This window comes from Duganella rhizosphaerae, assembly GCF_040364205.1.
GTDB lineage: Bacteria > Pseudomonadota > Gammaproteobacteria > Burkholderiales > Burkholderiaceae_D > Rugamonas > Rugamonas rhizosphaerae.
On the sequence record NZ_BPWK01000014.1, the window covers coordinates 1 to 57,246 of the forward strand.

Below are 57,246 nucleotides of genomic sequence, written 5' to 3' on the forward strand. Positions count from 1 at the left end.
ATGCGTTGAGCGCAGCTGCACGCGTCCCTGCGCATCGGTATCGTCGAACAGCAGCTGGTTGTAGCCAGACGCGCCAAACTCCTTGCTGCGCACGCCCCACTGCGCCGCCGCGTTGCCATGGCCGGCGGTATCAGCAGAAGCGCCATGCCACAGGGGGCTGTTGCCCGCCGCCAGATTACCCTGCGCGGAAGGCGCATGATCGCTGGCCGGATTGAACAGCGCAGCCTGGCTGTCGCCGGCCGCCTGTCCCGCCGGCGTTGGCGCCACACCGCCCTCGCCTTGGCCGTTGTACAAGGCGCCGAGGATGATGGGACGGTCGATATCGTTCTCAATGAACTGCACCAATACTTCCTGCCCCACGCGCGGCAGGAACTGGCTGCCCATACCGCCGCCGGCCGAACGCTGCGCCACGCGTACCCAGCAAGTGGCGTCGCCGCTATCCTGCCAGTGATAACGGATGCGCACGCGGCCCAGCGCATCGCAATGCAGTTCATCGGCGCCGGCCGGCTGGTCCAGACCGTCCGCGCCGATGACGATCGCGCTCTGCGCACCCGATGCGGTCGGCTTCGGATGATTGCGGCCATCGCTGTCCGGCAGTTGCGGACGCCAGATCACGTCCGCTGCGACCGCCTCAAAACTGTTGGCATAGCCGGTCTTCCGCGCCTGATCGATCACCAGTGCAAAATCGGCATCGCGTTGCGGCGCCAATTCCTCCAGCAATTCCGGAATGGGGCCAAACAGCTCAGCCAAACCCTGCTGGGCCGGCGACGGCAGGTTGTTGACACCGACGCTGGTCACACGCAACACGGTGTAGGCCGGCACAGCAGCGCCCTCGGCGGCAGCCAGCGGCCCCTGCGTGACATTCACGCGCCGCCCTGCGGCCAAGGTGCGCACCGTCGAGCGGCCGCGCCACAGCTGGCTGCGCGCTTCCCGTCCCTGCATTTGCAACTCGGCGTAATGCTGCGCCAGACCGCCGTCTGCATAGGCGTATTGGCCGGGCGCGTCGAAGCTCTCCAGCGCCGGCAATTTTTCGTACTGCCGCATGGCCGGCGCACTAGCGCTGACGGCTTTCTTGGACTTGTAATCGTAGCTGAGCAAGGTGGTCAGCGTGGCCGACACGCTACGCCTCGCCTGCAAGGCCTGGATGGTGTCTTGCTGCTCGCCGGCGCGCACGCCATGGAAGCGGATACCGCCGCCGGCCTCGCTGCTGGCGTCCTCGGGCACCGCGCTGAGCTGGCTACTGTCGGCGAACAGCACCAGGCACAGGCCGTCCTCGCTTTCCTCGAAGCGCCAAACCAGGCCCTCCTCGGTCAACAGGCGCAGCACGAAGTCGTAGTCCGATTCACGGTACTGGCAGCAATAGCTACGCGCCGGCACCTCGGCCAGGAAGCTGTCGACCTCTGCGCTCCAGCGCCATTGCGCCAGCGGCTGATAATTTTCAAAGACCGATTCAACGATCTCGACCACCGTCTTGTCCTGCCATACGCGGCTGTTGCGTACCTGGCTCAAACGCCACAACCACGGCGTCAAGCGCAAGCGGAATCGCGCCAGGCCGCCTTCGCTGCCCAGCATCGCCGCCTGCGTGATGTCGCCGCTGAAGGTCGTGCGACTGCCGTCCACCAGGCTCACCTCGAGGCTGGCCGGCTTGCCCAGCAATGGCGCCAGTTCGACGTGGGCGTTGGTCGACAGCACGATGATGTCGCGCGCGCCCGTGCCCTGCACCACGTCGTCGGCGGAAAAAGCTTCCACCAGCAAACCGCCGGCGCCCAGGTCGGCGTCGTCGTTATCCAGCTTCAGTGCGTACAGCCGCGTGGCGCTGGAGAACTGCGCCAAGGCGGTGGTGACTTGTTCCAGTAAGGCGACACTCATGAGTTCGATGCGTTTTTTGCGCCGGGAGCAGCCTTACATTCCGGCTCTTTCTTGGCGTCGGCTGCGCACAGACGCGCGCGGCACTGCTCTTCGCCGGCGGCGTTGTACTGCTTGCAGGTCTTGAGCTGCTCGGCAGGCGTGCTGGTCTTCTTGACCGGCGGACGGGTCTGCAAATGTGCCATCAAGGCGGTGATCAGCGTGACATCGTTGTCCGGCTGCTTGGCCGCCGGCTTGTCCTTGGCCGGCGCCGCTTTCTGGGCCAGCTTGACGTTGTCGGCTTTGTGGTCGGGCTTGTGCTCGGCCTTGCGTTCGGGCTTGTGCTCGGGCTTGTGCTCAGCCTTGGCCAACTGCTGCGCCTTCGGTTGCGGCCGTTCCAATGCCCGCATCAGCTCGTCGGGGCCGGCCTTGGGCTTGGCCGGTGCGGCAAGCATTTCCTTCAGCGACGGCAACTTCTCGGACACCGGGGCCACGACGGGCGCCTCCTCCAATATCGCCGCGGTCGACACTTCGGACTCGGCCGATGCAGCCGCAACGGCCACCGGCTTGATCGGCGCAGCGGCCAGCGCGACCGGCACGCTGTCCTCGTCCGGCGTATTGTTCATCCAGGCCAGCGCGCCGCCCGCCACCGCCAGCACGCCGACACCTAACGTGCCCCACAGCATCAAACCACCAGGACGCTTGCCCGGGGTGCGCGCCACGGCGCCCACCGGCGCAGCCGGTTTGTTGTCCAACGTGCTCAGAATGCGCTGGCGCTCCGCCTCCGCTTGCTGTTCCGAGGAAAGAAGACTGGGCCTGCCTCCCTTTGAAGGGCGATCGTCTTGACGTTGCAAAATGTACTCCTTGTTAATTTCGCATTACTTTACGCGATTCAAGGAAAACGCGACGCATCTTACGAAGTCAACCGTGCGCACTGCGGATTTTCGCCGTTTCATAGGGTGATTTCAATCGTGCGCTGGATTGTCATAACTGTAAGATATACTCAAAGCAATGCTTTAAGGACACTATTAATGCAACTTTATGCTGGAGAGGAACAGTCGTGCTGATACTGGCAATCGCACTCTATTTCGTACTTGCCTGCTTGATCAGCTGGATGGTCCTGTTCCCGGCCGGACGCGAATTCGTGCTCAACGCGCTGACCGGCGCCGGCCAGCGGCTGCAACAGCGCATGGGTCAGATCGCCCAGCGCCGCCAGCAGGACGCCAGCGCGCTCGGCAGCACCGGACGCGCCTCGGCCGGCGAAGTCGGCGCGTTCGTGCGCCAGCACTATGTGTTGTGCCTGGGCGGCGCGGCGCTGATCTGCGTGCCACCGCTGCTGGCGCTGCTGATGAGTTCCAAAAGCACGTTGAGCGGCTTCGAAACCTCGACCCGGGAAGTCAACACCCAGGTCGCCGATCTGCTGCAAGGCGAACAACTGGTGCCGCCGCAAGCGCTGCCGCCGCTGGTGTTCGCCGCGGCCGAAGTAGCGCTGGAACGGCCGATGCTGGTCTCCGCGAGCCGCGACTGGGCCTTGATGGACGCCGCCTACGCACAACGGCTGCTGATGGCCTTCAAGATCATGAAGGAGAAGCACGGCTACGATATGGCGATCCTGGAAGGCTACCGCAGCCCGGAACGCCAGAACAAGCTGGCCGCGATGGGACCGAACGTCACCAACGCGGCGGCGTTCCAGAGCTGGCACCAATACGGCCTGGCCGCCGACTGCGCGTTTCTGCGCGACGGCAAGCTGGTGATCTCGGAAAAAGATCCGTGGGCCATGCGCGGCTATCAGCTCTACGGCGAAGTGGCCGAGTCGCTGGGGCTCACCTGGGGCGGACGTTGGAAGATGATGGACTTCGGGCACACGGAACTGCGTATGCCCGGTGTGATGAAACGATAAGGTACGGGCAAACATGGCGGCATGGCTTAAAAATTTGATGATAGCGATCCTGGCGATCGGCGCCAGCTGGATGGGCGCCGTCTGGTACTGGCGCGCGAACAACCGCGTGCCGGCAACCGACGATCTGGTGCTGTACCTGCTGGTGCTGCCGCTGGCGTTGCTGGCCGTATTCTGGCTGGGCCGAAAAATCTATCGCGCCGTCAGTGCGCCCGCCGTCGCCGGTGCCGCAAGCGGCGATGCCGCCGCGCAGGACGCAGCACCGGCAGAACCTGCACGCGGACCGTCGCTGTCGCTGGTGGCCGCCGCCGTGCGCGCGCCGCACGGCATGTCGCCCGCTGAATTGAGCGCCGCGCTGGCCGGCGACAACCCGCGCCCCGCGCTGGACCCGGAACTCATCGACGCCTATGGTTACCCGATCATGAGCGCCCGCATCGCCGACCTCGATGCCGAAGCGCTGCGCGCGGACATGTCGGACTGGCTGACCGCCAACGCACTGGCCCAGCACTTCAGCGACGAACAATGGCGCGCGCTGAGCGCTGGCAGCGAAGTGGTGAACGAATTGTCCGGCCATCTTGCCGGCCACACCCTGCTGGAAGCCCACGCCGGCCATATCGCGCAACGCCAGCCGTCGCCGCTGCCGGTGCTGCAACTCCATCCCGTGTGGCCGCCCGAATGGAAGCCCGAACAGCGCCAGGCCGCCGTGCAGTGGTTCCGCCACCTGGCGATCCAGGCGGGATGGCCGGACGACCGCATCACCGTCGCCCCCGAGCGCGGCGCGGCCGATACCGAGGCTGGCGCCGTGCTGGCACGGCTGCTGTCGAACGAACCGCCGGCGCTGGCCCTGGTCGTGGCCTGCGGCTCCCACATCGGCGCCGACAGCGTCGAACGCATGGACAACGCCACCGCGCTATTCAGCACCAATCACCCGCAAGGCCGCATTCCCGGCGAAGGCGCGGCCGGCCTGCTGCTGGCCGACGCCGCCCAAGCCAGGCTGCTGGCGTTCGGCGCCGAGCTGCCGCAACTGCTGGCCGTGAGCAGCGGTCAGCTGCCGCACTCCGCCGATGCATCCAAGCGCTCCAGCGCAGACCTGCTGCAAGAACTCAGCACCAAGGCGCTGCACGGCGCCGGCCGCGAAGCATCGTCCATCGCCCTGGTCACCGCCGACACCGACCACCGCACCAGCCGCGTCATGGAGTTGATGGGCGTGGTATCGGCATCGACGCCGCAACTCGATCCCGGCGTCGATGTGCTCAGCGTCGGCGCCAGCTGCGGCAGCTGCGGCGGCGTCACCTGGTTGACCGCGCTGGCCTTGGCGCGGCAGGAAGCCGAGAACCGCAATGCCGCCATCCTGTGCATCAGTAATCTTGACCCGTTCCGGCGCGATGTCGCCGTGATCGGCCCCGCCGTTGCCGTACCTGTTTGATTTTGACGAATTTTTCTAGAGCCCCAATCATGATGCAAAAAACCTGGCAATTCCTGACGACCCGCAACAGCCTGATCGTGATCGGCTGGCTGGCATTCGCCGCCTGTTTGCTGATCGCCGCCGCCATCTTCGAGTGGCCGGCCAGCGTCGCCTGGACCGTGCTGGCGATCGCACTGCTGTTCGGCGCCATCGTCTGGCTGTGGCGCCGTCAGCGCCGCCAGCGCGCGGCCGCGCAGCTGGGCGACATGCTGGAACAGCAGGTCAACAAGACGCCCGCCAAGCCCGATCCGGCCCAGCGCCAGGAAACGGACGTGATCCGCAAACGCCTGCTGGACGCCATCTCCACCATCAAGGGCTCGAAGATCGGCCAGTTCTCCGGCAACGCAGCGCTGTACGAACTGCCGTGGTATATGGTGATCGGCAATCCGGCGGCCGGCAAGAGCACGGCCATCGCCAGCTCCGGCCTGCAGTTCCCGTTCGCCGACACCAAAATCGTGCAAGGCGTGGGCGGTACCCGTAACTGCGACTGGTTCTTCACCACCGACGGCATCCTGCTCGACACCGCCGGCCGCTACTCGGTCGTCGACGAAGATCGCGGCGAGTGGTTCGGTTTCCTGGACCTGCTGAAAAAATACCGCAAGAAGGCGCCGATCAACGGCGTCATCATCGCCGTCAGCATCGCCGAGTTGACGCGCAACCGTCCGGAGTTCGCCATCAACCTGGCCAAGAACCTGCGCCAGCGCGTGCAGGAACTGACCGAACGCCTCGAAGTGTACGCCCCGGTGTACGTGGTCTTCACCAAGGCCGACCTGATCACCGGCTTCAACGAATTCTTCCAGGACGCCGAACGCGGCGAGCGCGATAAAATCTGGGGCGCCACCCTGCCCTACAGCCAGTCCACCAGCAGCGAGCAGATACTCGACCAGTTCGACGCCCGTTTCGATGAACTGTACGACGGCCTGAAAGACCTGAGCCAGGCCAATATGGCGTTGCAGTGGCGCGAGCGCATGCCGTCCGGCGTGTTCACCTTCCCGCTGGAATTCAGCTCGATCAAACCGTCGCTGCGCGCCTTCATCGCCACGCTGTTTGAAGAAAACCCGTTCCAGTTCAAGCCCGTGTTCCGTGGCTTCTACTTCACCAGCGCCTTGCAGGAAGGCGAATCGGTGTCCGCTTCCTCGCACCGCGTGGCGCAGCGCTTCGACCTGAAGCTGCAACCGAAGGAACATGAAGAAACCCATCAACAGCAAGGCTACTTCCTGCTTAACCTGTTCCGCAAAGTGATCTTCGCGGACAAGGACCTGGTCGCGCAATACGCCAGCCCGGCCAAGACGCGCATGCGCTACGCCGCCTTCTTCGCCGCCACCGCCTTCGTCGGCCTGGCGCTGGCCGGCTGGAGCTGGTCGTACATGAACAACCGTCAGCTGGTCGCCAACGTCCAGGCGGACCTGGACCAGGCCATCAAGGTGCAGCAGAGCCGCATGGACCTGCAATCGCGCTTCCAGGCGCTGGAGATCCTGCAAGACCGGATCGAGCAGCTGGACAACTACCATGAACACCGCCCGCTGTCGCTGGGTCTGGGCCTGTACCAGGGCGACCTGCTGGACCGCAAACTGCGCGAGGAATACTTCGCCGGCGTGCGTGAGGTGATGCTGAAGCCAGTAGGCCAGTCGCTGGAAGCCTTCCTCGCGGAAGTCAACAGCGGCGCCGCACAGCTGCAGCCGATGGTCAAGCCGGTGACAGCTGCGGTCACCGCCGCAGCCGGCGGCGCGGCAGCCGACGCCAACGCTTCCGCAGCCCCGGTCAACAACGGCGCCACCCAGTTCAAGGACGCTTCGCCCGCCAACGCGGAAGACGCCTACAATGCGCTGAAAACCTACCTGATGCTGAGCGATAAATCGCGCGCCGAAGCCGGCCACCTGAACGACCAGCTGACCCGCTTCTGGCGCGTATGGCTGGACGGGAACCGTGGCGCCATGCCGCGCGAGCAGATGATACGCAGCGCCGAACGCATGATCTCCTTCTACCTGGCGCAGATCAACGACACGTCGTGGCCGCAGATCGACGGCAAACTGGCGCTGGTCGACCAGACCCGCGACAACCTGCGCCGCGTGGTGCGCGGCATGCCGGCGCGTGAGCGCGTCTACGCCGACGTCAAGGCCCGCGCCGCGACCCGCTTCCCATCGATGACCGTGGCCCGTATCGTCGGCGACCAGGACAAGGAACTGGTACTGGGCAGCTACGCCATTCCCGGCAGCTTCACGCGCCAGGCGTGGGAAGGCTTCGTGCAGGACGCCTTCCGCGACGCGGCCAACCGCGAAATGCAAAGCGCCGACTGGGTGCTGAAGACCTCCTCCAAGGACGACCTGACGCTGGAAGGCAGCCCGGAACAAATCCAGAAATCGCTGGTGGAACTGTACAAGAACGACTACGCCAAGGAATGGGAGAAGTTCCTTCAAGGCGTCACCATCCGCGACCTGCAAGGCTTCGACAACGCCGCCGCCGCGATGAACCGCTTGGGCGATCCGCAAACCTCGCCGCTCAACAAGCTGGTCACCACGGTCTACGAACAAACCTCGTGGGATAACCCGTCGCTGCTGGACGCCGGCCTGCAACGCGCACAACGCGGCGTGTCCGGCTGGTTCCGCGAGACCATCCTGCGCCAGAAGCCGTCGCAGCTCAACATCAACGTCAGCAGCTCCGGCAACGTGCAGAACGCCGCGCTGCCGCTGGGTCCTGTCGGCCGCGAGTTCTCCGGCGTCGCCCGCCTGGTGGTCACCAAGGACAAGGATGCATCGCTGATGCGCGGCTACATGGAGCAAATGTCCAAGCTGCGCACCCGTTTCAACCAGATCAAGAACCAGGGCGATCCAGGCCCGGGCGCCAAGCAGCTGATGCAGCAAACGTTGGACGGCACCGGTTCCGAGCTGGCCGACGCCCTCAAATACGTCGACGAGCAAATGCTGACCGGGATGACTGATGCGCAGAAACTGGCGATCCGCCCGCTGCTGGTGCGTCCGCTGATGCAGACCTTCGCCGTCATCGTCAAACCGACCGAGACCGAAATCAACAAGGTATGGGCCGCACAAGTGCTGCAACCGTTCAGCAAGAACCTGGCCCTGAAATATCCGTTCGCGACCGAATCGCGCGCGGAAGCCACCAACGCCGAAATCGGCGAGATCTTCGGGCCGGACGGCGCCATCGCCAAGTTCTTCAACACCACCATCGGACCGTTGGTCGTGCGTCGCGGCGATTCGCTGAGCGCCAAGACCTGGGCCGACATGGGCGTCAACCTGGCGCCGCCAGTGGTGGCGGCCTTCCCCAACTGGATCGCGCCGCTGTCGGCGGCAGGCGTCGCCAACACAGCGGCATCCAGCGGCGGCGAAGCGCAGACCATGTTCGACTTGCAGGCGCTAGGCGCAGTCGGTGCGACCGAGTTCACCATCGAGATCGACGGCCAGTCGCTGCGCTGGCGCGGCCAGCCGCAGCCTTGGGTGCACATGGCCTGGCCGAATCCGCAAGGCGTTCCTGGTTCGAAAATCACCGCGATCACGCCGGAAGGCCGCTCTGTCAGCCTGCTGAGCGAACCAGGCCACTTCGGCCTGAAGAAAATGATCGACGCCGCCAAACGCAAGCGCAAGGACAATGGCGTGTTTGAACTGAGCTGGGACAACGCCGGCGTGGTCGTCACCGCCAACCTGAAGATCGTCACCACCACGCAGGCCCCGGCGCCGCAACCGGTGCAAGCGGCGCAAGGCTTCAAGCGCCTGCGCCTGCCGGAATCGATCATCGCCGCCGGCCAGCTCCCGGCGCCAGCCGCCGCACCGGCTGCGCCGGTCGCTCCTGCCGGCCCGGCGGCTCCTGCCGCACCGGCGGGAACGCCTGCGCCCAAGCCGCCGGCCGCGCCGTCGCGCACCGCCGCCGCCACCTCGGGAGCCGTTCAATGAGCCGCGGCGCCACGCCGATCAGCGTCGGCTACTTCGGCAAGATCCCAAGCCGGGGCGATTTCGTCAAAGGCAGCGACAGCCCTGCACTGATCAAGGTGCTGGACGACTGGCTGTCGCAAGCGATGGACCTGATGAGCACCGACGCCCGCTGGAAACTGAACTACGACGCCGTCGCGCCGTTGCACTTCGCCTTTGTCGGGCCGCGCCGCCGGCACGCCATCGCCGGCCACATCGTCGCCAGCAGCGACCAGTCCAGCCGCCGCTACCCGTTCCTGATGATGGGCGCGATGGAAGTGGCCGAGCCGACCGCCTTCGTGGAGAACTCCCCGCTGGTGCTGACTCGCCTCTGGAACCGTCTCGAAACGCTGACCAACGGCGTGCGCGAAGCGGGCGACCCCACACTGCCGCTGCAAAGCGCCGCCAACCACATGATCGAGCTCGATCTGCGCGCAGCCGCCTACGATGCCGCCTTCGAAGACTTCCTCGAGCTGCAAACCGTGGGCGCGCTCGACACCATGCTGGCGCAGACCGGCTTCCATGGCTCGGTGAGGCAGATCCTGCTGGCCCTGGGCATGCTGCTGCAACCGGTCATGGCCACCAGCTCCAGCCGCCTGGAGAAAAGCCTGCTGCTGCCGTTGCCGACCGATCCGATGTACCGCAACCTGGTCGCCGCCTTCTGGATGCACCTGATTACGCCATTCCTCGCGCGCGCCGATTTCGAACTGGCGCTGTTCGTCACCCGCATCGCGCAGCGGCCCTCGCTGGTGCTGGGTTTCAGCGGCGCCTCGGCGCAGACGCTGCGCGCGATCATGGATCCGCAAACGGCGCTGGAGCACCACATCGACTTCGAACAGCTGGATTGGGTGGAGGAGCAGATCGACTCCGACTACGGCATCAAGAAGCTGTCCACCTACCTGGCGCAAGCCAACCTGTCACTCAAGTCCGCGCTGGATTCCGTCGGCGCGGCGTTTATCGGAACCTGACCATGCGCACCAACCAAACCATCGCCAACGCCCTGCTGGCCGCCGTGTGCGCGCTCGCCGCCGCCGGCGCCAGCGCCCAGACCCCAGGCCTGGCGCCCGCCGCACCGGAACCTGGCCAGGTACTGGCCAGCGGCACCGTGCCGGACGAAGGCAGCAAGGCCGCAGTACTGGCCAAGCTGCGCGAAGTCTACGGCGCCGACAAGGTGGTCGACCAGATCGCCATCGGCCCGGTCGCCATGCCGGCCAACTGGAACGGCTACGTACAAAAGCTGATCACCGCGGACCTGAAGCAGATCAGCCGCGGCCAGCTGAAAATCGACGGCAGCAACGTCAGCCTGCGCGGCGAAGTAGCCAACGAGTCGGTGCGCCAGCGCATCGCCAGCACCGTCGCCACCAGCCTCAATCCGACCTACACCGTCAACAACGGCCTGCGCGTATCGGCGGCGGACCAAGGTATCCTGGACAGCACGCTGGCCAACCGCACCGTCGAATTCGAAAGCGGCAAGGCGACACTGACGCCGGCCGGCAAAGCCATACTCGATGAGATGCTGGCGGCGCTGCTCAAGCTCAAAGGTCGCAAGGTCGAGATCATCGGCCACACCGACAGCGCCGGCCTGCGCGCCACCAACCTGGGCCTGAGCCAGGCGCGCGCGGAGACCGTCAAGACCTACTTCGCCAGCCACGGCCTGAATGGCGACCTGCTGACCGCCAGCGGCCAGGGTCCCGACCGGCCTATCGCCAGCAACGACAGTGCGGACGGACGCGCGCGCAACCGCCGCATCGAGTTCCGCATGGCCCAATAAACAATCAGAGGACATCATGTTTTCAGCAGAGCAGTTATTAATCCCCATCAGCGACAGCCGCCCATCGGGCGAAGACCTGTCCTTCTCGTCCGACCTGGACGCCATCGGCCAGGCGCGCAAGTACGACGACCCATCGCTCGATCAAGGCGAATGGGTGACGGAATTGAAGGAGGCGGATTGGGAGTTCGTTGTCAAGCGCTGCGCGGCGCTCTTGACGGAAAAGAGCAAGGACCTGCGCCTGGCCGTGTGGCTGACCGAAGCTGCCGCCAAACAGCATCACCTGCGCGGCCTGGCCGAAGGTTATCGCCTGTTGGCGGGCCTGTGCGAGCAGTATTGGGACATGGGCCTGTACCCGGAAGCGGACGGCGGCGACAACGACCAGCGCATCGGCAACTTAAGCTGGATATTGGCGCGCACCCGCACGCTGATCCGCGAGCTGCCGCTGACGGAAGGCCGCAACACGGCCTACTCCACCATCGACTTCGAGTACGCCCGCAAGCGCGCTACCGGCAGCGACGATCAATCCGGCGCGCCCAAGCTGGCGGACATGGAAGCGGCCAAGCGCTCCAACCCAGCGCAGTTCTGCGCCAAGTTCGTCGCCGATGCGCAGTACTGCATGGACGCCTTGCTGCAACTGGAGAAGGCGGCGGACGCAAAGCTGGGCCAGGACAGCCCGGGCTTCTCGGCCGCGCGCGACGCCGTGCAATCGATGCTGCACGTGATGCCGGCGGCGGCCAAATCCAGTGGCGCCGAAGCGCAAGCCGACGAGGCCAACGATGAGCAGCCATCGCACGCAGACAACGGCGCGGCGGCGCCACAGCAGCGCGAAGGCGCCTCCGGCCCGATCCGCAATCGTACACACGCGATCGCGCAGCTGCGGGCGGTGGCGAAATTCTTCCGCGACACCGAGCCGCATAGCCCGGTCTCCTACTTCGCCGAAAAGGCGGCCACCGCCGGCGAGCAGGACCTGCACACCTGGCTGCGGTCCGTCATCAAGGACGAAGGCTCGCTCTCCCACATCGAAGAGATGTTGGGAGTGCGGCCTCCCAACTAAGCCTTATTCCAAGCCTTATTCCAAGCCCTATTCGCCGACCAGCTGGACGGCGTCTATCTCCTTGTAGCCGTGCTGGACGTTGTTGGCGACCGTGATCTTGACGCCTTTGACTTTATATGCAGTCTTGTCGAAGGTGCGCACGAACCAGGTGCGGTTGCCACGCCGATCCTGCTTTACCTCGCTGATGCCGGACCAGATGGTGTTCCACTTGCCATCCGTGTCCTGCAACTCCACCTTGTTCATCGCCTCCACACCGTTGCCGCCGGGGATAATCACCCGCACCTCGGTCGCGTTGACCGGCTTGGCGTAGCTCACCTCCAGCCAGTCGAATCCCTTGTCCTGGTTGTTGTTGGTCCAGCTGCGGTCATCCGATGGACCGGCGGTATTCTTGGCCACATTGACGTCCGACGGCGTCTTGCCATCGTCGTCGCCGAAAGTCGAACTGGCCTTCGCGGTCGCCGCCCACTGTCCCTTCGGATCGTTCAAGTACTTGTCTTCCATCGTGCCGTAATCGAGCAAGGCCTGCTTCTTGGCCATCTCTTCCTGCTGTTCGGTCATTTGCCCGGCGGCTGGCGCCGGCGCCGCTGGAGCAGGCGCCGCTGCCGGTGCGGGCGCAGCGGCGGCTGGCGCCTCTTCCTGTTTGTCCTTCTTGTGGCACGCGGTCAGGATCAACGTGGACATCAAGATCGCAATGGTGGCTTGGCGCTTCATAGTTATCATTCTCCTTATTTAACGGTATATTTAAACTGGCCCTGCTTGTTGGCGCTGACCTTGATCTTGCTGATCGCGGCGCCTTCGGCCATCTTGGTCAACACGGATTCGGCCACCTCCGGCAGCAGCGTGCCGTTGAGGATATTGTCGACATTGCGCGCGCCGGAATCGACTTCCGTGCAGCGTGCCAGCACCGCTTCGACCAGTGCCTCGTCGTAGCTGAACTCCGCCTTGTGATTGACGCTGATGCGCTGCTGGATCTTGCCCAGTTTGAGCTTGATGATCTCCACCAGCACGTCGTCGGGTATCGGATAGTACGGTATCACCTTCAGGCGGCCCAGGAAGGCCGGTTTGAACTGCTTCATCAGGTGCGGACGAATCAGTTCCTCCAGCGCCGCAGGATCGGGCAGCTCGTCGCCGGTCTTGTTCAGGCAAGCCTGCATCATCGCGGCCGACGCCACGTTCGACGTCAGGATGATGATGGTGTTCTTGAAATCGATCTCGCGGCCTTCGGCATCGTCCATCACGCCCTTGTCGAACACCTGGAAGAACAATTCCATCACGTCCGGATGCGCCTTTTCCACTTCATCCAGCAGCACCACGCTGTACGGATTGCGGCGCACGGCCTCGGTCAACACGCCGCCTTCGCCATAGCCCACATAGCCCGGCGGCGAGCCTTTCAAGCCGGAGACGCTGTGCGCCTCCTGGTATTCGCTCATGTTGATGGTGATGAGTTTGCGCTCGCCGCCGTACAGCACATCGGCTAGCGCCAGCGCGGTTTCGGTCTTGCCGATGCCAGATGGGCCGACGAACAGGAACACGCCCTTGGGCTTGTTCGGATCATCCAGGTTGGCGCGCGAAGTGCGTACGCGCTGCGCCACGGCTTCGATCGCGTGCGGCTGACCCAGCACGCGCTGTTCCAGCATCGGCTTCAGGTTGAGCACCGTCTTGATCTCGTCCTTGACCATTTTCCCCAGCGGGATACCGGTCCAACCGGCGACAATCTCCGCCACCACGTGGCCATCCACCTGCACCGGCACCATCGGCGTTTCGCCTTGCAGCGACTTCAATTCCGTTTGCAGCGCCTGCAAATCCTTGCCCTGGCCTGCACCGCCCTCGCCCCCCGCTTCCAATACTACGCGGCCAGCCTTGATCTGCTCCGTCAGCGCTTTCTCTTTCTCCCAGCGCGCGGACAACTCGGCGTGCTGCGCGGCAGCGGCCACGCGGCCTGCTTCCAGTTCCGCCAGTCGCGCAACGTGCGCGGAGCCACCGGTGTTCTGTTCGCGTTGCAGCGATGTCGATTCCGCAGCGATACGTTCCAGCTTGCGCGCCAGGTTCTCGATCAATGCCGGCGTGGCATTCTGGCCCAACGCGACCTTGGCGCAGGCGGTATCGAGCACGCTGATCGCTTTGTCCGGCAGCTGGCGGCCCATGATGTAGCGATGCGACAGGCGCACCGCCTCGGTGATCGCCTCGTCGTACACGCGCACGCCGAAATGTTTTTCCATCAGCGGTGCCATGCCGCGCAACATGGCGCAAGCCAGCTCCTCGCTCGGTTCCTCGACCTTGACGACCTGGAAGCGGCGCGCCAATGCGGCGTCTTTTTCAAAATACTTCTTGTACTCGCCCCAGGTGGTGGCGGCGATGGTGCGCAGTTCGCCGCGCGCCAGCGCTGGCTTGAGCAGGTTGGCCGCGTCGTTCTGGCCGGCCTGGCCACCGGCGCCGATCATCGTATGCGCTTCGTCGATGAACAGGATGATGGCGTGCGGGCTTTTCTTCACTTCGTCGATGACGTTCTTCAGGCGGTTCTCGAACTCGCCCTTGACGCTGGCGCCGGCTTGCAGCAGGCCCATATCCAGCGTGTGGATCTCCACGCCCTTCAGCACGTCGGGCACGTCGTTCAGCGCGATGCGCAGCGCCAGGCCTTCCACCACGGCGGTCTTGCCGACGCCGGCCTCGCCGGTCAGGATAGGATTGTTCTGACGGCGGCGCATCAGGATGTCGATGGCCTGGCGGATTTCCATGTCGCGGCCGATCACCGGATCGACCTTGCCGTCGCGCGCGCGCTGCGTCAGGTTGGTGGTGAACTGGTCCAGCGCCGGGGTCTTGGTCGCGGCCTTGGCCGACAGGTCGCCGACCGGATCGCCGTCCAGCTCTTCGTGCTCGCCGCCCTCGCCCTGCTGCGCCGCTGCCGCTTCATCCGAACCGGCGGTCAGCTTGTCCAGGTTATGCTTGATCTGGTCCACTTCGAATTTTGCAAACAGCTTGGAGCCGCGATACGCCAGCTGCGCCAGCTCCGGCTCCGTCAGCAAGGCCTGCAGCAAATGGCCGCTGCGGATTTTGGCCTGCTGGCCCGCTTGCAGGTCCAGCGAGGCGATCAACCAGGCATGCTCAAACAGCTTGGGCAAACGTTCCGAGAACACCGGCGTGCGGGAATTGCCCGTCTTCAGGCGCGCGATCTCGGCCTGCAAATCGGCTTCCAGCATGCTGACGCTGATGCCGCTCTGCCGCGCAATGACAACGAAATCGCTCTTGGGCTGCTCCAGCAGCGCCAGGAACAGGTGTTCGATGTCCACCTCATACTGCCCCAGCGAGACGCACAGGCTGGCGGCGCGGGTGGCAGCCGTGCGGCTGGTGTCGTTCAGTTTTCCGATCAGTGTTTTCAGGTTGATGCTCATGATGGTTCCTTATTTTTTATACTGTATGAATCTCATAGCGCACATCGGCGCGGTCTTGCGTCTGGACGTCGGTGACAAGGAAGCTGTCCCACCCCAGGCGTCCGCCGACGCGATCATCTTCCAGCCGCGCCCCCTGCACGTCGGCAGCGCGCAGCACCAGCTGCACCTCGTACTCCAGCGAGAGGCCGGTAAACATGGTCAACATGCTTTCCAGAGCTTTCGCCGCTTTACCGCCGGGCAGGAAGGATTCGTAGCCTTCCAGGTCCAGCGGGCCTATCACCAACCGCAGTCGCAGGTCGCGCTGCCACACGCGCGAGCCGGCCATTGCGCCCGCGCCCAGCATGGCGTTACCCAGGCCAAGCACTGTTTGCTGCTCTTGCGGCACGTCGTACCAGCAGCCGATGAACTGTTCGGCCTTGATCTTCTGGTTGAAGTACTCCGACAGCACCTTCGCAATCTGCACCGCCGATGCAGGACGCTGGCGCATGGCGGTGGCGAAGTAGCCGATCGACTCATCGAGCACGCCGTCGCCGTGGTCCGACAGGCGCCGGCGCAGCGACTCGTTGCCCATGCCGGCCAGCGACAGCAGCAAGGGCAGGAAGGTATCCTTGCCGTCGACCTGGTACTTCAGCTCCAGCCGGTACTTGCGCCAGGCCTCGTAGAACAGGGCCAGCGCGCGATTGGAGAAGGTATCCAGGAAGGCGCGCGGGCCGTCGTCCTTTTCGTACAGCGCGTGCGCCGCGATGCGTTCCGTGTAATGCGCAGGCAGCGTGCCGCTGCTGCCCAGGAAGCCCATGAAGGCCGGGGTGATGCGGATGTACTTCAGCTGCGTCGATTGCAGCGCCTCCGCCAGCGCGCGGGCGTCGGTCGGCACCTCGCGTGGCTCCGGCTGCATCGCTTCCAGCTGGCTGGCCGGGAAATTGAGCGAGGTCGAATTCTGGAAGCGCAGGTAGTTGGCGACCGCGCCCTCGCCCGGCGCGCCATGGCGCTTGAGCCACAGCTCCAGCATGCGCACAGCCTGGAAATACTCGAACCGGTACGGCTGCGCGAACAGCCGCTCGATTACAGCAGGCTCAAATCGCCGCTTCGTGGCGTGCATCGCAACAGCTCCTCTCCAGTTTTATTCGATACGATCACCAGTTGGGTGAAGCTGTTGGCGTGCACGTACAGGCCGAGGAAGCGTTCGATGATGTGGGCGAACGCGTGGATGCCGCTACCGACGAAGGCTTCCTCGTCGATGGTCAGGCGCACCTCGATGCCGCGCACCAGGCAGGCGAACGGGTTCCCGGGCAGCCAGGTGTTGGCCGCCTTGTGCGAGACCGCCAGGATGCCGCCGATCTGCCGCTGCGACGACGGTGAACGCGGCAGGTCGTACAGCGTCAGCATCTCGCGGAAGGCATCCAGGCCGCCGTCCGACAGCGACAAATGGTTCAGCGACAGGTGTGAAATCAGGCGCCAGTGCGCGCCGCGTCCACGCTCGAAGCGGTGCGAGGACGTCGGCTTGCGCAGGAAGCTGATGGCGCGCACGCTGGATCCGCCTTCCAGAAACAGGTCGCCGCCGCGCTGGCCGTAACTCAGCGAGGCCGGCAAGTCGCGATTGGTGCAGCTCAGTTCCAGGCTAAGGGTGTCGGTTTCCACCTCGGCCGGATCGAAATCGATGTCGACGATGGAAATCTGCGTTTCGTAGCCGGGGCTTTTCTCGGCGATGATGTCGTCGCGCCGCATGACCCAGTAGTGGCCATTCTTTTCCGGCGTCTGGCCGTGGCGCAGCGAGTAGAACGGCCGGAACTCCAGCACCGATTCGCCTTGCGGCGTTTGCCGCACCAGCTTCACGGAATCGATGGACTGCACCTCGTACGCGAACGCGCGGCGCGCATCGGCCAGCACCGGATAGCTGGCGGTGGTGTGGGTCAGGCGTATCGGCTCGCCGCGCTGGCGGAACAGGTTGACCACCGGCGTGCAGCCCAGCAGAACGTTGTTGATGTTCAGCGTGCCGAGCATGCGGGCGGTGTTGGAATCGGTGCGCATGCCGGACAAGGCCAGATGCAGCGTGACCGACTTGCAACCGACAGGCAGCACACCGGCCAGCGCGTGCAGGTCGATGTCGAAGAAATTGAACTTCTCCGGGAAGCAGAAATACTCGGTCAGCAGGCGATAGGCCGCGTGCGAACGGGCCGAAAAATCGATCAGCGATTCTTCCTCGTCAAAGCCGGCCGGAGACACCGGAATTTTGTGCAGAGGTATCCAGCGGCCATTACCGTCCGCTTCCGCATAGGCGCACACCCCGCGCATGAACAGCGCATCGCGCAGCGCGGCACAGAAGGACGGCTCGCCGTCGATGAACACGCGCAGCTTGGACAGCCCAAGCTGCGGCACCGCGACCTGGGCCGAGGTGCTGGAAATGGTCAGGCTGATGCTGGACGTGGCATTGGGTGGCGTGCGCGTCGCCTCCGGCGCATCGATGATGGCGGCGAAGGCCGCATGCGTCAGCGCCAGCGGCGCGACCGTCACCGGATACGCGGTGCGGAAAGTGCACACGGCGCCGCGCACCGGGCGCGTAGTCAGCTGCGTGCCGCGCGGGATCTCGCTGGCGGTGGTGAGCTGCGCCGCGGCGCCGCTGAAGTCCATGCGCGCGATCGAGCACGATGGAAACGGCCGCAGGTAATGCGGATACAGCACCTCGAACAGTGCTTCGGTAAATTCCGGATAGTCGTCGTCGAGCCGTTTGGCGATGCGCGAATTGAGCAGCGCGAACGATTCGATCATGCGTTCGATGTGCGGATCTTCGCACACCTCGCCGCCGATCAACAGCCGGCCGGCGATCTTGGGGTAGCGTTCGGAGAATTCGCGCGAATAGCGGCGCAGGAATCCCAGCTCCCTTTCGTAATACGGTAATAATTGGTCCAACTCAGGCTCCCGATTGCGCCACGCGGCGCGCCTTGCTTATGGTGTAGTGCAGGCTGGACGGCTGCAACACAGCGTCAAAATTGACCGGTTCATGGGCCGAACTCACCACCAGCAACGCCGTGATGGCGAAGTTGAGGCGGTTGATGGAGTCAGCGCGCAGTTCGAGCGAAGCCTGCACATTGCGCAGGCGCGGCTCGTGGCGCGCGATGGCTTTTTCAAGACATCGGCAAATAAAAGCACGATCGTCGGTGCTCGACAGCGACAAGCCGGCAAAGTCATTCAAGCCGTATGTCACGATCGAGCGTCCGCATTCGGGATACCGCTTCAGCAGCTCTTCCGGGATCACGGTGCGCGTGTTGAGGAGCGCTTCCAGATCGCGCGCGACCGAGTCCTTCAAGTCCTCGATCGACAAACGCGATACCGTGCCGCTGGAGGCGCCGTTGACTGGCATATCCATCAGCCGGTCAAACAGTCCCGGCGTAAAACCCTTCATCGGTATCCCATCAAACAGTCAGTCGATTACGCGGTCTTGTTAGCCGACAGATCCCAGCCACCCGACGTGTTACCGCCCGAACCGCCGCCAACTTTTTGTTGGGTGTACTTCCACTTCACTTTCGAATACTTGATCGCGACGTCTTCAGTCAGGATGTTGCCCTGCTTGACGGTTGGTGCGACGCTGCTGATCAGAACATTTTCCAGTTCGATTTCGAAGTACTTGATACGCTCGCCATTGCCGTCGGCGCGCAGGAATTCCAGCTTAGCCTTAGGAATGGTTTTGCCCGACGAGCAGGTTTGCAGCAGCAGAGGAGTAGCCAGGTCGGCCAGCTTCGAGACAACGATGTCCTTGTGCTCGGTGCGTTCGGCAGTGTGGCCGCCGCCGGTCGATGCGGTAGCCGACTTAGGCTGCAGCACTTCCCATTGCACGGTCGAGACCTCAATCCAGTCCTTGTGGGTAGAATCGGCGGATTCGCCTTTGATACCGTCGATTTGCAGATAAACGTCGATTGCCATTGTTATTCCTTTCGGTTGTTAAAGTAAGTACTGCTTAGTTCTTGGTCGATGCAGGGAGCTCCGCGACCAAACGGAGTGAAACGGACAGCTCGTCGAGCTGGAAGTGCGGACGCAGGAACGACACGGCGCGGTAGACGCCTGGACGGCCCGGCACTTCGGATACCTGTACGGATGCTTCGCGCAGCGGGAACTGGGCCTTCTGTTCCTGGCTGGCGTTATCGTCCAGCAGCACGTACTGGGTCAGCCAGCGGTTCAGGAAGTCTTCCACGTTCGAGGCGGCGGCGAAGCTGCCGATTTTGTCGCGCATCATCGCCTTCATGTAGTGGGCGATGCGCGAGACGGCGAAGATGTATTGCAGCTGCGCCGACAGCACGGCGTTGGCGTTGGCGGCCTCGCTGGCGTACTTGCGGGCCTTCTGCGCCGATTGCGCGCCGAAGAAGGCGGCGTAGTCGGTGTTCTTGCAGTGGACCAGCGAGATGAAACCGAGGTCGCTCAGTTCTTTTTCGCGGCGGTCGGTGATGGCGATTTCGGTCGGGCACTTGAGCGCCACTTCACCTTCGTCGGTCTTGAAGGTGTGGGTCGGCAGGTCTTCCACCAGGCCGCCGCCTTCCACGCCGCGGATCGCCGCGCACCAGCCGTAGTCCTCGAAGGCTGCGGTCAGCTTGGTGCCGAAGGCGTAGGCGGCGTTACACCACAGGTATTTCTGGTGATCGGTGCCGTCGACATCCTCGACGAAGTTGAAGCCTTCGGTGGTGGCGCCATCGGCCGGGTTGAACGGCAGGCGGCCCAGGAAGCGCGGCAAGGTCAGGCCGACGTAGCGCGAGTCTTCCGATTCGCGGAACGACTTCCACTTCGCGTATTCGACGGTGTCGAACACCTTGGACAGGTCGCGCGGCTTACCCAGGTCGCTGTAGCTTTCCAGGCCGAACAGCTCCGGCGACGCGGCCGAAATGAACGGCGCGTGCGCGGCGGCGGCCACGTGCGACATCTGCTCGATGAAGTACATGTCTTCCGGCTGGCGGGTGATCTCGTAGTCGCCCAGCAGCGCGCCGAACGGCGCACCGCCGAAGGTGCCGAATTCTTCTTCGTAGACCTTCTTGAACATGGTGCTCTGGTCGAACTCCAGCGCGGACTGGAAGTCCTTGACCAATTCCTTCTTGGTCGCGTTGAGCATCTTGATCTTCAGGTTCTGGCCGGTGGCGGTGTTGCGCACCAGGTAGTTCAAGCCGGTCCAGCTGCTTTCCAGCTTCTGGAATTCCGGCGCGTGCATCACGGCCGACAGCTGCGCCGAAATCATGCGGTCCAGTTCCGCGACGCGGGCGTCGATGGTGGCGGCCAGGTTGTCGGAAACGACCACGGTGCCGTCCATGACCTGGTTCACCAGTTCGGAAATCAAATCCTTGGCGCGCGCATGCTCGGCGCTGGATTTGGCGACCTTGCTCTGCTCGACGATCTGGTCGAGCAAAGCCATTTCAGTGGCGGCGGCGGGCGCGCCGCCTGGAGTCAGTTGAGCGGACATGATCAGGCTTTCGTGGTTTGCTGGCCCAGTTCGGCCAATTTCTCGGTGCTGTTCAAGACGTCGTTGAGGATGTCTTCCAGCTTGTCGTTACCGGCCAGCTTGTTGCGCAGGTCGGCCAGCTTGGTGCGCGCCTCGAGCAGCTTGCGCAGCGGTTCCACCTGCTGCACCACGGCTTCGGGACGGAAGTCGTCCATCGACTTGAATTTCAGGTCGACCGCGAACTGGCCGGCTTCGTCGCTCAGCTCATTCGATACGCGATAGGCGGCGCGCGGTTCGACCGCTTTCAGCACCTCGTCGAAGTTATCGCGGTCGATGCCGACAAAGCTGCGGTCCTTCAGGCGCTTTTGCTCGACTTCCGAATTGCCGCCGAAATCGCCGACCACGCCCATCACGAAAGGCAGTTCCTTGTTTTCGATGGCGTCGCCGATTTCAACGTCATAGGTCATCTGGACCCGTGGCGGACGAATTTTCTGCAATTTTTTCTGGACACTTGTATTTTTAGACATGGGATTCCCCTATCGTTGGGTTGAATTCAGAATGCTTACTTCAATGCGTTGAACGGATTGGCGCTCGAATCTTCTTCGGCCTTGTGCTTGCCCTTTTTTCCCTTGGCGTTGGCATTGGCGTTGCGCGCCGGCGTAGTCGCCGCCGGTGTTGGTTGCGGCGGCACCAGCACGGTCTCCCCCAGGCTTTCGCGCAGCAACTTGGCCAGGTCCTGCGACTCGGTGCGCAGCGATCCGGACAAATTGTTCTGGCGGCTCAAGTCCGACAGCGCGCGCGTCGATAAACGCAAGCCGCTGATGGCGATGATGCTGTTGGCCAGGCGGTCGTTCGGATCGCGCACCAGCACTTCCTGTGCGTTGACGATAGCGTCGCCATACTGGCCGGCTTCATAACGGGTCTGTGCAATATTGGTCCACGGCGTCTTGTCGGCCGGATAGGCTACTGCAGCCTCTTTCCATAATGTAATGGCTTGTTCCTTCTGTCCCGATCCGCTGGCCTGGCTGGCTTTGGCCAGCATATCTTCCATGCTCGGCAGGGCGGGTTTCTGAACGACCGGGGCGGTCATACAAGCGGTGAGCGATGCGGCGCAGACAGCGGCGCCAATGAAACGACCGATGCGGCCAAAGGAAATAACGGTATTCATGCTGTCCTCAAACTAAATATCAAAAAAGAATGCTTAATCACTAATTTCTCCAACAGGCGCCACGTTATCAGAAATTTATTATTGACCGCGTTCAATTGAATTTTTGGTTGGGAAGGGGAACTTTTTAGTGCCGCCAAGGTCCGAGTTGCCTATTTTTTAAGCTGCGCACGATAGAAACCAAACGGGCGCGGCGATTGGACAAGAAATGTTATTGTTCTGCTACTTAACAAATGGCATCAATGCGCCACACTCTCAAGGACGCACGCATGAGCAGCAAAATTCTATGGGGCGAAGGCTTATTCCTGCGCCCGCAGCACTTCCAGCAACAGGACCAGTATCACGAGCAGCGCCTGCATCAGAGCATGCTGGCGTTGCACCCCTACGCCTGGGGTGTGAACCAGCTGCAGATCGACCGCGACGCCCTGGCCAACAACACCTTGCGCGTGCTGGAGTTGTCGCTGCGCTTCCAGGACGGTGAGCTGTACAGCGCTCCCGGCGAAGATGAACTGCCCGATTCCGTGGACCTGAGCCAGATGCTGCAATCGCAGCAGAGCGTGACCTTCTACGCCGCCCTGCCCTCGTTCAAGCCTTTCGGCGGCAATTTCGGCGACGCCGCCAACGGCGGCAACGCGGTGCGCTTCCTGCAATCGAACCGCGACACGCCGGACCTGTACACCCAGGCCGCGTCGGCGCAACTGAGCTATCTAAAGAAAACCGTACGCCTGGTGTCGGAGTTCGAGCCGCGCGATTCGTACACCCATTTCCCGCTGCTGCGCCTGCGCCGCGCGGCCACCGGCGGCTTCGAGCTGGACGCCGCGTTTGTCGCGCCCAGCCTGTCGATCCGCAGCTCGCCGCTGCTGTTCCTGCAACTGCGCCGCCTGATCGACGCGCTGCAGGCGAAGGTGAGCGCGCTGTATGGCCACCACCGCGAACCAAGCAAACATGTGATCGAATTCCGCTCCGGCGACATGTCCTCTTTCTGGCTGCTGCACACGGCCAGTTCGGCGTTTGCCTCGCTGTCGCACTACTTCCATCATCCGACGCTGCATCCGGAGCGGCTGTACGAACAGCTGCTGTCGCTGGCCGGCGCGCTGATGACCTTCTCGAAAAGCTGGAACCTGGCCGACCTGCCGCCGTACCAGCACACCGATCCCGGCCCAGGCTTCGCCCAGCTGCACCAGATCATCCGCGAACTGCTCGACACGGTGATCTCGTCGAAGTACTTCGCCATCGCGCTCAAGGAAGTCAAGCCTTCGTACCACCACGGCATGCTGGATTCGCAGAAGATCGACGACAAGACCACGTTCTACATCGCCGTCTCGGCCGACCTGCCGGCCAGCGAACTGGTGGACATCGTGCCGCTGCGCTTCAAGATCGGCGCACCGGACGACGTCGAAAAATTCGTGCTGTCGGCCATGCCGGGCGTGCGCCTGACCCATTCGCCGCAAGTGCCGGCCGCGGTGCCGGTGCGTCCGGACGCCTGCTACTTCGCGCTCGAAGCCAAGGGCCAGATGTACGAGCGCATGCTGCAAGCCCAATCGATTTCCATTTACGTCCCCGGCGGCATGCACGACCTGAAGCTGGACCTGGTGGCCGTTACTTCCTGAACTGAGGACCAAACATGAATAGCGTTACCGCACCTTCCCTGATGGGCGCCGGCGCCCCGCCGAGCGCCGCCAGCGCCCCGCAAACCTTGCTCGACCTGATGTACGACGGCTTCTACGCGCTGTTCATGCTCAAGAACGGCAATGGCCCTGCGGACGACGGCGAATTCGCCCGCAAGATGACGGCCTTCCTCGACGACTTCGGCCGCGGCGCGAAAAAACACAACGCGTCGCCGGACGATATCGACAACGCCAAATATGCCTTCTGCGCGGCGGTCGACGAGATCATCCTGCGTTCCAGCTTCACCATCCGCGACGCCTGGGAGCGCCGCCCGCTGCAACTGGTGCTGTTCGGCGACCAGCTGGCCGGCGAGAACTTCTACAACCGCCTGGAGAACCTGCGCGCACGCGGCAGCGCCCACATGCAGGCGCTGGAGGTGTTCCATATGTGCCTGCTGCTGGGCTTCCAGGGCAAGTACATCCTCGAAGGCTCGGAAAAGCTGAACTACCTGACCTCGCGCCTGGGCGACGAAATCGCCCACATGAAGGGCAAGCGCGGCGGCTTCGCGCCGCATGCCGAGCGCCCGGACCAGATCAAGCACAAGCTGCGCAGCGACCTGCCGGTGTGGGTGCTGTGCTCCGTGTTTGGATTGATCTGCGTGCTGGGCTACATCGGCCTGCGCACTTCGCTGGACCACAATGCCGCAAACCGCATGAATGCGTATAACGACGTGGTCAAAATGGCGCCGCGCGCCGCCAACCTGACGATCACACTGCCCTGATGGACCTGCTGTCACAAATTCCCTCGGCGCTCGGCCTGTTCGGCACGGGCCTGAGTCAACACGCGCGCCTGATCACGCTGGCCAGCGCCCAGGATTCGGGCCTGCCCGAATCGCTGATGGCCGAACATTTCAGCGGCCGCGAAGGCGTCAACGAACTGTATGCGTTCGAAGTGGACGCGCTGAGCGTCTCGACCGATCTGGATCTGACCATCTTCATCGGCGAAGAGCTGACCGTCACGCTGCTGCAGCCGGACGGAAGCAAACGCGCATGGCACGGCATCTGCACCGAAGCCGCGTGGCTGGGGGCGGACGGCGGCGTGGCGCGCTATCGCTTGCAGCTGGAGCCCGCGCTGGCCCTGCTGCGGCTGCGCCGCGACAGCTATATTTTCCAGGACAAGAACGCCCAGGACATCGTCACCGAACTGCTGGCCGACTATCCGCAGCTACGCTTTGAATTCGACGTCACGCAAACGCTGGAGCCGCGCGCGATCTGCACCCAGTACCGCGAAAGCGACCTCGAATTCTTCACCCGCCTGCTGGCTTCGGAAGGCCTGAGCTGGCGCTTCGAGCACGACCAGGCCGACGATGACAGCAAGGACGGCCAGGCCAGGCACAAGCTGGTCATCTTCGACAGCAAGGCGCGCGCACCGGATACGCCGGGCGACGCCGAGATCCGCTTCCACGGCGTGCGCGCCACCGACACCGACGACGCCATCGACCAGTTCTCCGCGCGGCGCCAGGTGCAGGCCAACGCCATCACCATCAGCAGCTGGGATCCGGCGCAGTTGCTGGCGCCATCGGCCGAACAGGCGTCCAGCCTCGATGCCGGCGAGTTGCCGGTGCTGGCCGTGTACGACGGCAGCGGCGAGCGCATCGCCAGCGGCGCCGACAACGGCGTCGCCACCGATCCGCACAGCCAGTTGATGCTGCAAGCGCTGGAACTGGAGAACAAGGTCTTCGAAGGCAAAGGCGCGGTGCGCCGCCTGGCTGCGGGCCACGGCTTCCAGCTGACGCAGCACGAACGCTACGCCGACGGCGACAACCGCTTCATGGTGCTGTGGGTGCGCCACGAAGCGCGCAACAACATCCAGTCGCAGATCAAGACGGCCGCCTCGTTGATCGGCGGCGCCATCGAGAACGGCACCTACCGCAACAGCTTCGGCTGCGTGCGCGACAGCGTGGCCGTGGTGCCCCGCGCCACCGCCGCGCCGCACGCCAGCACCGCGCTGGGGCCGCAGACGGCGACGGTGGTCGGCCTGGCCAGCGCGGTCGCCACCACGGATCGCGACCACCAGGTCAAGATTCAGTTCAGCTGGCAGCGCGGACAAGGCGCCAACGCCGGCGGCATGGGACACAACACCGACAGCAAGGGTAACGCACCCGGCGACGAAAGCTCCGGCACCTGGGTGCGCGTGGCGGAAGCGCTGGCCGGCCCAAACTGGGGCACGCAATTCACGCCGCGCATCGGCACCGAGGTGCTGGTCGACTTCATCGAAGGCGATATGGACCGGCCGATGGTGGTGGCGCAGCTGTACACCGGTTCCGACTTGCCGCCGTTTTCGGCGGGCGTGGATTCGGGCGCCAATCACGCGGGCACGCTGTCCGGTATCCACAGCCACAACTTCGACGGCGGCGGCTACAACCAATGGCAGCTGGACGACACGCCCGGCCAGGTTCGCACGCGTCTGGCCACCAGCAGCGCCGCCACGCAGCTGAACCTGGGCTACCTGATCCAGCAAGACCCCTCCTCCGCCCAACGGGGCGCCTATCGCGGCAGCGGCTTCGAACTGCGCACCGACGCCTGGGCCACGGTGCGCGGCGCCGAGGGTGTGCTGCTGACCACCAGCGCGCGCGCAGCACAGGGCAGCAGCGTCAGGTCGACGCAGATGGATGCGGACGAGGCGCTCGGTTCATTGAAATCGTCGATGGAACTGGCGGAGCGGCTCAGCGAGGCGGCCACGCAGCAGCAGGCCTTGTCCAGCAAGCCGGCCGCGGAAGCGCACAAGGATTTCATCGCGCAGCTCGATCCCAAGGACAAGGGCAAACATGCCGGCGCGGTCAACGGCCAGCAGGCCAGCAAGGCGAAAGATGGCGCGCGCGATCTGGACGCGGCCAGGCCGGTGGAAAAATTCGGCGCCCCGCTGGTGCTGATGGACGCGCCATCCAGCATCAACTGGGCCACGCCGGCATCGACCGTGCTGTTCGCGGGCCAGCAACTGCATTGGGTATCGCAGGGCGACGTGCAGATGACGGCCGCATACACGGTATCGTCGGTGGCGGCCAATGCGGTGAGCTACTTCTCGCACGCGGGCGGCATCCAGGCCATCGCCGGCAACGGCCCGGTGTCTTTGGAGGCGCACACCGACCAGCTGGAAATTTTGGCCGACAAGTCGATCACCGTCATCTCGGTCAACGACAGCATCGAGATCAAGGCCAACCAGAAGATCGTGCTGCAAGCGGGCCAGTCGTCGATCACGCTGGAAGGCGGCGACATCACGTTCACCTGCCCTGGCAACTTCACCGTCAAGGGTGGCAAGCACGTATTTGAAGCAGGCGCGTCGAAAGCGGCGGTGCTGCCGAACCAGCCCACACTGCTTAGTACCTTCCAGAAAATGCCAGCCGAAGTGGCTGGCCCGCACGAAATTACAATCATGGGTTTCAGCGCCGAAGGACTGGCACTGAAAGACGCCCTGGTGACATTCTACGACAAGAAGAACAATGAGCTGATCGCCAAGCGCACCTTGCCGGACAGCGGCGCCGCGCCGGTGCTGACGGCGCCAAAGAACCAGGAATACCGCGCGCTGGTCGGCTACGAAGGCTGGTCCGCCGAATTCGAGGAGGTCGGCGATCATGATGAAGACGAAGAGTCGTCGTTCGAGCCGGGTGAGCTGGACGAAGATCGCGACACCGAACACCTTTAGAGATCCAATATGGAACAATACACCGTAGCCAAGCACGATACTTTATGGAAGATCGCCCGGGAACACGGCGTGACGGTCCAGGCCCTGGCCTCGGCCAACCATCTGAAAGGCAAGCAACTGCACCTGATCCACGAGGGGCAGCTGCTGCTGATACCGGGGGCCGATGGCGCCGCCACGCCGGATACGCAGGTGAAGCTGAAATTTCGAGGCCTGGACTTCAAAGGCGTTACGCCCAAGCGCGTCAAGGTGGCCTATGACGGTCGTGAGGAGGAGCATGCGCTCAACGGCAACTCGCTCTCGCTGGGCATACTGGACCATGCGCGCGGGCTGAAGGTCTGGGTCGAGGATCTGTGCAAGAAGATGGAACCGGTGCTGGACCTTCAGATCCTGCCGATCGGCCAATGGAATCTGCACCTGGACTCGCGCCAGGTCAAAGTCGATGGCGCCTTGCAGAACAAACGCGGCACGGCTACCTCAAGCGCCGACGCGGTCAAGCAAAGCACCACCAACAACGCCCAACTGGCGAAGGGCCAGACCGCGCAAGAGCAAACCCGCGTGGAAGCAGGCAAGCCGGTTCAAGGCGTGGCGACCATCTACACCGAAGCCAATCTGCGGCTTCAGCCAGGCAATGAACCCTTCCGCCGCTATCTGATCGACGCCGCCAAGGCTCACGCCCTGACGCCGCAGTCGCTGGCGGCCATGATCCACGCGGAAGCCGCCAAAGTAGAAGGCGTTTGGCAGGAAAAATCGAACCAGTCTTCGCCTGGCAAGGCGCAAGGCCTGGCGCAGTTTTTCGGCGCGGCCTGGAAGGACGTGTATGCCGATGACAGTTCGCTGCTGTACAAAGATGGCCAGAAGTGGAGCGAAACGCAGCTGCTGGCCAAGCGCCTGGAAGCACGCTACGCCATCGATGCCGCCGCCACCTACGCCAAGCTGAATCTGAAGAACTTCGCAAAGAAAACCAAGTTCAATGTCGACGGCTTGCCGCCCGAGGACAAGGCCAAGCTGGCCTATCTTCTGCATCACGAGGGCTTGAAAGGCGCGCTGCGTCTGGTCGGCATCGGCGATCAGCTGTCACGGGATGATGCGCAGGATCTGCTGGAGCAGCAACTGGGTACCTCCAAGGCCAGCAAAAAAAAGATGGCCGAGCTGCTGGAGCAATATAATGACGATCCGCGAGCGGCTTACAAGGGATGGCTATTGGGCTATACGGACGCCAAAATCAACGTCAACAACTTTGTGGTACAGGATAAGGAAAAGTTCCTGAAGCCGCCGCGTACGGCGGCAGCCATCTTGTCGGCGCTGGCATCGCAACCAATGCCGGCTGCGCCGAAACCGAAGGCTACAGCACCGGCCGCGACCAAGAAGGCGCCGGCAGTCACGCAGCCGCCGGCGACCAAACAGGAGCCGGCGACAACGACTGGCGCCAATGCGGGCAATGGCGCAAAATGGCATGATCCGCTGGCCACTTGCACACTGCGCACTGCCCACCTCGCCAGCAAGACCGGCGCCAAGTTCGGCTGGACGCGTGAGGGCGGCAAACGCTGCCATCAGGGCATCGACCTGCTTGCCGATCCCGGCACGAAGATTTTCGCTGTGGCCAATGGCGTCGTCCATACCAGCAAGGCGCCAAACGCCAGCTATGCGTATGGAAATACACTGGTGCTGGAAGTAGGCATCGACGACCTGCCGCCGGCACAAGCGGCAGCCTTCCGCAAGGTCAATCCGGGCGCCAAGACCATCGGCTTCTTTTACGCCCACCTCAGCGAGATGCCGGAGAAGAACAAGACCAAGGTCTACGCCGGCGATCCGATCGGAAAATCGGGATGCAGCGGCAATGCGAAAGACATGAAGTCCATTGCGCTGGGCGCCCACCTGCATTTCGAAGTCCGGAAAGACGCGCTCAAAAAATGCGGAGGCCTCGACAACCGTGTCGATCCGCTGTTGTTCATTCAAAATTGCACCAACAATCCATAGACCATGAAGAAATTACTGCTTTGCCTGCCCTTGATCATCAGCTCCGCGCTCCTGCCGGCGTGCGCCCAGGATGCGCGCGCGCCCGTCAAGACGCAAAATTGCACCAGCACTCCTTGCGGCAACACCGCAACCGGCGAAGATCCGCAGGAACAGCGGCTGCGTGAAGGGGCCGCGCGTTCGAACGAGATACGCGAGGGGGACGACGACCAGCGCCGTTGGGCCTCGATCCGTCTGAATTCGGATTCGACCAAGCCGGAACGGCTCAAGATGCCGGTTGTGAAAGCGGCCGGACTGGAAATGCGTCTTGATCCGAAGCTGGGGCAGCTGAGCTTCAGCAAGGCTGGCCTGCAGCATACGTTCGGAATCGCGTCTCCGCTCGGGGACAAGAGTTCCGTCTGCCCTGAATATTCGATCCAGATCGTCGAGGCCTCCGCCGCGCACGCTTTGGTACGGATGGCGTGCCTGCAAGCGGAAACCGCGCCGGGCCGGTATCACATGGGAGTCGACTACTACCTGTACGATGCCGAGACGGCCCAGATGCGCAACATCTGGCGCGCAGCCGTCACCGACAAGAACGCCCGCATGCCGGATGCCAAGCCAGTACCTTCGTTGAAGCTCATTCCAAACGGCTACCGCTTTGACTGGTCCGGCATACAGCCCTCCGACAACAAGCCATCCAAGACCGTGCTACACAACAGCTACATCCGCAGCACCGAGAAATCGGGAGCGAAGGTACTGCTGTGCACCGACCTCAACGCTCCGAAGGGGCAAGGCGTGGAAGACGAAATGTGCGAAGGCGGCATCCTGCCGCTCGTTCCCGCGAAAACCGCCAAGTAGCATATGCCAATGCACATTCTGAGGTAGCCAGCGTTAGCTAAACCGCTCCTCATGAACCAAGCCATTCCCGGCGATACGGTCATGCTGCCGACCGATATGGAACGGCAGCAGATTTTTTTGAGTCATGAGACCTCGCTTCCGCCATCGGAGTATCAGACCGCCGCAACCTCGGCCTCCGTTCAATGACCGAAACAGGGCAATGGATCGGCGGCACTGGTGGAAGACCTGCCTGTGCCAGCGGAAAATGAAACGAAATCTTTGTGTCTTGCGCTTACGCTACACCACCATGCCTGGAATACTCGGTCTATTTCTAGTTTCAATTATTTTACTCGGCGCGTGCTCCGACAGGACGCCGATAGTCTCCAATGACGTGGCCGGACTACGCGCGATCGTCAATATCGACATGCCAATCAAGTCCGGCCGCTGGGAAATCTTCGCGACGCCCGAAGATACAGGCATGCTGCCAAGCTCTAACGACTTCACGACCCTGGTGGCGGAATTGCAGCTGTCCGATAAGTCTGCATTCAGCGAATACAAGGAGGCCACAGGTGCCACCTACATCGCTCCAGCGGCTGCAAGGCCCTGGCTGAACAAAGCGTTCCGTACCATGCTGGAACAGAACCAGAACGCAAGTGCCGACCTTTCCAGCAAATACGACTGCCGAAAATACGCGACCACGATCACAAAATCGGCGAGGCCTGTAGAAGGATTTATTTGCGCCGGGCCAGAGCGGACGCTGCTGTATTTAACGCTATCAATTAACGAGAATCCCGAAGAAGTCAAGAAATGAAAACGCTCGTCGCATATTGCGCCCTGGTCCTCACGCTGGCTTTGACGCCTCCCGCCCACGCCGACGTCGCCTCCAGCCAACAAGGCCTGCACCAGTGGCCGGCCTTGAAAGGCAAGCTGGTCATGGTGGCTGGCACGGTCAGAGACGTGTTGCGCTACAAGCGCAGCATGACCTTCTATTTTGAAGCCAAGCCCGGCGAAGACTGGATCCACGTCCCCATCGTGAAATCGCGGGATGACCAACAGGAAACCTGGTTCAACGTCTCCCACGGCGAAACCACCATGATCGACGGTTTCGTGGCTGCGCGCGGCAACGAGGTCTACCTGATCGAAGCGGCCGTGAGCGAATCGCCGGCCGGCATCAAAGCCACCTGGTACAAGCTGACCGCCAACGATCCCGCCTACCCCGACGGCCCGTTCTACCTGCTCAAGCCAGTCGGCCAAAAATTTTACCCTGATGGCAAGGACCTGACAGTCGAGTGGGTGTTGAAGAAAGAGGCCGCCGTCAAACCTGAAAGCCGGGTCAAACGATGAAGCGATTGATACTGACAATCGCCCTTTGCGCGCAGCAGGCCTTTGCGACGCCAACGGAAGACCAGGCAGCCGCCTGGCTGGACAAAGCCGAAATGATCGATACCGTTTACTCGGAAAACATCACCAAGGACAGCGTGCTGGCGCTGCTGCTGTTGCGCATGCCATCCAAGCTGCCCCGCTCCACCGGCTACTGCGGGGCCGGCCTGGAAGACCACGCGGTGCTGATGCTGCACAAGAACGGCAAGCTGAACTATGTGGATTCCTTCCTGCTGCAAAGCTGCCTCACCTCTCTCACGCTGGAAACCGAATTCCCCAATGACCTGAAGAAGTCGGTCAAGTTCGACGGTCCCGGGCGCGGAATCAGTTTCAAGTGGCTGAACGGGCCGGACGACAAGCGCCACATGCTCAGCGTCAGCAACAAACGTTTTCTGTTCCAGACGCTGCCCGACGATGGCGAAAAGCCAAGCTCCTGCACGGCGACGAACAAGGCCATGCTACGCAAGCAACTGCTCAAATCGCCCGCGCCTGACGACGCCTGGAGCCTGACCGAGCTGCTGCTATGCGGCGCCAAAACGCCGGGCAACGTCGCCTACCTGGGCGATCACACCCCGAAGAAAATCACCACCAAGAGCAGCGACACCGGCAGCGAGGAGCAGGTCTCGACCGTCGCCGTCAACGCCGCACTGCTCGAATCCCTGCTCGGTGCGGGCGAGGCCAGCGATGCCGAGATGCGCGTATCCGGCGACGAAGTCGTGCTCCAGTACTGGCCCAACGAAGCCTGCGTCAACGGCCGCACGCTGCGCTACAACAAAGGACAGTGGCGCATCGTCGCCATCGACGACGCCTGCGACTGATGCGCCACCGCGCCGCTTACTTGGCCACGGCTTCAGGCATCGCCGACGAATGGTGGTTCAGGATCTTCCACGCGCCGTCCACCTTCTTGTAGACATAGGTGTAGCGCGCATGCACCTGTTGCGGCTTGCCGTCCTTGGTCACATTGAAGGTGTAGACGCCGGTGTCCAGCGCCGCGTCCGCACCGAGCAGGCGGATCTGGCGATAGTTGATGATGCCGGCCGGCTTCATCTTCAGGAACTTGACGAAGTAATCCTTGATCCCCGCCGGCGTCGACCGCACCTCGTTCGACACGGTCGGTTCCAGCACGCCGTCCGGCGCATACAGGCGCGTCACCTGCTCGGCATCGCCAGTGGCCAGCGCCGCGTTCCAACGGTCGAACAGGCCGGCGATTTCCGCCTCGCGGGCATCGGCCGGCGCGGCCGCCACTTCCAGATAGACTTTCGGTGAGTGCGTCGCGTCGGCATGGGCCAGGCTGCTTGCGGCCAGCGCCAGGGTGATGAGAATTCGTTTCATAATCAGCTCCAGTGGTTGAGTCGGCGAGCGCGGTATTGGCCGCCGATGCAATCAGTATCGCGTGGCCTCGGGTACAAAAAATCTGCCGCCCGGGGGTATTCGCGTATGCCGAGTGGCATATAATTCCCAGAAACCGCCATATGCCGCCCATGCCCAACGACACCGCCCTCCCCACTGCCCGCGCCGCGCGCAGCCGCTACCGCCAGATCGAAAGCAGCGTCGCCCGCTGGCGCCTGCTGACCGACGCCGCCGGCGTATTGGCCAGCGATGGCGCGCGTCCCGGCGCACTTGCCACCATCCTGTCCAAGATGCTGGCCTTCCTGTCGCTCGACGACGGCCTGCTGATGACCACCCAGGACGATGGCCTGCAAGTCTGCGCCAGCCAGGGCCAGACGCTGCCGGTAGGCGCCCGCCTCGGCCACGCGGCCACCCTGCAGGCCGCCTTGCAACCCGGCCCGCAGCCGCCGCTGGTGCGGCAGGACGTGATCAGCGCTCTGCGCATAGGCCGCGAACAAAAGACCGGGCTCGAAGTGCTGGTGCCCCTGTGCCTGGACAGCAAAAATCGCGGCATCCTCGCCCTGCTCGGCCCGCAACACGCGCCGCCGCCCAGCGCCGATGACCTGGCCACGCTGCAAGCAGTGGCGACGCTGCTGGCAGCCGCCCTGTCCACGCCGCGCCAGAGCGCGCCACGCGTGGCCGCACCGGACGCGGCAGCCGCGCTCAAGTTGCTAACCCCGCGCGAGCTGGAAGTGTTCGCGCTGCTGCCCAGCGGCTGGACCAACGCCGCCATGGGCGAGCATCTGGGCATCGCCGCTGGCACCGTCAAGGTCCACGTTGAACGCATCCTGCACAAGCTGGACCTGCATGACCGCACCCAGGCGGCCGTGCGCGCCGCCGATTTCGGACTCGGCGTATGAACCGCTTGCTTCACCCGCGTCACTGGTCGCTGGGCGTCAAGGGCGGCGTCATCATCGCGGCCTCGCTGGCGCTGCTGCTGGGTTCGGCCGCGACCAGCTACACGCTGGAACGCAGCACCGCCGCCGCCACCGCCGACATGCTGCGCACCATGCAGGTCCAGGCCGACATCCAGCGCCTGCACACGCAGATCGCCGAAGCGGCCACCGGCGTGCGCGGCTACCTGCTGACGGGGCGCGACGACTTCCTCACGCCCTACCGCGTCGCCAGCCAGCAACTGCCGGCCACCATGGCCCGCTTGCAGGAAACCGTGAGCGATCCCGAGCAGCGCCGCCGCCTGGAGAACGTGCGGCCGCTGCTGCAAAACAAACTGGACAGCCTGGAAGTGCTGCGCGGCCAGCGCAACGCCAGCAGCGTCGAACTGCAACAGCATTTGCTGGCCAGCAAACAGGTGCTCGACCAGCTGCGCGCGGAAATCGGCGCCATGAACTTGCACGAAACCGAGCTGGTCGCGCAGCGCACGCTGGCCTTGCAGCAGGCATCGAACCGCAACCTGTGGATGACCATCGCCGTCATCGCCGCCGGCCTGACCGGTGCGCTGGCGACGCTGACCTTCACCTTCGGCCTGGTGCGCCGGGTGCGCCTCGCGGCCGAGAATGCCGAACGCCTGAACAGCGACCTGCCGCTCAAGCCGACGCTGGCCACCACCGACGAGCTGGGCCAGTTGTCCGACCGGCTGCACCAGGCCAGCGTGCTGCTGGCCGGCCGCGCCTCGGCGGCGCAGGCGGCCAGCCAGGCCAAGACCGAATTCCTGGCCCGCACCAGCCACGAACTGCGCACACCTCTGAACGCCATCCTCGGCTACGCCCAGCTGTTGGAAAGCGGACTAAGCGACCAGCGCGACCATGAACACGCGGTGCAGATCCGCCAGGCCGGCCAGCATCTGCTGTCGTTGATTGACGAAGTGCTGGACATCGGCCGCATCGAAGCGGGCAAGCTGACGCTCGATTGCACGCCCGTGGCGCTGGCGCCGCTGCTGAACGAAGCGATCACCCTGCTGCGGCCACTGGCGCAGCAGCGCTCGGTGCGGCTGCACCATGACGACATCGGTGCGCTGGCCGTGATGGCGGACCGCCAGCGCCTGCTGCAAGTGCTGCTCAATGTGGTGTCCAACGGCATCAAGTACGGCGCCGCCGGCGGCCAGGTCGGCATCGTCTGCGCAATGGAAGGCGGCGCCGTCGCCATCCACATCGACGACAACGGCCCCGGCATTCCCGCCGCGATGGAAGCGCGGCTGTTCACGCCCTTCGACCGCCTCGGCATCGAGCGCGGCAAGACCGAAGGCGCCGGCCTGGGCCTGGCCGTGTCGAAGAGCTTGATGCAAGCCATGCACGGCGATATCCGCCACCAGCCCGGCCCCGGCACCCGCTTCACGCTGACGCTGCCCGCCGCCACTGCGCCCACGTCCGGCACCGCGAGCGGCCCGGCGCCAAGCCAGGCGCAAGTCGCGCCGGCCGTCGCGGCCACCCACGGCATGGTCTGCATCGACGACGACGCCGCCACCCGCACCCTGATCGCCACGCTGATGCTGCGCCGTCCGCACTGGCGCGTGGCCACCGTCGCTGATACCGCTGACGGCATCGCGCTGGCCGCCCAGTGGCAGCCCGACCTGCTGCTGGTCGCCAGCGGCCAGGCCAGCGCCGAGCTGCGCGCCTCGGGCAGCGCGCTCGTGCTGCTGGGCGCCGCACCGCATGCGGACGCGCCGCAGCGCCACCTGGCCAAGCCGCTCAACGTGCCGGCATTCTTCGCCCTGTTGGACCTGATGGAGCAAACCCGATGATGGAAAACGAAGTGCTGGCCTCCCGCATCCTGATCATCGACGACCAGCTCGCCAACCTGCGGCTGCTGGAAGACCTGTTCATCGGCGAGGGCCTGACCCACGTGGTCGGCACCACCGACGCCAAGACCGCGCTCGACCTCTACACCGCCTTCGATCCCGACCTGATCGTGCTGGACCTGATGATGCCGGACCTGGACGGCTACGCGGTGCTGGAACGGCTCAAGCGGCGCGGCGATCCCTACGATTTCCGCCCGGTGCTGGTGATCACCGCCGACGCCACTGCCGAAGCCAAGCGCCGCTCGCTGGCCCTGGGCGCCAAGGACTTCCTGACCAAGCCCTTCGACACGCTGGAAGCGATGCTGCGCGTATGGAACCTGCTGGAAACGCGGGTGCTGTACAAACGCCTGCAAGCACTGGCGCCGAAGGAGGACCTGGCCCCGCAAAGCTACCGCAGCCGGCGAGACTGAGCCGCCGCCGCCGAAAATATTTTATTTGTTTTGAAACCTTTTGCCAGTTGTCCGGAATACACGGCTTGCGGGTTCAGGCCCGCCTCCCACAACCCGATACGGACAACCGACATGAAAACACTGCTACTGAAGGCCATCACCATCGCCAGCATCGCCGCCGCTGCCAACGCCCACGCCGTCACCGACCCGGCCGCCGACTTCCTCGCGGGCTACACCGGCAGCCACACCGCAGCGTTCGACGTGCTGTCGGCCGATGTCGGCTACAACGCCGCCACCAACGAATTCGTGTTCCGCACCACCGCCGCCGGCTCCATCGCCGGCGTGGCCGGAGCAGCCTATGTGTTCGGGCTGGATGTGGGCGGCTCGACCAACGCGCCTTTCGCCTCGGTCGGCTTGCCGGGCGTGACCTTCAACTCGGTTGTGACACTGCGCTCAGACGGCACCGGCAGCCTCGGCGCCAACGCACTGAGCACCCACATCATCGGCAACGAAATTTTCTCGACCGTATCGGCCTCGCTGCTGCCATCGAAAGGTCTGGCGTTCAAGGACTACACCTGGACCGTGTGGTCGATCGACAGCCGTGTCGCCGGCCTGGGCCGCCTGGCCGACTTCGCGCCGGACGCCAACATCAAGGTCAGCGCCGTACCGGAGCCTGCCACCTACGGCATGCTGGCCGCCGGCCTGGGCTTGCTGGGGATGCTCGCCCGCCGCCGCGCGCGTGCCGCCGCAAGCGGTTCCTAAGCGGCGTCGTATCTCTCGATTCATCACGCCGGCGCCATCGCCTCCGGGTACCCTTCGTGGGGCACGGAGAGGCGCGGTGTCTGGCTAATTCCCCGTAGTGCATAGAGACCAGGAACTGGATGCATCATGCAACCCTAGCGCAAGCTTTCGTCCCTGCCCCGGTCTTGTATGCGCTCTCTCTGCATGATTGCCTCCGACCACAATTTAGGCCCAGTGACCTTTTTGCATGCGCCAACAGCCCTATGGCCTTTATAATAGTTTCAACGGTAAAATATTTTTCGCCGAAAAGCGAAGGTGAACCAGCTACCCCATTTAATTGATCCATACCAGTCATTTGCTCTCGTAAACGATGCCGCCACTTCTCAAGATTCGCCGCGATCAAATGAGTATATTGAGCCAGCGCGCGATGGACCGCCTGGTGGCCGAACTTAGCGTGCACTTGTGCGAATACTTTCCAGACGCGGTGGCGCTTTACCAGTCACCCGAGCGGGAGCAGCTGATCCGGCAAGCGCTGACAAGGGCAAACACACTCGGCCTGCGCGCACGCCAGGACCTCTACCGCTTCATTAACCTGCACGCGTTTCTCGGCTGGGAATTTCTCGACCTTGCCGAGTCGGCATGGATGCGCGCCTGGCTGGCGAATCCCACCCGCGGCGCGCCCGGCGCTCGCCTGCTCAGTCTTCAGCAACAAATAGTCTTCAATATGGAAAGGCAGGCGCGCGCGTGACTACGATGCATGAGCCGCGCGCCACCGGCCCCGGCAGATCCTCACCAACATCATTTGGCTACTACAGGGAGAACCAGTCATGCCCGTCGATTCCCAAGCCCTGCGTGCCGCGGACGCGCAAGCATCTCGCCAGAATCCACAGGGCAATGCGATGGAAGATGTGCAGCCCTGCCCCCAGCAAAAACCGCCGCGCAAGATCACCATTTATTTGACGGGGCGCGACGGCGCTTATGCGGACGTGCCGTTTGAGCTGGCAGTGGACGACCGCACTATCAGCGCGCCCGGCGCTCGCACGCCGCCCGATGGAAAAATCGAATACGAGGTTGCCGATGGCAGCAGCAAAGGCGAGCTGCGGGTGTGGTTTGATGAGCATGCTCAACCAGAGGTATATCCGCTCGTCCTCAAAGAGTTGGAGCCAGCTTCCGGGAGCGTTGGACTGGCCGAGCGCGTCCGCGCGCGCGGCGTGCATCCAGGGCCGGACGGCAAGCTGAGCGAAGTGCATGTCCGCGAACTTGAGCGCTTGCTGGGATTGCCGGAGACAGGGGCGCCTGACGGCGCATGGCAGGCGGCCGTGACCAGCCTGCATGGAAGTTAGGGATGGCCGTTGTCAACATTCTTTCATGGAACATCAAGGACCTGAACGAGGCTCAGATCCTTGATGTGAACTTTATCGCCCTTGTGGCGAAGGTGATTCAGGTACAAAATGCCCATTTGGTGAGCATCCTGGAAACCAAATCCGACAAAGGGCTGGATCTTCGCACAAAACTGTGTGCCAAGCTGGGTAAGAACTGGGATTCGATCCACAGCGACAAGAGCGCACTCCATAGTAATAAACCTGAGAACTATGTATTCCTTTGGGATACAACCGTAGTGAAAAAGGGAAGCGCAGCCAAGTTTAAGTTTCCGGATGCACAAAACCCACGCGTCGGCTTTCCCAATATGCATACCTCCAAAAAGAGCCCTTCGCGGTTTCCATTCATGGGCGAGTTCAAGGTAGCAAACACGACGTTTACCTGTGTCGTGTTCCATACGACGTTCACTGCCGTCCATATAGTCGAAGCGAATCAGAATCTGGCTCAGATCAATGAAGTGAAAACCGATACTAACGTCATCATTATGGGTGACTTCAACGATCACCCTACGCTGGGAAAGTCACGCAGCTACAAGGGGAAGTCCAGTTTTCTGGATTTAACGACCACTCTCAATTTCAAATCTCACATCAACGCCAAGACCAGCTTGTGCCAAGCCTACCTGCCCAGCTGGACTAGCACGGCAGACTGTCGCGCAAGCGAATATGACAATTTTTTCCTCAAGTCGGCGGGCGACTTTAGCAACCCAACAGCAACCGTGGTCGACCTGGTGAGTGATTTACAACATCCAAATTATCTGAGCCAACTGGGAAAAGCCCTGTTCAATAGCTGGGCAAAACGCGAGAATGTGACAAAAGCAAAGACGAAGCCCGGCTGGACCGCGATCAAGGAATACGGCAAGTTGGAAAAAATCGCCACGCTGGAAGATGCGCATGAAGTCCATTGGGTCGCTGTCAGCGATCATCTGCCGATTCACCTCAAGCTAACGGTGAAATAAACTATGTCGCAATCCTCGATATTCTCTTTTGACCTCGCCTCGGCTGCGCACTATTTGTTCTGGCTGAAGCCAAGTTCGAATCAACAGATCGGCATCAGTTCGTTCCTAGAGCTTTGGGACGCGCTCGGGTCGAAAATCTTTACCGTGCGTGAATTTGAAAGGGAGGGAATCGACACATACGATGATCTACCGCATAAGGAGACAGGACCGCTGGATATGACCCTCATCATTGATGTATGGGGTAAACAGCCATGCGTGCACCTGACGGCGCAATTCCACAATGGCAGCAAAACAGTCGGCTTCGCATGTACCTTGGATTATTCCCAGGTGCCGTCCGATCTCAAGCACAACAACCTCTTTCAGTATTGGCGAACTAGCTTTTCGGGCAAGGTGGGAATGGAAAATCTCTTTGACGACATCTATGATCGGATAGTCGACGAGAGCGAGCCGGTTGGGATCGATTCGGTCATCGTGGGAGCGCGCCATACGGAAGAAGCCAACAAGATATATAAGCTGAGCGACTCCAAACAGTTCTATGACATCGAGCAAATCGATGTGACGCTTAGCTGTGTAGCCAAGCAATCCCAGCTGGCGTTGAACCTCCCCTTCCTGCCCATGAATAACTGGGATATCTCGTATCTCACCACCGCGCCCGGTCCGCTGCGCGAGGATAGCGCGTTGCGCACCTATCTCAATGCGACGGTTGAATTTGGCGGCGCAGATTTCGATATCTCGGGCGAATTTCCGTACGAGACGATAGAAGCGTTGATCGCGGAAAAAGTGGCGGCGGCAACCGTCGGGTCCTCGCGTCGCGTGGCGCCAAGCGTGGTCCCGAGCGTTCTCGTGAAAACGCTTGCGCAGGCCATGGATGCGAAGAGCAGTCAGATATTGGACGGCCTGACCTGGGCCCTGACCGACCTGACATTGCGCTTCGACCGGAACGACAAAACCGTCACCATTGAAGGCCGTTCTCTGCCGGAGACGGAATGGGGTGAAAGCCTCACTACCGAGGAAATATCGATGTACCTGGATTGCACATACGTGCCGGCCAAGGACACCATTCCAGCCACGATTCGGAGCGCGACTGTTGAAGGAATTTTCGCCACGACCATTAATCCACAGACATCCTGGTTTGAGGCGGCGTTCCGTTGGAGTGGAAATGATCCGTGCGGGTCGCTGCGACTCGCACGGGAGTCCGATCCGTCTTTAGACAACGTCACGAACTTTCGGGATTTAATTTTGAAACTGCCGAAATTTCAACAGTCAGTCACCGCCGTGTATTTGGACCAGCCGAACTACATCAACAAGCCCGAGCAGCGGGGCGGGAACTATCATTCATGGCCGGACAAATTCCGACCTGCGGACGATCAATCGAGCGGGTCGGGTACAAGCGGCGAGCAAGGCGGAAAAGTAGAACCCACGTCGCCAAAGGCCGGACCAAATGACGGCGATATAAACGGACAATAGCAACCAGCATATCCCTTCATCTTACCAGTCACTGCCACGGCGCCCTGGCAACCATGCCGGCGCCGTCCGAATATAACGCAGGCTTACCGCGCACGCGGCCGGCAGCGATATTGCCGCCTGAGTATAGATGCTATCGGCGCGGCCCAGTCACAGCCGCGCCGCCGTCACGTAGGATGCGCTTTCAATAAGGAGACTCCTATGGATAACGCTCAAACATCCGAACCGCGTTTCAATGCCGAACAACTGGCGGTGCTGGAACCGATACAAAACTATTTCCAGGGCCATGCCCAGGATAACGCCGACTTCATGCGCAAGGCTTTCCTGCCGACCGCTCACATCGAATCGATGCGCGAAGGCGTGTTCACGTCGTGGCCGCTGGATGTGTATTGCGAGCGTTTCAAGGGCACGCCGGCTGCCGACGAGGCACAACGCCGCCGCACCACCGACTGGATCGAAGTGCACGGCAACGCCGCCTGCGCGCGCATCACGCTGGAGCATGGCGCGATGACTTTCGTCGACTACTTCGTGCTGCTCAAGACCGAGCAAGGCTGGAAGATCGCCAACAAGGCCTTCCACGGCCAAGCCACCTGAAGAGCGTCAACTAAGCGCGGGGCCTGGTATCGGCATCGGCCACGCGATTTCGAACATCGCACCGCCCGCATCGCCGCGCCGGTAGGAGGCGACGCCGCCGTGTGCCTCGGCAATCGCGCGCACCACCGCCAGACCCAAGCCGCTGCCGCCCACCGCGCCGGCGCGCGCATGCTCGCCCCGGTGGAAGGCGAGGAACAGCTTGCCTTCCAGTTCTTCATCGATGCCGGGACCGGCATCCTCCACCTGCAACAGATACTGCGCGCCCAGCACCCGCGTGCGGATGCGGATCACGCCCGGGTCCGCATAGCGGCCGGCGTTGTCCAGCAAGGCCAGCAGGATCTGCCGCATGCGCGCGGCGTCGCAGCAGATACGACCTTCCGCCAGGTCCAGCTCCAGCTTGTAGCCCGCAGCCTCCATCTGCGGCGCCAGCAGATGCGCGACATCGCGGATGGCGCCGGCCAGGTCGCAGTCGGCCAGCTCCAGCTTCAGGTGGCCGCTGTCGAACATGCTCAACATGCGCAGGTCGTCGATCAGGCGCGACAAGCCTTCCACCTGATGCAGCAAGCCGCGAAACTGTTTTTCATCGGGCTGGAACACGCCTTCGGCCAAGCCCTGCAGGCGGCCGCGCAGAATCGTCACCGGCGTGCGCAGTTCGTGGGCGATGGCGGCGTTCCACGTCACCATCTCGCGCTCCATGCGCTGCAAGCGTTCGGCCATGGCGTTGAAGTCGTCGACCAGCAAGGCGGTCTCTCCCAGCGAACGGTCGCCCGCCACGGCGCGCGCGGCCAGGTCGCCATGCGCCACGCGACGCACGCTGTCGGCCACCGAATTCAACGGCGCCAGGATGCGCCTGGCCAGACGCGCCGAGGCCCAGATCGCAAACACCAGCGCGACCATCGTGACCGACGCCATCCAGATCCATTCGGTGCTGGTGGGGATCATGTCGGTCGGGCCGGAGAGCAGATCCGGCCGGTACTCGATCACCAGCGCGTAGAACACGTAGGAGCCCAGCAGAACGACCAGCGTCATCCCCAGCGACACGGCCAGCATCGCCAGCGTGATCTGCCGGTTCAGGCCGGGACCGCGCATCATTCCGCATCCTCCAGCCGGTAGCCGACGCCGCGCAGGCTGGTCAGCACGCCGGTCAGGCCGCTGTCTTCCAGCTTCTTGCGCAACTTGCTGACGTGGCTGTCCACCGTGCGTTCCAGCGCGTTGCCCTCGGGCAGACAGGCAAGCAGCAACTCGGCGCGCGTGAACACCCGCTTGGGAGCGCGCGCCATATGGGTCAACAGGCGGAATTCGGTCAGCGTCAGGTTCAACGGCGCGCGCTGGCCGTTCACTTCGGCGCTGGCCTGATAGGTTTCCAGGTCGATCTCCAGCGGTCCGCAGCGCAGCACGCCGGCGGCCGGTCCGGCGTTGCGCGCGGCGGCGCGGCGCAGCACGGCGCCCACGCGCGCGGCCACCTCGGCCGGATTGAAGGGCTTGACCACATAATCGTCGGCGCCGATGCGCAGGCCCATCAGCTTGTCGATGTCCTGGTCGTGCGCGGTCAGCATGATGACCGGCGTGTCGCCGCGCTGACGCAGCTCGGACAGCACCTTCCAGCCGTCCACGCGCGGCATCTGCACGTCCAGCAGCACCAGGTCCGGCTTCAGGGACAGGTGCAGATCGAGCGCGATACGGCCGTCGGCCGCGTGCACGGTACGCAGGCCGTCGCGCGCCAGGTAGGCTTGCAGGATTTGGGCAATTTCGGATTCGTCCTCGGCGATCAGCACCAGCGGGGTTCCGGGAGAACTAGACATGAATGTATTGAAAATAAGTAACGATCTCCATCATATCTCCATATTTCCTCAATAGATAGGTCACGTTAGGTGTTTAAAGTTGCTAGTCCTGCATTCCCTCACGGAGGGAAAACACTTTGGACGACTAGCTATGCACATCACGAAGATTTCACCCAAGGCCTTGCTGTCCGGGCTGACCCTGTTGACCCTGGCCGCCTGCCACCAGGCGCCGCCCGACGAGGAGCCGCCGTCGCCGAAGGTCTCCACGCTGACCGTCGCCGCCGGCCCGGTGGAACTGGCCGAGGACCTGCCCGGCCGCGTCACCGCCTTCCGCACGGCGGAAATCCGGCCCCAGGTGGGCGGCATCATCCAGCGCCGCCTGTTCGAACAAGGCGCAGAAGTGAAGGCTGGCGCGCCGCTGTTCCAAATCCACACCGCCCCGTTCCAGGCCGACGCCGACACGGCGGCGGCCGCACTGCAACGCGCCGAAGCGGCACTGGTGCGTGCAAAACTCCAGGCCGAGCGCATCCGCCCGCTGGTGCAGGCCGACGCCGTCAGCCAGCAAGCCTATGACGACGCCGTCTCGCAACGCGACCAGGCCCAGGCCGACGTGGCGCAGGCCAAGGCCACGCTGGCGCGCCGCCGGCTCGACCTGGGCTACGCCACCGTCACGGCGCCGATTTCGGGCCGCATCGGCGAGGAGCTGGTGACCGAAGGCGCGCTGGTGGCGCAAACCGACGCCACGCCGATGGCCCGCATCCAGCAGATCGACCAGGTGTACGTGGATGTACGCCAGCCGGCCTCCATGCTGCGCACACTGCGCGGCGACGCCGCCCATCCGCCCAAGGCCTACATCCTGGACGGCAGCGGCAACAACTACGGCCTCGACGCGCGCATCCTGTTCTCCGGTATCAACGTCGATACCGGCACCGGCGACATGGTGCTGCGCATCCTGGTCGACAACCGCGACCGCCAACTGCTGCCCGGCATGTTCGTGCGCGCCCGCATCGCGCGCATGGCCGATGTCGACGGCATCCTGGTGCCGCAGCAAGCCGTGCTGCACGCGGGCGCCAGCCGCGTGTGGGTGGTGGGCGCCGGCAATAAGGCCGTGCTGCGCGACGTCAAGCTGGGCGGCATGGTCGGCCACAACTACTTCATCACCCAGGGGCTGAAGGCCGGCGAGAAGATCGCGGTCGAAGGCCTGGACCGCATCCAGCCCGACACCAAACTGGATATCACGCCATGGAAGCGCGCGCCTGTCACCACCGCCGCTACCGCCATGGCCAGCGCGCCAGCGCAGCGCTGATACTGCAAGGATTACGTCATGCCTCAATTTTTCATCGACCGCCCCATCTTCGGCTGGGTGATCGCCATCTTCATCGTCCTGTTCGGACTGATCGCCATCCCGCAATTGCCGGTTGAACGTTACCCGTCGGTGGCGCCGCCCAGCGTCAGCATCAGCGCCAGCTATCCCGGCGCCACGCCGCAGACCATGAACGACGCCGTGGTCAGCCTGATCGAACGGGAACTGTCCAGCGTCAAGAACCTGCTGTACTTCGAATCGTCGGCCGACACCTCCGGTTCGGCGCAGATCACCGCCACCTTCAAGCCCGGCACAAATCCGGAGCTGGCCCAGGTGGACGTGCAAAACCGCCTCAAATCGGTCGAACCGCGCCTGCCGCAGGCGGTGCGCCAGAACGGCCTGTCGGTCGAATCGGCCGGTTCCGGCTTCCTGATGATCGTCGGCCTGAGCGCCAGCAACGGCAAGTACGACGAGATCGACCTGAGCGACTACATGGCCCGCAACGTGGTCGAGGAACTGCGCCGCATTCCCGGCGTGGGCCGCGTGCAGCTGTTCGGCGCCGAGAAGGCCATGCGCATCTGGGTCGATCCGGCCAAGCTGGTTTCCTACAAGCTGACCATGGGCGACCTGAGCACGGCCGTGGCCCAGCAAAACGCCCAGATCGCACCGGGCCGCATCGGCGACACGCCCACCCTGCCCGGCCAACGCGTGTCGATCCCGCTGACCGTGCAAGGCCAGCTGCAAACGCCGGAACAATTCGCCGCCATCGTGCTGCGCGCCAATCTGGACGGCTCCAAGGTCGTCATGGGCGACGTCGCCCGCGTCGAACTGGGCGCGCAGAACTACGCCAGCGCCACGCGCGAGAACGGCCGCGCCGCCACCGGCGCCGCGGTACAGTTGTCGCCGGGCGCCAACGCGGTCAAGACGGCGCAGGCCGTGCGCGAGCGCATGCAAGAACTGAGCAAGACCCTGCCGGCCGGCATCACCTACTCGGTGCCTTTCGATACCGCGCCCTTCGTCAAGATCTCCATCGAAAAAGTGGTGCACACGCTGCTGGAAGCGATGGTGCTGGTGTTCCTGGTGATGTACCTGTTCCTGCAAAAGATACGCTACACGCTGATCCCGGCGATCGTCGCGCCGATCGCGCTGCTGGGCACCTTTGCCATCATGCTGTTGCTGGGGTTCTCGGTCAACGTGCTGACCATGTTCGGCATGGTGCTGGCCATCGGCATCATCGTCGACGACGCCATCGTGGTGGTCGAGAACGTCGAGCGCCTGATGGCGACCGAAGGCTTGTCGCCCAAGGCCGCCACGTCGAAGGCGATGCGCGAGATCACCGGCGCCGTCATCGGCATCACGCTGGTGCTGACGGCGGTATTCATCCCGATGGCGTTCGCCAGCGGCTCGGTGGGCGCCATCTATCGCCAGTTCACGCTGTCGATGGCGGTCTCCATCCTGTTTTCCGCCTTCCTCGCGCTGACCTTGACGCCGGCCCTGTGCGCCACGCTGCTCAAGCCGGTCGATCCGCCACATCACGAGAAGAGCGGCTTCTTCGGCTGGTTCAACCGCAAGTTTGACCGCATGAACGTCCGCTACGAAAGCGGCGTGGCGCGCATCGTCAAACGCTCGGGCCGCGTGATGCTGACGTTCGCCGTGCTGGTCGGCCTGCTGGCCTTCGGCTTCCGTCTGCTGCCGGCGTCCTTCCTGCCGGAGGAAGACCAGGGCTATTTCATTACCTCGATCCAGCTGCCGTCCGACGCCAGCACCGAACGCACGCTCGACATCGTCAAGCAGTTCGAGGATCACCTGGTGACCCGCCACGGCATCAGCAACAACCAGTCGATACTCGGCTGGAGCTTTACCGGCAGCGGCCCGAACGCGGCCATCGCCTTCACCATGCTGAAGGACTGGGACAAGCGCGACGGCGCCACCGTGCAGCAAGAGGTGGAGCTGGCCCAGGCGGCCATGTCGCAGACCAACGAGGGCATGGTGATGAGCGTGATGCCGCCCGCCATCGACGATCTCGGTAACTCGTCGGGCTTCTCGCTGCGGTTGCAAGACCGCGCCAACCAGGGCGACGCCGCGCTGAAGGCGGCGCAGAACAAGCTGCTGGAACTGGCCGCCCACAGCAAGCTGGTCGCTGGCGTCTATCCCGAAGGCCTGCCGAACGGCGCCAGCATCCAGCTCGACATCGACCGCCAGAAAGCGGAAGCGCTGGGCGTGGCTTTCACCAGCATCAGCGAGATGCTGTCGGCCGCGATGGGTTCTCAGTACGTGAACGACTTCCCCAACCACGGCCGCATGCAGCAGGTGATCATCCAGGCCGACGCCGGCGCCCGCATGCAGCTGGACGACGTGCTGCGCCTGCATGTGCGCAACGCGGCCGGCGGCATGGTGCGGCTGAGCGAAGTGGTCACGCCGCAGTGGCGCGACACGCCGCTGCAAATGGTGCGCTACCAGGGTTATCCGTCGGCGCGCATCGGCGGCAGCGCCGCGCCCGGCACGTCCAGCGGCGAGGCCATGGCGGAGATGGAGCGTCTGGCCAGGCAGCTGCCGCCCGGTTACGCGGTCGAGTGGACCGGCATCTCGCTGCAGGAGAAGCAGTCCGCCGCGCAGGCGCCGATGCTGATGGCGCTGTCGATGCTGGTGGTGTTCCTGGTGCTGGCGGCGCTGTACGAGAGCTGGTCGATACCGTTGTCGGTGATGCTGGTGGTGCCGCTGGGCCTGATCGGCTGCGTGGCCGCCGTGCTGATACGCGGCTTGCCGAATGACGTGTTCTTCAAGGTCGGCATGATCACGGTGATCGGCCTGTCCGCCAAGAACGCGATCCTGATCATCGAGTTCGCCAAGCAGATGCACCAGGATGGCAAGGGCCTGCTGGAATCGGCCATCGAAGCGGCGCGGCTGCGCTTGCGTCCTATCCTGATGACCTCGCTGGCCTTCGCGCTGGGCGTGCTGCCGCTGATGCTGGCCGGCGGCGCCAGCTCGGAGACCCAGCACGCGATCGGTACCGGCGTGTTCGGCGGCATGGTCACCGCGACCATTCTGGCGATCTTCTTCGTGCCGGTGTTTTATGTGTTTGTGCTGGGTCTCGTTGAACGATACACAGTGAAGGAAGCATCATGAGAAAAATCCACATCCGGGCGGCGCTGACGCTGGCCTTGACCCTGCCGCTGCTGCTGGGCGGCTGTTCGCTGACGCCCGTCCTGGAAAAGCCCGCAGCGCCGCTGCCCGATAGTTATGGCACGGCCGCCGGCACGGCCGCCAGCGGCGCCGATCTCGGCTGGCAATCGATGTTCGGCGATCCGCGCCTGCAAGCCCTGATCGACCTGGCGCTGAAAAACAACCGCGACCTGCGGCTGGCCCTGCTCAACGTGCAGTCCGTGCGCGCGCAGTTCGACATTCAGGACAGCGCCCGCCTGCCGACCGTGAACGCCACCGCCGGCCTGGTGAAGCAGCGCAGCGCCGCCAACGGCGCGGTCGCGGCCTCGGTCGATAGCCAGAAGTCCGCCGGTCTCGGCATCAGCGCGTTCGAGCTCGACTTGTTCGGCCGCGTGGCCGCGCTGTCCGAGGCGGCGTTCGCGCGCTATCTCGCCAGCGACGAGAACCGGCGCGCCGTGCAGATCGCGCTGGTCGGCGCAGTCGCGGACGCCTACTTCGCCCAGCGCCTGGCCGAAGAACAGCTGCAACTGACCGAACGCACGCTGGCCGACTGGCAACGCTCACTGGAACTGGCCCAGCAGTTGAAAGCCGCCCGCCAGCGCAGCGGCCTGGACGTCGCCGAGGCGGAAGGCCAAGTCGCCACTGCGCAGGCGGACCGCGAAGCGCGCCTGCGCGCGGTGGCGCTGGCCGGCAATGCGCTGGATCTGCTGACCGGCATGCACGCGCCAGGCGGCCTGCCGGGCGGCATCGCGCTGGACCGGCAGCCAGTGCTGGTGCAACTGCCGGCCGGCCTGCCGTCCGAGCTGCTGACGCGCCGTCCCGACATCCGCCAGGCCGAACAGGCACTGGTGGCCGCCAACGCCGACATCGGCGCGGCGAAGGCCGCGTTCTTCCCACAGATCTCGCTGACGGCCAGCCTCGGCTACGCAAGCCCGTCGCTGTCCGGCATGTTCGACAGCAGCCAGCGGACCTGGTCGTTCGCGCCGCAGATCACGCAGCCGCTGTTCAACCACGGCAAGCTGCGCTCGGAACTGCGGCTGGCGGAACTGCGCAAATCCGCCGCCGTGGCGGAGTACGAAAAGGCCGTGCAAACCGCCTTCCGCGAAGTGGCGGACGGACTGGCCGGGCGCGCCACCTACGGCCGCCAGATCGAAGCGCAGACCCGCGTGGTCGGCAGCGCCGAACGGCGCCTGGCCTTGTCCCGGCTGCGCTACGACGCCGGTCAGGACAGCCGCCTGGAGCTGCTGGACGCGCAGCGCCTGTTGTACGCCGCCCAGCAAACCCTGCTGGAACTGCGGCGCAACGAGTTCGGCAACGCCGTGGCGCTGTACAAGGCGCTGGGCGGCGGCTTGAACGCGGGCTAAGGCCGCCGGCGGCGGAACTGTGGTGCGGCCCGGGAGTCTAACTGTCTAGCCTCACCACAGTACCGAGCAAGGAGCTGCCATGAAACTGGTTCTGATCGTGTATTACTCCCGCACCGAAGTCACCGCCAAGGTGGCCACCGAGCTGGCCCGGGCCTGCGGCGCGGATCTGGAACGGATACAAGACCTGCGTCCGCGCGCAGGGATCACGGGCTATCTGCGCTCGGCCTGGCAAGCATTGCGCGCCACGCCGGCCGAGATCACCCCTGCAACGCGCAACCCGGCCGACTATGCCTTCGTCATACTCGGCACGCCAGTTTGGGCGGGACGCATGAGCGCCCCCATGCGCAGCTACATCCTGCAACAGCGCGCCCATTTCCGCCGCATCGGCCTATTCTGCACCATGGGCGGCAGCGGCGGCCAGGACGTGCTGAGCGCGATGGCCGATCTGTGCAACAAACTGCCGGTCGCCAGCATGTGCCTGCGCCAGAAGGACGTGCTCGCGGATGACTATCGCACCGCGCTGACCAGCTTTGCCAACGAACTGGCCGTGCTGCAGGACAGCGAACTGCAGTCCGCGGCTGCCGAGGCGGTGGCAAAGCCGTCCTGATCCATCTTTCACGACACTGGAAAAGCCATGCAAGCACTGGACCGCACCCACCGCCAATTCATCCTCAACCTGCTCGCCGCCACGCATGACATGACGCTGGCCACGGTGCGCCCGGACGGTTTTCCGCAAGCGACCGTGATCAGCTTCGTCAACGACGGCCTGACGCTGTACGCAGGCATCGGCCTCGACAGCCAGAAGGCGCACAACATCCGCCAGAACGACAAAGTGTCCGCCACCATCACGCCGCCGTATGATGACTGGCGCCACATCCGCGGCCTGTCGCTGGCCGGCCATGCCGCCATCGTCGCCGGCGCCGAGGAGACGGCGCACGCGGCCGACCTGATGCTGTTCCGCTTTCCCCAGTTGCGCCAACTGGTGCCGGGCAACGGCCCCACCTGGCCGGGTGCAGTCTTCATGCGCATCGTACCGTCGATTATTTCCGTCCTCGACTACGAGCTGGGCTTCGGCCACACCGCACTCTTTGAGGTATTGCCGGATATTTGATTCAGATCATATATTTTGCGGATACCGTTTGTTAGCCTGAGTTTTTCACCTGTTCAGGAGAACGTCATGTCCTACAAAAGCATCCTCGTCCACGTCGACAACTCGGACCACGCCCCGGAGCGCATCGCCTTGGCCGCCCGTCTGGCACGCCAGCACGACGCGCACCTGATCGGCGCGGCCGCCACCGGGATCGCCGGGGAGCTGCTCCGCTCCAGCGCCATGATGTATGCCGGCATGGTGCCGCAGGATCAGCTTGATGAACTGGTCAGCAACGCAGAGCAGGCGTTGACCAAGTTTGAAACCCAGGCCCGCGCGGCCGACGTGCGCTACGAGCGCCGCATCAGCGACGACGATCCCGAGGATGGCCTGGTGCTCCAGGCCCGCTACGCCGACCTGGTGGTGCTCAGCCAGAGCGAGCCGGGCGACGAAGGCCTGCTGATGGGCCCCGGACTGGCCGCCCACCTGGCGCTGAACGGCGGCCGGCCGGTGCTGGTGGTGCCGTATGCCGGCACATACCCGCATATGGACCGGCACGCGCTGGTGGCCTGGGACGGCAGCCGTTCCGCCACCCGCGCCGTCACCGACGCGCTGCCCCTGCTGCGCCGCAGCGCCCGCGTGACGCTGGCGGTATTCGATGCGGAACACCAGTACGGCGTGCACGGCGCCGAGCCGGGCGCCGATATCGCATTGTTCCTGGCCCGCCACGGCGTCAAGGTCGAGGTGTCGCAGCAGCCCAAGCCGGAAGGCGCAAGCGTGGGCGAAGCACTGCTGTCGCTGTCGGCCGATCTCGGCGCCGACCTGCTGGTGATGGGCGCCTACGGCCACCTGCGCTGGCGCGAGACTGTGCTGGGCGGCGTCACCCGCACGCTGCTGGCGTCGATGACGCTGCCTGTACTGATGTCGCACTGAGGCCCGGCCATGAGCTATAAAACCATCGTCGTGCACTGCGACCAGTCGCCGCACGCGGCCGGCCGCTACGCGCTCGCGGCCAAGGTCGCCCTGGCCACCGGCGCCCACCTGACCGGTGTCGCGCTGACCGGCATTTCGCGCTATGCGGAATGGAACGACAGCCTCGGCGCCTGGCCGCTGCCGCCGCATGTGCTGGACCACCTGCGCCGCCAGGCCGCCGCCGCGCTGTCCAACTTCGAGCGCGACGTCGCCGCCGCGGGCGTCGAACTATGGTCCAGCAGCCTGTGCGAGGACGACGCCGAAAGCGGCTTGATACTGCACGCCCGCTATGCCGACCTGCTGGTGCTGAGCCAGACCGATCCCGGCGACATCCAGTTCGGGATCAGCCGCCCCTTGCCGCCGGAGCTGTTGCTGCAAGGCGGCCGCCCGCTGCTGCTGGCGCCGACCTCGGCCGCTGCCGCCAGCGCGCAGGAAGCCATCCGCCATCCACTGCTGGCCTGGGATGGCAGCGCGCAGGCGGCACGCGCCTTCAGCGACGCCCTGCCCCTGCTGCGCCTGGCCGAACGCGTCACGCTGCTGGTGCTCAATGCGGACCGCGACCCGGCCCGCCACGGCGCCGAACCGGGCGCCGACATGGCGTTATTCCTGTCCCGCCACGGCGTGCAGGTGGACGTCATGCGCGAGTTCACCACGGTGGAAATCGGCCCGGCCCTGTTGTGCGCCGCAGCCGAACGGCGCTGCGACCTGCTGGTGATGGGCGGCTACGGCCACCGCCGCCTGCATGAAACCTTGCTGGGCGGCGCCACCCGCAGCATCTTGCGCGAGATGACGCTGCCGGTGCTGATCTCGCACTGAGACCAGCCCCGCCTCAATGCTGCAGCACGAAGTTGCCTGGCGCCGGACCCAATACCCGGCCCAGGCCCATCGCCGGCGGCGCCACGCGTTTCCGCTCCCCATGGCGCACCAGCCATTGCTGCCAATGCGGCCACCATGAGCCTTCGGTGCGCTCGGCGCTGTTCAGCCATTCGTCCGCACTGCTGTAGCCCGCCGCCGTGTTGGCGGGGTGGCTGCGGTAGCTGCGGTTGGCGTGACCGGGCTCGGAAACGATGCCGGCGTTGTGCCCGCCGGAGGCCAGCACGAAATCAATGGCCGCGCCGCTCAGCAAGTGGATCTTGTAGACCGAGCGCCATGGCGACACGTGGTCGCGCTCGGTCCCGACGACAAACATCGGCGTGCGGATGTCGGACAGCGCGATCGGCTTGCCCTGCGCCAGATAGCGTCCCTCGGCCAGGTCGTTGTGCAGGAACAGCCCGTGCAGGTACTCGCTGTGCATGCGGAACGGCAAGCGCGTGCTGTCGGCGTTCCAGGACATCAGGTCGTTCGGCGCGCTGCGCTCCCCCATCAGGTATTCGCGCATCATACGCGACCACACCAAGTCGCGCGCATGCAGCAGTTGGAAGGACGCGGCCATCTGGTCGCCGTCCAGATAGCCCTGGTCCCACATCAGCGCGTCCAGAAAAGCCAGTTCGCTGTCGTCGATGAACAGGCCCAGTTCGCCCGGCTCGCTGAAATCGGTCTGCGCCGCCAGCAGCGAAATCGAGGCCAGCTTGCCATGCTGGCCGTGCTCGCCCGAATCGATGGCGGCGGCGGCGATCGCCAGCAGCGTGCCACCCAGGCAATAACCCACCGCATGCACCGGCGCGCCGCCACCGAGCCGGTCGGCCTGCTCCAGCGCGGCAAACACGCCGTGTTGCAGATAGTCGTCCATGCCCATGTCGCGGTCGTGCTGGTCGGGATTGCGCCAGGACAACATCAACACCGTATGGCCTTGCTGCACCATGTAACGCACCAGCGAATTGTGCGGCGACAGGTCGAGGATGTAGTACTTCATGATCCACGACGGCACGATCAGCACCGGTTCCCGGTAGACCTGTTCGGTCTGCGGCGTGTACTGGATCAGTTCGATCAACTCGTTGCTGAAGATGACCTGGCCCGGCGTGACCGCCACATCCTGCCCCGGCACATAGCTCGGCCCGGTCGGTTCCGGCACCGCCATGTCCGGCGGCGCCAGGTGGCGGCACAAGTCCCTGCGCCAGTTGAGCGCGCCGTCGATCAGGCTGCGACCGCCGCTGGTCACCGCAGCCTGCAGCACTTCGGGATTGGTCCAGAGAAAATTCGACGGCGAATACATGTCCAACAGCTGGCGCGCGGTGAACTCCACCACCTGCGCATGGTGCGGCGCCACGCCGCGCACGCCGGTGGTGGCCGCGCGCCAAAACTGCTCGGCTTGCTTGAAGCTGTTCACATACTGCGAAAACGGCCATTGACGCCAGGCAAAATTATCGAAGCGCTTATCTTCGCCGGTGACGGGCGCGGCCGTCGCGGCCAGCGCGCCCAGGCATTGGGCCGCCAGCTCGGTGCGCTTGCCCGGCGAGACGGCCAGGTGCTGCCACCAGTCCTGGAACGCGAGCGACATCGCGATCGGCGACACGCCGCCGGTCAGCCGCGCCACCTGGCTTTGCAGGTACAGGTCGAGCGCGTTGCCGTCCTCCCTGACTGGCGGCGTCGACGCTGCCGCCGCGCCCGGAACTAATTTCAACTGTGCTTTATTCACATGCCCTCCTGAATTGACGATGCACAGATTATGGTTGGCGGGCGTCCCGGAAGTATTTGATATGGATCAAATACTTCCCCGTCCGCGCTCACTAGACTGCCCTGCATCGCCCACCATATCCCCTATCATGAACGAATCCGACGACATCATTGAAAACATCACCTACGACGAATTGCGGGTGGGCCAGAGCGCGCGCCTGAGCCGCACGCTGAGCAAGGACGACATCGCCGCCTTTGCCGCCGTGTCCGGCGACGTCAATCCCGCCCACGTCGATCCGGAGTATGCCGGCCATACGCTGTTCCACGGCGTGATCGCGCACGGCATGTGGGGCGCGGCGCTGATCTCGCGCCTGCTGGGCACCTGCCTGCCCGGCCCCGGCACGATCTACCTGGCGCAGACGCTGCAGTTCCTCAAGCCGGTGCGCATCGGCGACGAACTGCGCATCACCGCCACCGTGACCGCCATGGAGCCGGCCAAGAAACACGTGCTGCTCGATTGCGAGATCAAGAACCAGACCGGCGCCGTGGTGCTGACCGGCGTCGCCACGGTCATCGCGCCGAGCGAAAAGGTGCGCCGTCCGCGCATCCATTTGCCTTCGCTGAGCCTGTCCCAGGTGCACGCCAATTATGCCAGCCTGATGGAGGCTGCGGCGCCACTGTCGGCGGTGCGCTGCGCCGTGGTCCATCCCTGCGACGAAGCCTCCCTGCGCGGCGCCCTCGACGCCGCCAAGCACGGCCTGATCGTGCCGGTGTTGGTCGGCCCGCTGGCACGCCTGCGGGCGCTGGCCGAGGGCGCCGGACTGTCGCTGGACGGCATCGAACTGGCCGACGTGCCGCACAGCCATGCGGCCGCCGCGCGCGCCGCCGCCATGGCCGCCGCCGGCGAAGTGGAAATGTTGATGAAAGGAAGCCTGCATACCGACGAGCTGATGGCCGCCGTGCTGGCCATACCGGGGCTGCGCACCGCGCGCCGGCTGTCGCACGTGTTCCGGATCGAAGTGCCGCTGTACGACAAGGTGCTGTTGATCTCGGACGGCGCGCTCAACATCCAGCCCACGCTGGCGGACAAGGTCGACATCGTGCAGAACGCCATTGAACTGGCGCATGCGCTGGGCACGGCCGAGCCCAAGGTCGCCATCCTGTCGGCGGTGGAAACGGTGACGCCGAAAATCCCGTCCACGCTGGACGCGGCGGCCCTGTGCAAGATGGCCGAACGCGGCCAGATCAGCGGCGCCCTGCTGGACGGCCCGCTGGCCTTCGACAACGCCATCTCGCCGATGGCCGCGCGCGCCAAGGGCATCGTCTCGCAGGTGGCCGGCCATGCCGACATCCTGATCGCGCCCGACCTTGAGGCCGGCAACCTGCTGGCCAAGCAATTGGAGTACCTGGCCGGCGCCGCCGTCTGCGGCGTGGTGCTGGGGGCGGCCGTGCCGATCGCCCTGACCAGCCGCGCCGACGACGCCGCCGCCCGCACCGCCTCCGCGGCGCTGGCGCTGATGCTGGCCCATCGCTACCGCCAGCAACGGCCGTAAGCGGCGCCCCTGGGACGGCGGCCCCCGCCTGCCGCCGTCCATTTGTTGATTTTTGATCTACATCAATTACACGCGCTTGACTGTCGCCGTACACTGCATTCGCCGCTTGACTGTCGGCATCACCCTGCACTTCTCAAGGAGTTTCACTATGTTCCAGCCTGTGCCGTTCGCAAGGCCGCGCACCGCCGTGACCACGGCCGCGTTCGCCGCATCGCTGCTGCTGCCAGGCTGCGGCTCGATGGCGCCGCCGTATGTCCGGCCGCCGCTGCCGGTGGCCGCTGACTATGGCGTGCCCGCCACGGCCGCCGCCGCGCTGCCCGAATGGCGCGGCTATTTTTCCGCGCCGGTGCTGCAAGCGCTGATCGTCGAAGCGCTGGCGCAGAACCGCGACCTGCGCATCGCCGCCCTGCGGGTCGAACAGGCGCGCGCGGCCTACGGCATCGAACGCGCCGCCCGCCTGCCGCTGCTGGCGGCACAGGCCAGCGGACAGCGCCAGCAAGTGCCGGCTGACCTCAGCCTGACCCGTCACGAGATGATCGCCAGCCAGTACCAGGCCGGACTCGGCGTGAGCGCCTGGGAGATCGACCTGTGGGGGCGCCTGTCCAGCCTGCGCGACGCCGCCCTGCAGGACTACCTGGCCAGCGACGCCGCGCGCCGCGCCGTCACCATGTCCCTGATCACCCATGTGGCCGAGGGCTATTTCGACGTCCGCGAAATCGACCAGCGCATCGCGCTGGCGCGGCGCACGCTGGCCACCCGGCAGGAAAGCTACCGCATCTACTCGCGCCGGGTCGCGGTGGGTTCCACTTCGCGTCTGAACCTGACGCAGGTCGAAACCCTGCTGCTGCAGGCGCAGGCGCTCACCAGCCAGCTGGAACAGGAGCGCGACCGCAAGCGCCACGCGCTGCAACTGCTGGTCGGCAGTCCCACCGCGCTGGCGCCGCTGGACGCCGAAGCCAGTAACTTGGTCGATACGCTCCCCGCGCTGGCCCCCGGCCTGCCGTCCGCCCTGCTGGAGCGGCGCGCCGACATCGTCGCCGCCGAGCACCAGCTGCAGTCCGCCAACGCCAGCATCGGCGCGGCGCGCGCCGCCTTCTTCCCGCAGGTCAGCCTGACCGCCGCGCTGGGCACGGCCAGCGCCGAGCTCAGCGGCCTGTTCGCCAGCGGCAGCCGCTCATGGACCTTCGCCCCCAACATCACGCTGCCGCTGTTCGACGGCGACCGCCGGCGCCAGAACCTGAGTCTGACCGAAGCGCGCCGCGACAGCGCCATCGCCAACTACGAGAAAACCATCCAGGGCGCCTTCCGCGACGTCGCCGACGCGCTGTCGGCGCAAGCCTGGCTGGGCCAGCAAGTGACCATCGCCGAACGCGCCTTGCAGGTGCAGCGCGAACGCGCCCGCCTGTCGCAGCTGCGTTACGACAGCGGCGCCGCCGCCTTCCTCGACGTGCTCGACGCCCAGCGCGACCTGCTCAGCGCCGAACAACAATTGATCCAGCTGCGCCGCGCCCTGCTGGGCGCCGGCATCGCCCTGTACAGCGCGCTCGGCGGCGACCCGGTCGTCGCCGCACCGCCGCTGGCCGCTTTCATCTACCTGCCCCGACCCCGCACATGACTCCTGACCTGAAACGCAAACTCGGCGCCGCCGCCGTCGCCCTGGCCCTGCTGGCCGGCGCCGCCTACGCCTGGCAAAGGCTGCATCCCGCCGGCCCCGGCCCCGAATTCATCAGCGGCAATGGCCGCATCGAAGCGACCGAAATCGACGTCGCCGCCAAGCTGCCGGGACGTCTACAGGACATCGCCGTCAACGAGGGCGACTTCGTGGCCGCCGGCCAGGTGCTGGCCCACATGCAGGCGACCTCGCTGCAAGCCCAGCGCGACGAGGCTGTGGCGCGCCAGGCGCAGGCGCAGACCGCGGTCGCCAGCGCCGACGCCATGATCGCCGTGCGCCAGAGCGACTACCAGGCCGCACAGGCACTAGTGGTGCAGCGCGAAAGCGAACTCGATGCGGCCCAGCGCCGCCTCAAACGCTCGGAAACACTGGTGCTCGAGGGCGCCTCGTCGGAACAGGAACTGGACGACGACCGCAGCCGCGTGCGCTCGATCCGCGCCGTGATCCGCGCCGCCCAGGCGCAAGCCGAAGCGGCCCGCAGCGCCATCGACGCCGCCCGCACCCAGGCCGGCGGCGCCCGCGCCTCGGTCACGGCGGCCCAGGCCACGGTCGACCGCATCGACGTCGACCTGGCCGACAGCGCGCTGACCGCGCCGCGCGCCGGCCGGGTGCAGTACCGCATCGCCCAGGCCGGCGAAGTGCTCGGCAGCGGCGGCAAGGTGCTCAACCTGGTCGACCTGGCCGACGTCTACATGACCTTCTTCGTGCCCGAACAGGCGGCCGGCAA

The 57,246-nt window shown here is 64.4% G+C and carries 49 protein-coding genes (1 of these 49 only partly in view); 34 read left to right on the forward strand and 15 right to left on the reverse strand.

The window, feature by feature from the left end:
* Both RUGAMON1_RS24600 and RUGAMON1_RS24605 read right to left on the reverse strand, forming a co-directional pair.
* Positions 1 to 1,869: type VI secretion system Vgr family protein (locus RUGAMON1_RS24600; RefSeq protein ID WP_445232989.1), on the reverse strand; the 1,869-nt coding region annotated here is incomplete at its 3' end.
* Positions 1,866 to 2,600, reverse strand: coding sequence for a hypothetical protein (locus RUGAMON1_RS24605; protein ID WP_445232990.1), 735 nt, complete (start codon positions 2,598 to 2,600; stop codon positions 1,866 to 1,868). The genes RUGAMON1_RS24600 and RUGAMON1_RS24605, both read right to left, overlap by 4 nt.
* 305 nt (positions 2,601 to 2,905) lie before the next feature.
* On the opposite strand from RUGAMON1_RS24605, the gene RUGAMON1_RS24610 reads away from it, so the two are divergent.
* From RUGAMON1_RS24610 to tssA, 6 genes are read left to right on the forward strand one after another with little or no spacing between them, the layout of a single operon-like run.
* Positions 2,906 to 3,745, forward strand: coding sequence for a M15 family metallopeptidase (locus tag RUGAMON1_RS24610; protein ID WP_445232991.1), 840 nt, complete (start codon positions 2,906 to 2,908; stop codon positions 3,743 to 3,745).
* Positions 3,746 to 3,782: 37 nt separating this feature from the next.
* Complete coding sequence (locus RUGAMON1_RS24615; RefSeq protein ID WP_445232992.1) at positions 3,783 to 5,168, forward strand: hypothetical protein; 1,386 nt, start codon at positions 3,783 to 3,785, stop codon at positions 5,166 to 5,168.
* Positions 5,169 to 5,200: 32 nt separating this feature from the next.
* The gene (tssM, locus tag RUGAMON1_RS24620; protein ID WP_445233152.1) at positions 5,201 to 9,112 is read left to right on the forward strand and encodes a type VI secretion system membrane subunit TssM; all 3,912 of its coding nucleotides are present in this window, start codon (positions 5,201 to 5,203) and stop codon (positions 9,110 to 9,112) included.
* Positions 9,109 to 10,095 carry a type VI secretion system-associated protein TagF gene (tagF, locus tag RUGAMON1_RS24625; RefSeq protein WP_445232993.1) on the forward strand — a complete coding sequence of 329 codons (987 nt, stop codon included), beginning with the start codon at positions 9,109 to 9,111 and terminating at the stop codon, positions 10,093 to 10,095. Before tssM ends, tagF begins: the two co-directional genes overlap by 4 nt.
* Positions 10,096 to 10,097: 2 nt before the next feature.
* Positions 10,098 to 10,898, forward strand: a complete 801-nt coding sequence (locus RUGAMON1_RS24630; RefSeq protein ID WP_445232994.1) for an OmpA family protein — start codon at positions 10,098 to 10,100, stop codon at positions 10,896 to 10,898.
* A 16-nt stretch (positions 10,899 to 10,914) separates the two neighbouring features.
* Positions 10,915 to 11,952 carry a type VI secretion system protein TssA gene (gene tssA, locus RUGAMON1_RS24635; protein ID WP_445232995.1) on the forward strand — a complete coding sequence of 346 codons (1,038 nt, stop codon included), beginning with the start codon at positions 10,915 to 10,917 and terminating at the stop codon, positions 11,950 to 11,952.
* Between the two features lie 27 nt (positions 11,953 to 11,979).
* Here tssA and RUGAMON1_RS24640 read toward each other — a convergent pair whose 3' ends face one another.
* From RUGAMON1_RS24640 to RUGAMON1_RS24680, 9 genes are read right to left on the reverse strand one after another with little or no spacing between them, the layout of a single operon-like run.
* Complete coding sequence (locus RUGAMON1_RS24640) at positions 11,980 to 12,663, reverse strand: hypothetical protein (protein WP_445232996.1); 684 nt, start codon at positions 12,661 to 12,663, stop codon at positions 11,980 to 11,982.
* A gap of 14 nt (positions 12,664 to 12,677) precedes the next feature.
* On the reverse strand, positions 12,678 to 15,341 hold the full coding sequence (gene tssH, locus RUGAMON1_RS24645) for a type VI secretion system ATPase TssH (protein ID WP_445232997.1): 2,664 nt from the start codon (positions 15,339 to 15,341) through the stop codon (positions 12,678 to 12,680).
* A 16-nt stretch (positions 15,342 to 15,357) separates the two neighbouring features.
* Positions 15,358 to 16,440 carry a type VI secretion system baseplate subunit TssG gene (gene tssG / locus RUGAMON1_RS24650; RefSeq protein ID WP_445232998.1) on the reverse strand — a complete coding sequence of 361 codons (1,083 nt, stop codon included), beginning with the start codon at positions 16,438 to 16,440 and terminating at the stop codon, positions 15,358 to 15,360.
* Complete coding sequence (gene tssF, locus RUGAMON1_RS24655) at positions 16,404 to 18,248, reverse strand: type VI secretion system baseplate subunit TssF (RefSeq protein ID WP_445232999.1); 1,845 nt, start codon at positions 18,246 to 18,248, stop codon at positions 16,404 to 16,406. Before tssF ends, tssG begins: the two co-directional genes overlap by 37 nt.
* 1 nt (position 18,249) lies before the next feature.
* Positions 18,250 to 18,741 carry a type VI secretion system baseplate subunit TssE gene (gene tssE / locus RUGAMON1_RS24660; protein WP_020702961.1) on the reverse strand — a complete coding sequence of 164 codons (492 nt, stop codon included), beginning with the start codon at positions 18,739 to 18,741 and terminating at the stop codon, positions 18,250 to 18,252.
* Between the two features lie 26 nt (positions 18,742 to 18,767).
* Positions 18,768 to 19,259, reverse strand: a complete 492-nt coding sequence (locus RUGAMON1_RS24665; RefSeq protein ID WP_444843881.1) for an Hcp family type VI secretion system effector — start codon at positions 19,257 to 19,259, stop codon at positions 18,768 to 18,770.
* 34 nt (positions 19,260 to 19,293) lie between these two features.
* Complete coding sequence (gene tssC, locus RUGAMON1_RS24670; protein WP_445233000.1) at positions 19,294 to 20,778, reverse strand: type VI secretion system contractile sheath large subunit; 1,485 nt, start codon at positions 20,776 to 20,778, stop codon at positions 19,294 to 19,296.
* Between the two features lie 2 nt (positions 20,779 to 20,780).
* A complete protein-coding gene (tssB, locus tag RUGAMON1_RS24675; RefSeq protein WP_116989050.1) occupies positions 20,781 to 21,284 on the reverse strand; it encodes a type VI secretion system contractile sheath small subunit in 504 nt (167 codons plus the stop codon).
* A 35-nt stretch (positions 21,285 to 21,319) separates the two neighbouring features.
* Positions 21,320 to 21,808 carry a tetratricopeptide repeat protein gene (locus RUGAMON1_RS24680; RefSeq protein WP_445233001.1) on the reverse strand — a complete coding sequence of 163 codons (489 nt, stop codon included), beginning with the start codon at positions 21,806 to 21,808 and terminating at the stop codon, positions 21,320 to 21,322.
* A gap of 383 nt (positions 21,809 to 22,191) precedes the next feature.
* Between RUGAMON1_RS24680 and tssK the strand changes: the two genes are divergently transcribed.
* From tssK to RUGAMON1_RS24725, 9 genes are read left to right on the forward strand one after another with little or no spacing between them, the layout of a single operon-like run.
* Positions 22,192 to 23,532 (forward strand): type VI secretion system baseplate subunit TssK, encoded by a 1,341-nt coding sequence (tssK, locus tag RUGAMON1_RS24685; protein ID WP_445233002.1) that lies wholly within the window; start codon positions 22,192 to 22,194, stop codon positions 23,530 to 23,532.
* A 14-nt stretch (positions 23,533 to 23,546) separates the two neighbouring features.
* Positions 23,547 to 24,311 (forward strand): type IVB secretion system protein IcmH/DotU, encoded by a 765-nt coding sequence (icmH, locus tag RUGAMON1_RS24690; RefSeq protein ID WP_445233003.1) that lies wholly within the window; start codon positions 23,547 to 23,549, stop codon positions 24,309 to 24,311.
* Entirely contained in the window at positions 24,311 to 27,232 is a 2,922-nt protein-coding gene (locus tag RUGAMON1_RS24695; protein WP_445233004.1) for a type VI secretion system Vgr family protein, read from the forward strand. The genes icmH and RUGAMON1_RS24695 overlap by 1 nt, the downstream gene beginning before the upstream one ends.
* Before the next feature lie 9 nt (positions 27,233 to 27,241).
* Entirely contained in the window at positions 27,242 to 29,209 is a 1,968-nt protein-coding gene (locus tag RUGAMON1_RS24700; RefSeq protein ID WP_445233005.1) for a peptidoglycan DD-metalloendopeptidase family protein, read from the forward strand.
* A 3-nt stretch (positions 29,210 to 29,212) separates the two neighbouring features.
* On the forward strand, positions 29,213 to 30,046 hold the full coding sequence (locus tag RUGAMON1_RS24705; protein ID WP_445233006.1) for a hypothetical protein: 834 nt from the start codon (positions 29,213 to 29,215) through the stop codon (positions 30,044 to 30,046).
* 51 nt (positions 30,047 to 30,097) lie between these two features.
* Positions 30,098 to 30,232, forward strand: coding sequence for a hypothetical protein (locus tag RUGAMON1_RS24710; protein ID WP_445233007.1), 135 nt, complete (start codon positions 30,098 to 30,100; stop codon positions 30,230 to 30,232).
* A gap of 58 nt (positions 30,233 to 30,290) precedes the next feature.
* Complete coding sequence (locus RUGAMON1_RS24715) at positions 30,291 to 30,836, forward strand: hypothetical protein (RefSeq protein WP_445233008.1); 546 nt, start codon at positions 30,291 to 30,293, stop codon at positions 30,834 to 30,836.
* Positions 30,833 to 31,369 (forward strand): hypothetical protein, encoded by a 537-nt coding sequence (locus tag RUGAMON1_RS24720; protein ID WP_445233009.1) that lies wholly within the window; start codon positions 30,833 to 30,835, stop codon positions 31,367 to 31,369. The genes RUGAMON1_RS24715 and RUGAMON1_RS24720 overlap by 4 nt, the downstream gene beginning before the upstream one ends.
* The gene (locus tag RUGAMON1_RS24725; RefSeq protein WP_445233010.1) at positions 31,366 to 32,223 is read left to right on the forward strand and encodes a hypothetical protein; all 858 of its coding nucleotides are present in this window, start codon (positions 31,366 to 31,368) and stop codon (positions 32,221 to 32,223) included. The genes RUGAMON1_RS24720 and RUGAMON1_RS24725 overlap by 4 nt, the downstream gene beginning before the upstream one ends.
* Positions 32,224 to 32,239: 16 nt before the next feature.
* On the opposite strand, the gene RUGAMON1_RS24730 is transcribed toward RUGAMON1_RS24725, so the two are convergent.
* Complete coding sequence (locus tag RUGAMON1_RS24730; protein ID WP_445233011.1) at positions 32,240 to 32,737, reverse strand: SgcJ/EcaC family oxidoreductase; 498 nt, start codon at positions 32,735 to 32,737, stop codon at positions 32,240 to 32,242.
* Between the two features lie 140 nt (positions 32,738 to 32,877).
* Between RUGAMON1_RS24730 and RUGAMON1_RS24735 the strand changes: the two genes are divergently transcribed.
* The 9 genes from RUGAMON1_RS24735 to RUGAMON1_RS24775 all read left to right on the forward strand — a co-directional run bounded on the left by RUGAMON1_RS24735 (position 32,878) and on the right by RUGAMON1_RS24775 (position 41,072).
* The gene (locus RUGAMON1_RS24735) at positions 32,878 to 33,654 is read left to right on the forward strand and encodes a response regulator transcription factor (RefSeq protein ID WP_445233012.1); all 777 of its coding nucleotides are present in this window, start codon (positions 32,878 to 32,880) and stop codon (positions 33,652 to 33,654) included.
* Positions 33,651 to 35,492, forward strand: a complete 1,842-nt coding sequence (locus tag RUGAMON1_RS24740) for a hybrid sensor histidine kinase/response regulator (protein ID WP_445233013.1) — start codon at positions 33,651 to 33,653, stop codon at positions 35,490 to 35,492. The genes RUGAMON1_RS24735 and RUGAMON1_RS24740 overlap by 4 nt, the downstream gene beginning before the upstream one ends.
* On the forward strand, positions 35,489 to 35,959 hold the full coding sequence (locus tag RUGAMON1_RS24745) for a response regulator (RefSeq protein ID WP_445233014.1): 471 nt from the start codon (positions 35,489 to 35,491) through the stop codon (positions 35,957 to 35,959). Before RUGAMON1_RS24740 ends, RUGAMON1_RS24745 begins: the two co-directional genes overlap by 4 nt.
* A gap of 111 nt (positions 35,960 to 36,070) precedes the next feature.
* Complete coding sequence (locus RUGAMON1_RS24750) at positions 36,071 to 36,700, forward strand: PEP-CTERM sorting domain-containing protein (protein ID WP_445233015.1); 630 nt, start codon at positions 36,071 to 36,073, stop codon at positions 36,698 to 36,700.
* Positions 36,701 to 37,082: 382 nt separating this feature from the next.
* Complete coding sequence (locus RUGAMON1_RS24755; RefSeq protein ID WP_445233016.1) at positions 37,083 to 37,427, forward strand: hypothetical protein; 345 nt, start codon at positions 37,083 to 37,085, stop codon at positions 37,425 to 37,427.
* 79 nt (positions 37,428 to 37,506) lie between these two features.
* Positions 37,507 to 38,022, forward strand: coding sequence for a hypothetical protein (locus RUGAMON1_RS24760; protein WP_445233017.1), 516 nt, complete (start codon positions 37,507 to 37,509; stop codon positions 38,020 to 38,022).
* A gap of 2 nt (positions 38,023 to 38,024) precedes the next feature.
* A complete protein-coding gene (locus RUGAMON1_RS24765) occupies positions 38,025 to 39,014 on the forward strand; it encodes an endonuclease/exonuclease/phosphatase family protein (protein ID WP_445233018.1) in 990 nt (329 codons plus the stop codon).
* A gap of 3 nt (positions 39,015 to 39,017) precedes the next feature.
* Complete coding sequence (locus RUGAMON1_RS24770; RefSeq protein WP_445233019.1) at positions 39,018 to 40,481, forward strand: hypothetical protein; 1,464 nt, start codon at positions 39,018 to 39,020, stop codon at positions 40,479 to 40,481.
* 198 nt (positions 40,482 to 40,679) lie between these two features.
* A complete protein-coding gene (locus RUGAMON1_RS24775; protein ID WP_445233020.1) occupies positions 40,680 to 41,072 on the forward strand; it encodes a nuclear transport factor 2 family protein in 393 nt (130 codons plus the stop codon).
* A 6-nt stretch (positions 41,073 to 41,078) separates the two neighbouring features.
* Here the strand turns inward: RUGAMON1_RS24775 and RUGAMON1_RS24780 are convergent, their stop codons facing one another.
* Both RUGAMON1_RS24780 and RUGAMON1_RS24785 read right to left on the reverse strand, forming a co-directional pair.
* Positions 41,079 to 42,161: an ATP-binding protein gene (locus RUGAMON1_RS24780; RefSeq protein ID WP_445233153.1), complete on the reverse strand. Its 1,083-nt coding sequence runs from the start codon at positions 42,159 to 42,161 to the stop codon at positions 41,079 to 41,081.
* Positions 42,161 to 42,874, reverse strand: coding sequence for a response regulator (locus tag RUGAMON1_RS24785; protein ID WP_445233021.1), 714 nt, complete (start codon positions 42,872 to 42,874; stop codon positions 42,161 to 42,163). Before RUGAMON1_RS24785 ends, RUGAMON1_RS24780 begins: the two co-directional genes overlap by 1 nt.
* A gap of 130 nt (positions 42,875 to 43,004) precedes the next feature.
* Here RUGAMON1_RS24785 and RUGAMON1_RS24790 point away from each other — a divergent pair, with 130 nt between their 5' ends.
* From RUGAMON1_RS24790 to RUGAMON1_RS24820, 7 genes are all read left to right on the forward strand, one after another.
* Complete coding sequence (locus RUGAMON1_RS24790; RefSeq protein ID WP_445233022.1) at positions 43,005 to 44,159, forward strand: efflux RND transporter periplasmic adaptor subunit; 1,155 nt, start codon at positions 43,005 to 43,007, stop codon at positions 44,157 to 44,159.
* Between the two features lie 18 nt (positions 44,160 to 44,177).
* Positions 44,178 to 47,282 carry a multidrug efflux RND transporter permease subunit gene (locus RUGAMON1_RS24795; RefSeq protein WP_445233023.1) on the forward strand — a complete coding sequence of 1,035 codons (3,105 nt, stop codon included), beginning with the start codon at positions 44,178 to 44,180 and terminating at the stop codon, positions 47,280 to 47,282.
* Complete coding sequence (locus RUGAMON1_RS24800; RefSeq protein WP_445233024.1) at positions 47,279 to 48,682, forward strand: efflux transporter outer membrane subunit; 1,404 nt, start codon at positions 47,279 to 47,281, stop codon at positions 48,680 to 48,682. The genes RUGAMON1_RS24795 and RUGAMON1_RS24800 overlap by 4 nt, the downstream gene beginning before the upstream one ends.
* A gap of 79 nt (positions 48,683 to 48,761) precedes the next feature.
* Positions 48,762 to 49,289, forward strand: a complete 528-nt coding sequence (locus RUGAMON1_RS24805) for a flavodoxin family protein (protein WP_445233025.1) — start codon at positions 48,762 to 48,764, stop codon at positions 49,287 to 49,289.
* A gap of 27 nt (positions 49,290 to 49,316) precedes the next feature.
* Entirely contained in the window at positions 49,317 to 49,793 is a 477-nt protein-coding gene (locus tag RUGAMON1_RS24810) for a pyridoxamine 5'-phosphate oxidase family protein (protein WP_445233026.1), read from the forward strand.
* A gap of 66 nt (positions 49,794 to 49,859) precedes the next feature.
* Complete coding sequence (locus RUGAMON1_RS24815; RefSeq protein ID WP_445233027.1) at positions 49,860 to 50,702, forward strand: universal stress protein; 843 nt, start codon at positions 49,860 to 49,862, stop codon at positions 50,700 to 50,702.
* Between the two features lie 9 nt (positions 50,703 to 50,711).
* Positions 50,712 to 51,557: a universal stress protein gene (locus tag RUGAMON1_RS24820; RefSeq protein ID WP_445233028.1), complete on the forward strand. Its 846-nt coding sequence runs from the start codon at positions 50,712 to 50,714 to the stop codon at positions 51,555 to 51,557.
* 13 nt (positions 51,558 to 51,570) lie between these two features.
* On the opposite strand, the gene RUGAMON1_RS24825 is transcribed toward RUGAMON1_RS24820, so the two are convergent.
* Complete coding sequence (locus RUGAMON1_RS24825) at positions 51,571 to 53,316, reverse strand: PHA/PHB synthase family protein (protein ID WP_445233029.1); 1,746 nt, start codon at positions 53,314 to 53,316, stop codon at positions 51,571 to 51,573.
* Positions 53,317 to 53,443: 127 nt separating this feature from the next.
* Between RUGAMON1_RS24825 and RUGAMON1_RS24830 the strand changes: the two genes are divergently transcribed.
* The 3 genes from RUGAMON1_RS24830 to RUGAMON1_RS24840 all read left to right on the forward strand — a co-directional run.
* Positions 53,444 to 54,847: a bifunctional enoyl-CoA hydratase/phosphate acetyltransferase gene (locus tag RUGAMON1_RS24830; RefSeq protein ID WP_445233030.1), complete on the forward strand. Its 1,404-nt coding sequence runs from the start codon at positions 53,444 to 53,446 to the stop codon at positions 54,845 to 54,847.
* Between the two features lie 148 nt (positions 54,848 to 54,995).
* Positions 54,996 to 56,462 (forward strand): efflux transporter outer membrane subunit, encoded by a 1,467-nt coding sequence (locus RUGAMON1_RS24835; protein ID WP_445233031.1) that lies wholly within the window; start codon positions 54,996 to 54,998, stop codon positions 56,460 to 56,462.
* A protein-coding gene (locus RUGAMON1_RS24840; protein ID WP_445233032.1) for an HlyD family secretion protein crosses the window boundary here: on the forward strand, positions 56,459 to 57,246 show its 5' portion. 286 nt of this gene lie beyond the right edge of the window; the window shows 788 of its 1,074 coding nt (coding positions 1-788); it begins with the start codon at positions 56,459 to 56,461; the stop codon falls past the right edge of the window. Before RUGAMON1_RS24835 ends, RUGAMON1_RS24840 begins: the two co-directional genes overlap by 4 nt.

Bases quoted from the DNA above. Each gene is read 5' to 3' on its own strand.
- tssH (WP_445232997.1), bottom strand. From the start codon at position 15,341: ATGAGCATCAACCTGAAAACACTGATCGGAAAACTGAACGACACCAGC.
- RUGAMON1_RS24795 (WP_445233023.1), top strand. From the start codon at position 44,178: ATGCCTCAATTTTTCATCGACCGCCCCATCTTCGGCTGGGTGATCGCC.
- tssK (WP_445233002.1), top strand. From the start codon at position 22,192: ATGAGCAGCAAAATTCTATGGGGCGAAGGCTTATTCCTGCGCCCGCAG.
- tssE (WP_020702961.1), bottom strand. From the start codon at position 18,741: ATGAAGGGTTTTACGCCGGGACTGTTTGACCGGCTGATGGATATGCCA.
- RUGAMON1_RS24705 (WP_445233006.1), top strand. From the start codon at position 29,213: ATGAAGAAATTACTGCTTTGCCTGCCCTTGATCATCAGCTCCGCGCTC.
- RUGAMON1_RS24805 (WP_445233025.1), top strand. From the start codon at position 48,762: ATGAAACTGGTTCTGATCGTGTATTACTCCCGCACCGAAGTCACCGCC.
- RUGAMON1_RS24695 (WP_445233004.1), top strand. From the start codon at position 24,311: ATGGACCTGCTGTCACAAATTCCCTCGGCGCTCGGCCTGTTCGGCACG.
- tagF (WP_445232993.1), top strand. From the start codon at position 9,109: ATGAGCCGCGGCGCCACGCCGATCAGCGTCGGCTACTTCGGCAAGATC.
- RUGAMON1_RS24775 (WP_445233020.1), top strand. From the start codon at position 40,680: ATGGATAACGCTCAAACATCCGAACCGCGTTTCAATGCCGAACAACTG.
- RUGAMON1_RS24745 (WP_445233014.1), top strand. From the start codon at position 35,489: ATGATGGAAAACGAAGTGCTGGCCTCCCGCATCCTGATCATCGACGAC.
- RUGAMON1_RS24740 (WP_445233013.1), top strand. From the start codon at position 33,651: ATGAACCGCTTGCTTCACCCGCGTCACTGGTCGCTGGGCGTCAAGGGC.
- icmH (WP_445233003.1), top strand. From the start codon at position 23,547: ATGAATAGCGTTACCGCACCTTCCCTGATGGGCGCCGGCGCCCCGCCG.
- RUGAMON1_RS24835 (WP_445233031.1), top strand. From the start codon at position 54,996: ATGTTCCAGCCTGTGCCGTTCGCAAGGCCGCGCACCGCCGTGACCACG.
- RUGAMON1_RS24725 (WP_445233010.1), top strand. From the start codon at position 31,366: ATGAAGCGATTGATACTGACAATCGCCCTTTGCGCGCAGCAGGCCTTT.
- tssG (WP_445232998.1), bottom strand. From the start codon at position 16,440: ATGCACGCCACGAAGCGGCGATTTGAGCCTGCTGTAATCGAGCGGCTG.
- RUGAMON1_RS24815 (WP_445233027.1), top strand. From the start codon at position 49,860: ATGTCCTACAAAAGCATCCTCGTCCACGTCGACAACTCGGACCACGCC.
- RUGAMON1_RS24665 (WP_444843881.1), bottom strand. From the start codon at position 19,259: ATGGCAATCGACGTTTATCTGCAAATCGACGGTATCAAAGGCGAATCC.
- RUGAMON1_RS24700 (WP_445233005.1), top strand. From the start codon at position 27,242: ATGGAACAATACACCGTAGCCAAGCACGATACTTTATGGAAGATCGCC.
- RUGAMON1_RS24810 (WP_445233026.1), top strand. From the start codon at position 49,317: ATGCAAGCACTGGACCGCACCCACCGCCAATTCATCCTCAACCTGCTC.
- RUGAMON1_RS24790 (WP_445233022.1), top strand. From the start codon at position 43,005: ATGCACATCACGAAGATTTCACCCAAGGCCTTGCTGTCCGGGCTGACC.
- RUGAMON1_RS24770 (WP_445233019.1), top strand. From the start codon at position 39,018: ATGTCGCAATCCTCGATATTCTCTTTTGACCTCGCCTCGGCTGCGCAC.
- tssM (WP_445233152.1), top strand. From the start codon at position 5,201: ATGCAAAAAACCTGGCAATTCCTGACGACCCGCAACAGCCTGATCGTG.
- tssA (WP_445232995.1), top strand. From the start codon at position 10,915: ATGTTTTCAGCAGAGCAGTTATTAATCCCCATCAGCGACAGCCGCCCA.
- RUGAMON1_RS24730 (WP_445233011.1), bottom strand. From the start codon at position 32,737: ATGAAACGAATTCTCATCACCCTGGCGCTGGCCGCAAGCAGCCTGGCC.
- RUGAMON1_RS24615 (WP_445232992.1), top strand. From the start codon at position 3,783: ATGATAGCGATCCTGGCGATCGGCGCCAGCTGGATGGGCGCCGTCTGG.
- tssC (WP_445233000.1), bottom strand. From the start codon at position 20,778: ATGTCCGCTCAACTGACTCCAGGCGGCGCGCCCGCCGCCGCCACTGAA.
- RUGAMON1_RS24720 (WP_445233009.1), top strand. From the start codon at position 30,833: ATGAAAACGCTCGTCGCATATTGCGCCCTGGTCCTCACGCTGGCTTTG.
- RUGAMON1_RS24800 (WP_445233024.1), top strand. From the start codon at position 47,279: ATGAGAAAAATCCACATCCGGGCGGCGCTGACGCTGGCCTTGACCCTG.
- RUGAMON1_RS24640 (WP_445232996.1), bottom strand. From the start codon at position 12,663: ATGAAGCGCCAAGCCACCATTGCGATCTTGATGTCCACGTTGATCCTG.
- RUGAMON1_RS24680 (WP_445233001.1), bottom strand. From the start codon at position 21,808: ATGGAAGATATGCTGGCCAAAGCCAGCCAGGCCAGCGGATCGGGACAG.
- RUGAMON1_RS24755 (WP_445233016.1), top strand. From the start codon at position 37,083: ATGAGTATATTGAGCCAGCGCGCGATGGACCGCCTGGTGGCCGAACTT.
- RUGAMON1_RS24785 (WP_445233021.1), bottom strand. From the start codon at position 42,874: ATGTCTAGTTCTCCCGGAACCCCGCTGGTGCTGATCGCCGAGGACGAA.
- RUGAMON1_RS24750 (WP_445233015.1), top strand. From the start codon at position 36,071: ATGAAAACACTGCTACTGAAGGCCATCACCATCGCCAGCATCGCCGCC.
- RUGAMON1_RS24715 (WP_445233008.1), top strand. From the start codon at position 30,291: ATGAAACGAAATCTTTGTGTCTTGCGCTTACGCTACACCACCATGCCT.
- RUGAMON1_RS24830 (WP_445233030.1), top strand. From the start codon at position 53,444: ATGAACGAATCCGACGACATCATTGAAAACATCACCTACGACGAATTG.
- RUGAMON1_RS24765 (WP_445233018.1), top strand. From the start codon at position 38,025: ATGGCCGTTGTCAACATTCTTTCATGGAACATCAAGGACCTGAACGAG.
- RUGAMON1_RS24630 (WP_445232994.1), top strand. From the start codon at position 10,098: ATGCGCACCAACCAAACCATCGCCAACGCCCTGCTGGCCGCCGTGTGC.
- RUGAMON1_RS24760 (WP_445233017.1), top strand. From the start codon at position 37,507: ATGCCCGTCGATTCCCAAGCCCTGCGTGCCGCGGACGCGCAAGCATCT.
- RUGAMON1_RS24820 (WP_445233028.1), top strand. From the start codon at position 50,712: ATGAGCTATAAAACCATCGTCGTGCACTGCGACCAGTCGCCGCACGCG.
- RUGAMON1_RS24780 (WP_445233153.1), bottom strand. From the start codon at position 42,161: ATGCGCGGTCCCGGCCTGAACCGGCAGATCACGCTGGCGATGCTGGCC.
- tssB (WP_116989050.1), bottom strand. From the start codon at position 21,284: ATGTCTAAAAATACAAGTGTCCAGAAAAAATTGCAGAAAATTCGTCCG.
- RUGAMON1_RS24710 (WP_445233007.1), top strand. From the start codon at position 30,098: ATGAACCAAGCCATTCCCGGCGATACGGTCATGCTGCCGACCGATATG.
- RUGAMON1_RS24735 (WP_445233012.1), top strand. From the start codon at position 32,878: ATGCCGCCCATGCCCAACGACACCGCCCTCCCCACTGCCCGCGCCGCG.